Annotated in this window: 55 protein-coding genes and 1 tRNA gene; 23 read left to right on the forward strand and 33 right to left on the reverse strand. The window is 65.4% G+C overall.

The features are described from left to right. Window positions 1–343: 343 nt before the first annotated feature. Window positions 344–1,423, reverse strand: coding sequence for a COX15/CtaA family protein (locus QW868_RS30595; RefSeq protein ID WP_316232300.1), 1,080 nt, complete (start codon window positions 1,421–1,423; stop codon window positions 344–346). Window positions 1,424–1,525: 102 nt separating this feature from the next. Between QW868_RS30595 and QW868_RS30600 the strand changes: the two genes are divergently transcribed. Next, complete coding sequence (locus tag QW868_RS30600; protein WP_315711497.1) at window positions 1,526–1,747, forward strand: DUF2842 domain-containing protein; 222 nt, start codon at window positions 1,526–1,528, stop codon at window positions 1,745–1,747. Here QW868_RS30600 and QW868_RS30605 read toward each other — a convergent pair whose 3' ends face one another. Beyond that, on the reverse strand, window positions 1,748–2,809 hold the full coding sequence (locus QW868_RS30605) for a polysaccharide deacetylase family protein (RefSeq protein ID WP_316232301.1): 1,062 nt from the start codon (window positions 2,807–2,809) through the stop codon (window positions 1,748–1,750). 275 nt (window positions 2,810–3,084) lie between these two features. Here QW868_RS30605 and QW868_RS30610 point away from each other — a divergent pair, with 275 nt between their 5' ends. Next, window positions 3,085–4,329: a GNAT family N-acetyltransferase gene (locus QW868_RS30610; protein ID WP_316232302.1), complete on the forward strand. Its 1,245-nt coding sequence runs from the start codon at window positions 3,085–3,087 to the stop codon at window positions 4,327–4,329. Here the strand turns inward: QW868_RS30610 and QW868_RS30615 are convergent. Next, complete coding sequence (locus QW868_RS30615) at window positions 4,326–6,596, reverse strand: exopolysaccharide transport family protein (protein WP_316232303.1); 2,271 nt, start codon at window positions 6,594–6,596, stop codon at window positions 4,326–4,328. The genes QW868_RS30610 and QW868_RS30615 overlap by 4 nt on opposite strands. A gap of 364 nt (window positions 6,597–6,960) precedes the next feature. Between QW868_RS30615 and QW868_RS30620 the strand changes: the two genes are divergently transcribed. The 3 genes from QW868_RS30620 (at window position 6,961) to QW868_RS30630 (ending at window position 11,139) form a co-directional block, all read left to right on the forward strand. Beyond that, on the forward strand, window positions 6,961–8,094 hold the full coding sequence (locus QW868_RS30620; protein WP_315740355.1) for a glycosyltransferase family 4 protein: 1,134 nt from the start codon (window positions 6,961–6,963) through the stop codon (window positions 8,092–8,094). Between the two features lie 153 nt (window positions 8,095–8,247). Beyond that, entirely contained in the window at window positions 8,248–9,777 is a 1,530-nt protein-coding gene (locus QW868_RS30625) for an undecaprenyl-phosphate glucose phosphotransferase (RefSeq protein WP_316232304.1), read from the forward strand. Window positions 9,778–9,864: 87 nt separating this feature from the next. Further along, window positions 9,865–11,139 (forward strand): O-antigen ligase family protein, encoded by a 1,275-nt coding sequence (locus tag QW868_RS30630; protein WP_316232305.1) that lies wholly within the window; start codon window positions 9,865–9,867, stop codon window positions 11,137–11,139. On the opposite strand, the gene QW868_RS30635 is transcribed toward QW868_RS30630, so the two are convergent. Then, window positions 11,136–12,314: a saccharopine dehydrogenase family protein gene (locus QW868_RS30635; RefSeq protein WP_316232306.1), complete on the reverse strand. Its 1,179-nt coding sequence runs from the start codon at window positions 12,312–12,314 to the stop codon at window positions 11,136–11,138. The genes QW868_RS30630 and QW868_RS30635 overlap by 4 nt on opposite strands. 127 nt (window positions 12,315–12,441) lie before the next feature. After that, window positions 12,442–13,227, reverse strand: coding sequence for a DUF169 domain-containing protein (locus QW868_RS30640; protein WP_316232307.1), 786 nt, complete (start codon window positions 13,225–13,227; stop codon window positions 12,442–12,444). A gap of 186 nt (window positions 13,228–13,413) precedes the next feature. On the opposite strand from QW868_RS30640, the gene QW868_RS30645 reads away from it, so the two are divergent. Beyond that, on the forward strand, window positions 13,414–15,261 hold the full coding sequence (locus QW868_RS30645; protein WP_316232308.1) for a tetratricopeptide repeat protein: 1,848 nt from the start codon (window positions 13,414–13,416) through the stop codon (window positions 15,259–15,261). On the opposite strand, the gene QW868_RS30650 is transcribed toward QW868_RS30645, so the two are convergent. Then, window positions 15,258–16,046 carry a YdcF family protein gene (locus QW868_RS30650; protein ID WP_315798047.1) on the reverse strand — a complete coding sequence of 263 codons (789 nt, stop codon included), beginning with the start codon at window positions 16,044–16,046 and terminating at the stop codon, window positions 15,258–15,260. The genes QW868_RS30645 and QW868_RS30650 overlap by 4 nt on opposite strands. 130 nt (window positions 16,047–16,176) lie before the next feature. On the opposite strand from QW868_RS30650, the gene QW868_RS30655 reads away from it, so the two are divergent. After that, window positions 16,177–17,118 carry an acetamidase/formamidase family protein gene (locus tag QW868_RS30655; protein ID WP_316160003.1) on the forward strand — a complete coding sequence of 314 codons (942 nt, stop codon included), beginning with the start codon at window positions 16,177–16,179 and terminating at the stop codon, window positions 17,116–17,118. Window positions 17,119–17,689: 571 nt separating this feature from the next. Here QW868_RS30655 and QW868_RS30660 read toward each other — a convergent pair. Next, window positions 17,690–17,848, reverse strand: coding sequence for a hypothetical protein (locus QW868_RS30660; protein ID WP_316232309.1), 159 nt, complete (start codon window positions 17,846–17,848; stop codon window positions 17,690–17,692). A gap of 225 nt (window positions 17,849–18,073) precedes the next feature. Between QW868_RS30660 and QW868_RS30665 the strand changes: the two genes are divergently transcribed. After that, a complete protein-coding gene (locus tag QW868_RS30665; protein ID WP_006614936.1) occupies window positions 18,074–18,271 on the forward strand; it encodes a hypothetical protein in 198 nt (65 codons plus the stop codon). A gap of 87 nt (window positions 18,272–18,358) precedes the next feature. Beyond that, a complete protein-coding gene (locus QW868_RS30670) occupies window positions 18,359–18,835 on the forward strand; it encodes a GcrA family cell cycle regulator (RefSeq protein WP_315740196.1) in 477 nt (158 codons plus the stop codon). A gap of 170 nt (window positions 18,836–19,005) precedes the next feature. Here the strand turns inward: QW868_RS30670 and QW868_RS30675 are convergent, their stop codons facing one another. Then, window positions 19,006–19,974 (reverse strand): SDR family NAD(P)-dependent oxidoreductase, encoded by a 969-nt coding sequence (locus QW868_RS30675; RefSeq protein ID WP_316232310.1) that lies wholly within the window; start codon window positions 19,972–19,974, stop codon window positions 19,006–19,008. Between the two features lie 224 nt (window positions 19,975–20,198). Here QW868_RS30675 and QW868_RS30680 point away from each other — a divergent pair, with 224 nt between their 5' ends. The 8 genes from QW868_RS30680 (at window position 20,199) to QW868_RS30715 (ending at window position 29,532) form a co-directional block, all read left to right on the forward strand. Next, window positions 20,199–20,354: a hypothetical protein gene (locus QW868_RS30680; RefSeq protein WP_315740199.1), complete on the forward strand. Its 156-nt coding sequence runs from the start codon at window positions 20,199–20,201 to the stop codon at window positions 20,352–20,354. Between the two features lie 420 nt (window positions 20,355–20,774). Beyond that, window positions 20,775–21,884 carry a BMP family ABC transporter substrate-binding protein gene (locus QW868_RS30685; protein ID WP_316232311.1) on the forward strand — a complete coding sequence of 370 codons (1,110 nt, stop codon included), beginning with the start codon at window positions 20,775–20,777 and terminating at the stop codon, window positions 21,882–21,884. After that, window positions 21,881–22,990 carry an ABC transporter permease gene (locus tag QW868_RS30690; RefSeq protein ID WP_316232312.1) on the forward strand — a complete coding sequence of 370 codons (1,110 nt, stop codon included), beginning with the start codon at window positions 21,881–21,883 and terminating at the stop codon, window positions 22,988–22,990. Before QW868_RS30685 ends, QW868_RS30690 begins: the two co-directional genes overlap by 4 nt. Before the next feature lie 2 nt (window positions 22,991–22,992). Next, complete coding sequence (locus QW868_RS30695) at window positions 22,993–23,919, forward strand: ABC transporter permease (protein WP_316232313.1); 927 nt, start codon at window positions 22,993–22,995, stop codon at window positions 23,917–23,919. A gap of 14 nt (window positions 23,920–23,933) precedes the next feature. Continuing rightward, window positions 23,934–24,617, forward strand: a complete 684-nt coding sequence (locus QW868_RS30700; protein WP_315740203.1) for an isochorismatase family cysteine hydrolase — start codon at window positions 23,934–23,936, stop codon at window positions 24,615–24,617. 50 nt (window positions 24,618–24,667) lie between these two features. Continuing rightward, complete coding sequence (locus tag QW868_RS30705; RefSeq protein WP_316232322.1) at window positions 24,668–26,143, forward strand: ABC transporter ATP-binding protein; 1,476 nt, start codon at window positions 24,668–24,670, stop codon at window positions 26,141–26,143. A 155-nt stretch (window positions 26,144–26,298) separates the two neighbouring features. Next, window positions 26,299–27,858 carry an oleate hydratase gene (locus QW868_RS30710; protein ID WP_316232314.1) on the forward strand — a complete coding sequence of 520 codons (1,560 nt, stop codon included), beginning with the start codon at window positions 26,299–26,301 and terminating at the stop codon, window positions 27,856–27,858. Window positions 27,859–27,972: 114 nt separating this feature from the next. Then, window positions 27,973–29,532, forward strand: coding sequence for an oleate hydratase (locus QW868_RS30715; RefSeq protein WP_316232315.1), 1,560 nt, complete (start codon window positions 27,973–27,975; stop codon window positions 29,530–29,532). A gap of 521 nt (window positions 29,533–30,053) precedes the next feature. Here QW868_RS30715 and QW868_RS30720 read toward each other — a convergent pair. The 12 genes from QW868_RS30720 to QW868_RS30775 all read right to left on the reverse strand — a co-directional run bounded on the left by QW868_RS30720 (window position 30,054) and on the right by QW868_RS30775 (window position 38,466). After that, a complete protein-coding gene (locus QW868_RS30720) occupies window positions 30,054–30,935 on the reverse strand; it encodes an AraC family transcriptional regulator (RefSeq protein WP_315775141.1) in 882 nt (293 codons plus the stop codon). 104 nt (window positions 30,936–31,039) lie between these two features. Then, on the reverse strand, window positions 31,040–31,450 hold the full coding sequence (locus tag QW868_RS30725; protein WP_315775142.1) for a hypothetical protein: 411 nt from the start codon (window positions 31,448–31,450) through the stop codon (window positions 31,040–31,042). Between the two features lie 103 nt (window positions 31,451–31,553). Then, window positions 31,554–32,429, reverse strand: a complete 876-nt coding sequence (locus tag QW868_RS30730; RefSeq protein WP_316232316.1) for a class I SAM-dependent methyltransferase — start codon at window positions 32,427–32,429, stop codon at window positions 31,554–31,556. 172 nt (window positions 32,430–32,601) lie between these two features. Next, complete coding sequence (locus tag QW868_RS30735; protein ID WP_315775144.1) at window positions 32,602–32,868, reverse strand: Txe/YoeB family addiction module toxin; 267 nt, start codon at window positions 32,866–32,868, stop codon at window positions 32,602–32,604. A gap of 9 nt (window positions 32,869–32,877) precedes the next feature. Further along, window positions 32,878–33,144, reverse strand: a complete 267-nt coding sequence (locus QW868_RS30740; protein ID WP_316163869.1) for a type II toxin-antitoxin system prevent-host-death family antitoxin — start codon at window positions 33,142–33,144, stop codon at window positions 32,878–32,880. A gap of 257 nt (window positions 33,145–33,401) precedes the next feature. Continuing rightward, a tRNA-Pro gene (locus QW868_RS30745) sits at window positions 33,402–33,479 on the reverse strand. Between the two features lie 217 nt (window positions 33,480–33,696). Next, complete coding sequence (locus QW868_RS30750) at window positions 33,697–34,257, reverse strand: MerR family transcriptional regulator (RefSeq protein WP_315775146.1); 561 nt, start codon at window positions 34,255–34,257, stop codon at window positions 33,697–33,699. 200 nt (window positions 34,258–34,457) lie between these two features. After that, window positions 34,458–34,814: an integration host factor subunit alpha gene (locus QW868_RS30755; RefSeq protein ID WP_315758632.1), complete on the reverse strand. Its 357-nt coding sequence runs from the start codon at window positions 34,812–34,814 to the stop codon at window positions 34,458–34,460. A 133-nt stretch (window positions 34,815–34,947) separates the two neighbouring features. Beyond that, a complete protein-coding gene (locus QW868_RS30760) occupies window positions 34,948–35,922 on the reverse strand; it encodes a beta-ketoacyl-ACP synthase III (RefSeq protein WP_316232317.1) in 975 nt (324 codons plus the stop codon). Then, window positions 35,919–36,980 carry a phosphate acyltransferase PlsX gene (gene plsX, locus QW868_RS30765; RefSeq protein WP_315740213.1) on the reverse strand — a complete coding sequence of 354 codons (1,062 nt, stop codon included), beginning with the start codon at window positions 36,978–36,980 and terminating at the stop codon, window positions 35,919–35,921. Before plsX ends, QW868_RS30760 begins: the two co-directional genes overlap by 4 nt. Before the next feature lie 318 nt (window positions 36,981–37,298). Then, complete coding sequence (locus QW868_RS30770; RefSeq protein ID WP_316232318.1) at window positions 37,299–37,925, reverse strand: DUF177 domain-containing protein; 627 nt, start codon at window positions 37,923–37,925, stop codon at window positions 37,299–37,301. A gap of 4 nt (window positions 37,926–37,929) precedes the next feature. Further along, window positions 37,930–38,466 (reverse strand): ubiquinol-cytochrome C chaperone family protein, encoded by a 537-nt coding sequence (locus QW868_RS30775; protein WP_315740215.1) that lies wholly within the window; start codon window positions 38,464–38,466, stop codon window positions 37,930–37,932. A gap of 129 nt (window positions 38,467–38,595) precedes the next feature. On the opposite strand from QW868_RS30775, the gene QW868_RS30780 reads away from it, so the two are divergent. From QW868_RS30780 to QW868_RS30790, 3 genes are all read left to right on the forward strand, one after another. Continuing rightward, window positions 38,596–39,057, forward strand: a complete 462-nt coding sequence (locus tag QW868_RS30780) for an outer membrane protein assembly factor BamE (protein ID WP_315740216.1) — start codon at window positions 38,596–38,598, stop codon at window positions 39,055–39,057. Between the two features lie 156 nt (window positions 39,058–39,213). Continuing rightward, window positions 39,214–40,221 carry a tripartite tricarboxylate transporter substrate binding protein gene (locus tag QW868_RS30785; RefSeq protein WP_316232319.1) on the forward strand — a complete coding sequence of 336 codons (1,008 nt, stop codon included), beginning with the start codon at window positions 39,214–39,216 and terminating at the stop codon, window positions 40,219–40,221. A gap of 218 nt (window positions 40,222–40,439) precedes the next feature. After that, window positions 40,440–41,522: a DUF2336 domain-containing protein gene (locus QW868_RS30790; RefSeq protein WP_316232323.1), complete on the forward strand. Its 1,083-nt coding sequence runs from the start codon at window positions 40,440–40,442 to the stop codon at window positions 41,520–41,522. 83 nt (window positions 41,523–41,605) lie between these two features. Here QW868_RS30790 and QW868_RS30795 read toward each other — a convergent pair whose 3' ends face one another. From QW868_RS30795 to QW868_RS30855, 13 genes are all read right to left on the reverse strand, one after another. After that, window positions 41,606–43,726: a sodium-translocating pyrophosphatase gene (locus QW868_RS30795; RefSeq protein WP_315740218.1), complete on the reverse strand. Its 2,121-nt coding sequence runs from the start codon at window positions 43,724–43,726 to the stop codon at window positions 41,606–41,608. 202 nt (window positions 43,727–43,928) lie between these two features. Further along, on the reverse strand, window positions 43,929–44,921 hold the full coding sequence (thiL, locus tag QW868_RS30800) for a thiamine-phosphate kinase (protein ID WP_316232320.1): 993 nt from the start codon (window positions 44,919–44,921) through the stop codon (window positions 43,929–43,931). A gap of 196 nt (window positions 44,922–45,117) precedes the next feature. Further along, window positions 45,118–45,627 (reverse strand): transcription antitermination factor NusB, encoded by a 510-nt coding sequence (gene nusB / locus QW868_RS30805; RefSeq protein ID WP_315798031.1) that lies wholly within the window; start codon window positions 45,625–45,627, stop codon window positions 45,118–45,120. 1 nt (window position 45,628) lies between these two features. After that, on the reverse strand, window positions 45,629–46,120 hold the full coding sequence (gene ribH, locus QW868_RS30810; protein ID WP_316232321.1) for a 6,7-dimethyl-8-ribityllumazine synthase: 492 nt from the start codon (window positions 46,118–46,120) through the stop codon (window positions 45,629–45,631). Between the two features lie 182 nt (window positions 46,121–46,302). Continuing rightward, window positions 46,303–46,911 (reverse strand): riboflavin synthase, encoded by a 609-nt coding sequence (locus tag QW868_RS30815; protein WP_315775156.1) that lies wholly within the window; start codon window positions 46,909–46,911, stop codon window positions 46,303–46,305. Beyond that, window positions 46,911–48,062 carry a bifunctional diaminohydroxyphosphoribosylaminopyrimidine deaminase/5-amino-6-(5-phosphoribosylamino)uracil reductase RibD gene (gene ribD, locus QW868_RS30820; protein WP_315773142.1) on the reverse strand — a complete coding sequence of 384 codons (1,152 nt, stop codon included), beginning with the start codon at window positions 48,060–48,062 and terminating at the stop codon, window positions 46,911–46,913. The genes QW868_RS30815 and ribD overlap by 1 nt, the downstream gene beginning before the upstream one ends. Continuing rightward, the gene (gene nrdR / locus QW868_RS30825) at window positions 48,059–48,544 is read right to left on the reverse strand and encodes a transcriptional regulator NrdR (RefSeq protein ID WP_006612773.1); all 486 of its coding nucleotides are present in this window, start codon (window positions 48,542–48,544) and stop codon (window positions 48,059–48,061) included. The genes ribD and nrdR overlap by 4 nt, the downstream gene beginning before the upstream one ends. Window positions 48,545–48,557: 13 nt before the next feature. Beyond that, window positions 48,558–49,862: a serine hydroxymethyltransferase gene (glyA, locus tag QW868_RS30830; RefSeq protein ID WP_315740224.1), complete on the reverse strand. Its 1,305-nt coding sequence runs from the start codon at window positions 49,860–49,862 to the stop codon at window positions 48,558–48,560. Between the two features lie 184 nt (window positions 49,863–50,046). After that, on the reverse strand, window positions 50,047–50,262 hold the full coding sequence (locus tag QW868_RS30835; RefSeq protein WP_315786314.1) for a hypothetical protein: 216 nt from the start codon (window positions 50,260–50,262) through the stop codon (window positions 50,047–50,049). A 363-nt stretch (window positions 50,263–50,625) separates the two neighbouring features. Further along, a complete protein-coding gene (locus QW868_RS30840) occupies window positions 50,626–50,847 on the reverse strand; it encodes a hypothetical protein (RefSeq protein ID WP_315711437.1) in 222 nt (73 codons plus the stop codon). Between the two features lie 26 nt (window positions 50,848–50,873). Continuing rightward, a complete protein-coding gene (locus tag QW868_RS30845) occupies window positions 50,874–51,089 on the reverse strand; it encodes a hypothetical protein (protein ID WP_315740226.1) in 216 nt (71 codons plus the stop codon). Window positions 51,090–51,296: 207 nt separating this feature from the next. Further along, window positions 51,297–51,809 carry a transcriptional regulator LdtR gene (ldtR, locus tag QW868_RS30850; protein ID WP_008962376.1) on the reverse strand — a complete coding sequence of 171 codons (513 nt, stop codon included), beginning with the start codon at window positions 51,807–51,809 and terminating at the stop codon, window positions 51,297–51,299. A gap of 360 nt (window positions 51,810–52,169) precedes the next feature. Continuing rightward, window positions 52,170–52,637: a DUF6163 family protein gene (locus QW868_RS30855; protein ID WP_315740227.1), complete on the reverse strand. Its 468-nt coding sequence runs from the start codon at window positions 52,635–52,637 to the stop codon at window positions 52,170–52,172. 216 nt (window positions 52,638–52,853) lie between these two features. Here QW868_RS30855 and hemB point away from each other — a divergent pair, with 216 nt between their 5' ends. The 3 genes from hemB (at window position 52,854) to QW868_RS30870 (ending at window position 55,515) form a co-directional block, all read left to right on the forward strand. After that, window positions 52,854–53,915 carry a porphobilinogen synthase gene (hemB, locus tag QW868_RS30860; RefSeq protein ID WP_315758572.1) on the forward strand — a complete coding sequence of 354 codons (1,062 nt, stop codon included), beginning with the start codon at window positions 52,854–52,856 and terminating at the stop codon, window positions 53,913–53,915. 198 nt (window positions 53,916–54,113) lie between these two features. Further along, window positions 54,114–54,647 carry an RDD family protein gene (locus QW868_RS30865; RefSeq protein ID WP_315740229.1) on the forward strand — a complete coding sequence of 178 codons (534 nt, stop codon included), beginning with the start codon at window positions 54,114–54,116 and terminating at the stop codon, window positions 54,645–54,647. A 91-nt stretch (window positions 54,648–54,738) separates the two neighbouring features. Next, window positions 54,739–55,515 (forward strand): arginyltransferase, encoded by a 777-nt coding sequence (locus tag QW868_RS30870; RefSeq protein WP_315827209.1) that lies wholly within the window; start codon window positions 54,739–54,741, stop codon window positions 55,513–55,515. Window positions 55,516–55,588 lie beyond the last annotated feature (73 nt).

The raw sequence follows: 55,588 nt of genomic DNA on the forward strand, positions 1-55,588 counted from the left end.
CGGTTCGATGAGCGGGGAAGGGAAACGGGGCGTTGCCGAATGGCCCAAGCCACCGCGCCCTTCCTCGACTCTACCGTTAAAACCATCGCGCGGGGAAGGCCGGGTGTTTTCGGCCGTACCTGTGGTGACCGCCGCGTGCTTTTTTCTTTGCACGCGGGCCATGGGTGCCGGCCAGGCATCCGGCCTTCCCTGCGCCCTCGCATGTTTTCGAGGGTGAAACGATCGGCAAAGCTCGGCGCGATGGCGCGCGAGGATGAAAACTGATGTCTCCACGTCATTGCGAGCGAAGCGACTTGTCCGCCGAAGCTCGAAGAGCGAAGGCGGAAGAGAAACTCTACCCCACCTACCCCGCAGCCACCGCCGCCTGCGGCACGGCGACAACAGCCGTACGCCGCGACGACAGGCGCTCGGCCTGCAGCACGGCGAGCGTCAGCACGATGATGGCCGTGCCCTGATGCAGCAGCGCCAGCGAGATCGGGACCAGCGCCAGCAAGGTGAGAATGCCGAGCACCGCCTGCACAAAAATCGCGGCGAGCAGCCGGTGGGCGCTGCGCACCACCGCCCGTCCGGCGCCCGCGCGCATCACGTCGAAGGCGTGCCACGCCGCCAGCGCCAGCAGCGTATACGCCGTCATGCGATGCATGAACTGCACCGTCAGATCGTTCTCGAACAGATTGATCCACCACGGCGAATGGATCCACAGATTGGCCGCCTTCGGGATCAGGCCGCCGTCGATTTCCGGCCAGGTGTTGTAGACGAGGCCGGCGCGCAGGCCGGCGACCAGCGCGCCGAGATAGAGCTGCACGAAGGTGACGCCGACCAGCATCCACGCGGTGAGCCGCAGCCGCGCCGGTGCCGCGGTTTCCTCGCGCGACGCAAGCCGGCGCAGGGTCCAGACGATCGACGCATAGATCAACAGGGCCAGCGAGAGGTGCGTCGCGAGACGGACAGGCGCCACCTCGGTGCGCTCGGTGAGGCCCGAGGCCACCATCCACCACCCGACCGCGCCCTGCAGCGCGCCGAGGCCGAAGATCAGCCACAGCCTGCGGCCGAGCGGGCCGGACACGGCGCCGCGCCACAGGAACCACAGGAACGGCAGCAGATAGACCATGCCGATGACGCGGCCGAGCAGCCGATGGCTCCATTCCCACCAGAAGATGGTCTTGAACTCGTGCAGGGTCATGCCGGCGTTCATCTGCCGATACTGCGGAATGGTCTTGTAGGCCTCGAAGGCATCGGTCCAGGCCTGCTCGGACAACGGCGGCAGGGTGCCGGTGACCGGCTTCCATTCGACGATCGACAGCCCGGATTCGGTCAGCCGCGTGGCGCCGCCGACCAACACCATCAGCGCGATCAGGCCGGCCACGGCGAGCAGCCAGATGCGGATCGCGGCGAGATCTGTCGTGCGGGGAACCGTGGTCATGGACGTTGAACGCTCGATTGAACCGGGGCTGACAGGCCCTTATAATCCCGGGGAAATCACGCGCAAGCCGCGCCGCCCCCAGCCGAGGCTGACAATCCCGTCATGACGATCCGCACCCGCAAACTGATCGGCGCCGTCGCGCTGCTCCTGCTCGCTTTCGCCTGGTCGATGATGGGCATGGTGATGGCGCAATTCCCTCTGATCGCCAACTCCGGCTGGCTGCAGGCGGTGTATTACGTCGTCGTCGGCATGGGCTGGGTGCTGCCGGCGATGCCGATCGTGAGCTGGATGCTGCGCCCGGATCCGGAGCGGCAGCAGGGCTGATCAGCCGAGATCGAGCTTCGGCTGCGGCGCGGATTTTTCCCGCGGCAGGGTGATGCCGGCCATCAGCACCTTCAAGGCGCGCAGCGAGCGCGAGCGGCCGTCCCAGGCGATCCGCGGCAGCATGTGCAGGCTGGTGCGGCCTTCGCTCTGCACGACGCCTGGCATCGTCGAGGCCGCGCTGACGAAGCCCGCCTGCTCGGCGAGCACGACGTCGCTGCGGCGGAACGAATAGCGATCGCCGAACGGATACGCCATGTGCCGGACCGGTCGCCGCAGCGCGGTTTCCAACACCGCCTTGCCCATCGTGATCTCGCGCTGGGCGTCGGCATCCCTGAGATTGGCGAGCACGGAATAATGCACGGTGGCACTGCCGATCGTGACGTTGGGGTCGGCGGCGAGACGGGCGATGTCGGTCCAATCCATCGCGGACTCGCGGCTCAGGGCGGCGAGATCGGCCGAATGGCGCGCGCAGAGGTCGCGGATCGCGATCGACAGTTCAGCCGGCGGCAGCTTGCGCAGCCAGCCTGCGAGATGGGCGAACAGCTCGTATTTTTCAGCCGGCGTGACCACGTTGAATCGCTGTTCCCGATGGTCGATCACGAGGCTGATGCGCGCCTCGCGCGCGATCACGGCCTCCAGCGCCAGCCACCAGGCCTCGCCGAGACCATCGGGGAAGGCCGGGGGCACGTAAACGGTGAACGGCACGCCGTGGCGGGCGAGCACGGGATAGGCATGCGTGATCACGTCCTTGGAGGCGCCGTCGAAGCTCAGGCAGGCGAAGCGACGGCTTTCGGGCAGTCGGACCGACCGGTGGCAGGCCTCGTCGAGCGAGACGATCTCATAGCCCCAGCGCTTCAGCGCCCGGATCACCTTGTCGAGAAAAACGGGCGTGATCTCCGCGCACTTCAGCGGCTGAAACGCCCCCTTGCGCCGCGGCCGCACCCGCTCGAACCGCAGCACGGCGCCGGCGCCGCCCGTGGCCCGCGACGCGAGCAGCGTGCGTCCGCTGAAATAGGCCAGCTCGAGCCGGGCGCTGCGCAGCCACCTGTTGTCCGACGACAATTCCCGCGCCCCTTCCCCGAATCCCACTTGAAACCAGACCGTCCGCGCCCACCTGATGCTGTCAGACCATGGCGCGATCGCGTCATGATCACCGCGATCCGATGATAGCGATCGTCCGCCGTCAAGATCGCGTGGCCGCTGCCGATTTGAACAGGTCTTTGTTTGTGCCATTCCCGATTTGGGACGAAGTCATTGCCATTACCTTTTGTTGAGACTTCTTTGCGAGGGTCTCCCGACGTCAAGCAACAAAATTCCACGACAACGCGAGCTGCGCGATGACCATGGCCGCCGTGATCGAGAGCCGGACGGCGCAGGCGCCCGCGCGGCGACTGCCGTCGGGGCTCGCGCGGGTCGACATCGTGTCCGATCTGGCTGCCGCCGAGCCGGTCTGGCGCGCGCTCGAAGTCCCCGAACATGTCTCGACGCCCTACCAACGCTTCGACCTGCTCGGCGCATGGCAGCGCGACGTCGGCGCGCGCGAGCATACGACGCCTTTCATCGTCATCGGGCGTGATGTCGAGCAACGCCCGATGACGCTGCTGCCGCTGACGTTGCGGCACGCCTGCGGCGTGCGCATCGCCACCTTCATGGGCGGCAAGCATACGACCTTCAACATGCCGCTGATGGATCGCGAATTCGCCACGCGCGCCAGCGCCGACGATCTCGACGTCCTGCTCGCAGGGTTGCGCGATCGCGGCGGTGTCGACGTGCTCGCCTTGACACAGCAGCCGCTGCACTGGCGCGATCTCGCCAATCCACTGGCGCAATGGCCGCACCAGTCGTCGGTGAACGACTGTCCGGTGCTGTTGATGCCGCCGGGGGCTGCGCCGACGGCGCTGTTGTCGAATTCGTTCCGAAAGCGGCTGAAGAGCAAGGAAAAGAAGCTGCAGGCGCTGCCCGGCTATCGCTACATGGTCGCGAGCAGCGACGCCGAGATCGCCGAGCTGCTCGACTGGTTCTTCCGCACCAAGCCGGTCCGCATGGCCGAGCAGAGGCTGCCGAACGTATTTGCCGAGCCCGGCGTCGCGGCCTTCGTGCGAAGCGCCTGCATGGCAAAACTCGACTGCGGGCATCGCGCCATCGATATCCACGCGCTGCGCTGCGATGCCGAGATCATCGCATTGTTTGCCGGCGTAGCCGACGGGGCGCGCTTCTCGATGATGTTCAACACCTACACGCTGTCGGAGAATGCGCGCTGGAGTCCCGGACTGATCCTGATGCGCTCGATCATCGATCATTACGCGCGAGAGGATTTTCGCGCCCTCGATCTCGGCATCGGATCGGACGACTACAAGCGGATGTTCTGCAAGGATGACGAGCCGATCTTCGACAGCTTCATGCCGTTGACCGCGCGGGGCCGCGTCGCCGCAACGACGATGGCTGCGGTCGGACGGGCCAAGCATGCCGTCAAGCACAGCCCTGCCCTGTTCCGTCTGGCACAGCAGCTGCGCGGCGCGCTGCAATCGCGTGGCGGCGCCGCCCAGGTGGACGAAAAGGCCGACGAGAAGGCCGGAGACTAGGCGGCGACGCCGCGCGGCCCCGGCTGGTTGCGGTTGGCGCCTCCGACCGGTGCCTTCAGCATGGTGACGGCGCCGAAGCCGACCTCACGCAGCTGCTCGCTCATCTGGCTGCGTGCGTCGGCAGACATGTTGGGATCGGGCACGACGATGGCGCGCGCGCCCGCGGTCAAAAGCTCGGCCGGCAGGTCGGAGGCGTTGCCGGCGTCGAGCAGCACGTGGTCATAGACGCGCAGCAGCGCATCGATCGCGAGCGCGAGCCGCGGCGATTGCAGTTGGCTGCGGTCGGCGCCGGGGCGGCCGGCGTTGACCAGATGCAGCCGCGAGGCCTGGTCCTTGGTGATGATGGACGCAAACGATGCCTCACCCAGCATCAGCTCGATGAGGCCGGGCGCGGCCGGATCGACCGACACGCCTGCAAGCAGTTGCGGGCTGCCGGCGAGGTCGACCAGCACCACGCGCGCCTGCGCTGCCATGGTGCGCGCGATCGCGAGCGCGGTGGACGTGACGGCCTCGCCGCCGGCCGTACCGAGCACGGTGACCTTGCGGGCGCCCTCTCCCGCGGCGAGCAGATCGGATGCGAGCTGCTCGAACTCGTTCATCGGCGGCGGCTTGACCGGTTCGGGCGCGACGGCGGCCACCGCTGGCGGCACGACCGCGGCGGGACGCGCCGCTACAGTCGTTGCCGACGCGGCAACGGCCGGCGCTGCGGCGACCATGGGCGCCGCGATCATCGGCTCGACCCGGGCCGCGAGCACCATGACATCCGGCATCGCGCTCGCCGCTGGGATCTGGCTCGCTGGGCGCGGCGCGGTCAGACGCAGCAGCTCGCCGGTGATGACCACGCCCGAGGTCAGCATCAAGGTCGCCAATGTGGCGATCAGCACGATCGGCAGCTTCTTCGGGTACGCCGGCGTGTTGGACAGCACCGCCCGCGAGATGATCCGCCCATCCGCCGGCGGGGTGTCGAGCGACTCACGGGTGTTCGCCTCGCGGTACTTGGCGAGATACGATTCCAGCAGGTCGCGCTGCGACTTCGCATCGCGCTCCAGCGCCCGCAGCTGGACATCGAGGCCATTGGTGGAGGTGGCCTGCTTCTTGGCCTGATCGAGGCTCTGGCTCAACATCTGCACCCGCCCGTCGGCGATGCGCGCGTCGCTGTCGAGCGAACGCGAGATCTTGCCGGCCTCGTCGCGGATCTGGCGGTCGAGATCAGCCAGTTGCGCTTTCAGCTCCTTGATGCGCGGGTGATTGTCGAGCAGCGTCGACGACTGCTCCGCGAGCTGCGCGCGCAGATTCACGCGCTGCTCGGACAGCCGGCGCATCAGCTCCGAGTTGACCACCTCGGACGCCTCGATCGGCTGGCCGCTCTGCAGCATCTCCCGGATCAGCCGCGCCTTGGTCTCGGCATCCGATTTCAAGGCGCGCGCATTGTTGAGCTGGGTATTGACCTCGCCCATCTGCTGGTTGGACAGCGACGTGTTGTTGGTCCCCATGAACGAATTCGACTTGGCGCGGAACTCCTCGACCCGCGACTCCGCCTCCTCGACCTTCCTGCGCAGCCCCTGGATCTCCCCAGAGAGCCATTGGCTGGCCGATTTCGCCTGCGCCTGGCGGGCATTCTGCTGAACTACGAGATAGCCATCCGCGATCGAATTCGCGACTTGCGCCGCAAGCGCCGGATCCTGCGACTGGAACTCGACGACGAGCACCCGCGATTTGTCCACGGCGTAAACGGTCAAGCGCTCGTAATAGGCGTCCATGACGCGCTCGTCCGGCGTCATGGCGAGCGGATCTTTCACGAGGCCGATCATCGCCGCGACCGACTTCAGCGGCGACACGCCCCGCAGCACGGGATCGAACTCTGACAGCTCGCCCAGCTTGTTCTTCCTGATGATGTCGCGGGCCAGATCGCGCGACAGGACCAGTTGCACCTGGCTCGTGACCGCCTCGGCATCGAGCGCCGTCCGCTCCTCGGTGCGCTCCCCGTTCGGCCGCACGAACACGTTCTCGCGGCCGTCGATCAGAATCCGCGCTTCGGACTTGTAGCGCGGTGTGATCATGTTGACTGCGGCAATCGACAGAACGAGAGCGAGCAGCGTGGGCAGAAGGATGAAGCCACGCTTTCGCGCCAGGGCACGACCAACCAGCCGGATGTCGAGATCGCCGGCCGGGCCGGGCTCCGCCGACGACGGCGAGCCTGTCACAGGTCGGGCGGAGGCTCCGTCAACCTGTGTCTTCTTGCCGGCACGCCAGAACGCCAACCGCATTATCCACTCCCGCGAGACCCGCGCCACGCCGCCACCATACGTGGTACAATTACACTCTATTAAGGTTGCTGACGGGTTAACCGGAGCGCCTGCAACCTCGCCCTATCGAACAATCGTCATCCTTCGCCATATGCTGCTCGCAACACGTGAGCTTGCGCCAGATCGTCACAATGCTGGTGCGAGCTTGCCTGGTAGTGACGACAAGTGAGACTTTGTTAACCATCAAGCCTCTATCGAGGTTGGAGCTATCGATATTCAGCGACGAGAGGCGCCCGTGCTTCCGCTATCCGCCAGTCGTCAGATCAGCTCGCGCAGCGGCGCCTGGCAAAACCAAGCGCAAGCCGAGGGCGCGGGCGAGTTCGACATGGCACCGTCGCAGAACAAACCTCTCAAAATCCTTCACGCGGTCAGAGCTCCCGTCGGCGGCATCTTTCGGCATATCCTCGACCTTGCCAACGGTCAGGTCGATCACGGGCACGACGTGGGCATCATCGCGGACAGCCTGACCGGCGGCGAACGCGCCGATGCCGCGCTGGCCCAGATCGCGCCTCGCCTGACACTCGGCGTGCACCGCATCCCCATTCATCGGGAGCCTTGGCCGAGCGACATTCTGGCACTGAGACGGTTTTATCGACTCGCCCGTACACTCGCCCCGAACGTTCTGCACGGCCACGGCGCCAAGGCCGGCGCATTCGTCCGCCTGCTGCCGCACCGGCCAGGAACGATCCGCATCTACACGCCTCACGGCGGTTCGCTGCACTACCCACGCGACACGTTCAAAGGCGCGCTGTATGGCCGGCTTGAACGTGCGCTGATGAACCGGACCGACCTCTTCCTGTTCGAGAGCGTATTCGCCCGCGATACCTATGAGCGCATGATCGGCCATCCTCAGGGACTGGTGAATTGCGTCTTCAACGGTGTCACTGCAGGCGAGTTCGACCCGATCGCACCAGCCCGGGACCAGACCGACCTGGCGTATGTCGGCGAGTTCAGGCACATCAAGGGCACGGATCTGCTGATCGATGCCGTCGCGGAGCTGCGCTCCCGTGGCCGCCCGCTGACGCTGACTTTGGGCGGCGACGGCGAAGAGATGACGAAACTCAAGGCTCAGGTCGAACGCCTCGGTCTTGCGGCCGCAGTACGCTTCATCGGCCACGTGAAGGCCCGCGACGGATTTTCGAAAGGGCGGCTGCTCGTCGTTCCCTCGCGTGGCGATTCCATGCCCTATGTTGTGATCGAGGCGGGAGCCGCCGGGGTTCCGATGATCGCAGCGAGAGTCGGCGGCATCCCTGAGATCTTCGGACCGCACGACGACGCGATGTTCATGCCGGGCAACGCGACCGCGCTTGCCGACGCAATCGCTGTTGCACTGGACGATCCGGCTACCACGCAACTGCGCGCCAAGGCGCTGCGCGAGCGGGTCTTCCAGCATTTCTCGCAGAAAGCGATGGTCGAGGGCGTGCTCGACAGCTACCGCGAGGCGTTTACCAAGACCTGACGTCATTTACCATCGCTAACCGTTTCTTCCGATTTGGCCCTTAATCCCGCCGGTGGGGAATTTCCCCCGGCGCCATGAGCGCTTACATGACCACAAATACTAACAAACATAATCCGGGCTTGTACGACTGTGGAACCGATCAACGCTCGCTCGATGTTGGATGCTGCTGCGGCGACGGCCGCATCGACCGCCGCGGCCGGACGGCCGGCCGTTGAACGGCGCCGCCGCTTGTCGCCGGCGGCCCTCGCGGTCGCCAATCAGAAGGTTCACCGCGCCTACTCTCCGATCGTCCTCGCCGGCATCGTTCGCATCATCGATTTCGTGCTGCTGAGCGTCGTCGGCAGCGTCATCTATTTCGGCTACGTGGTTCCGCTCAGCGGCTTCCATTGGGAGTATCTCGTTGCCATTCTCGGCCTGGCCGTGACCACGGTGGTGTGCTTCCAGGCCGCCGACATCTACCAAATCCAGGTCTTCCGCGCCCAGGTGCGGCAGATGACCCGGATGATCTCGTCCTACTGCTTCGTCTTCCTGCTGTTCATCGGGCTCTCCTTCTTCGCCAAGATCGGCAACGAAGTCTCCCGTCTCTGGCTCGCCGCGTTCTTCTTCGTGGGGCTAGGCGCGTTGATCGCGAGCCGCGTCGTGCTGCGCAACCTCATCCGCAGCTGGGCCAGACAAGGACGCCTCGATCGCCGGACCATCATCGTCGGCGCCGACCAGAGCGGCGAGGACTTGGTGCGTGCCCTGAAGGCGCAGGACGACTCCGAGATCGAGATCCTCGGCGTGTTCGATGACCGCAACGACTCCCGCGCGCTCGAGACCTGCGCTGGCGCGCCGAAGCTCGGCAAGGTCGATGATATCGTCGAGTTCGCGCGCAGAACCCGCGTCGACCTGGTGCTGTTCGCGCTGCCGATCTCGGCGGAAACCCGCATCCTGGACATGCTGAAAAAGCTGTGGGTGCTGCCGGTCGACATTCGCCTTTCGGCCCATACCAACAAGCTGCGCTTCCGGCCGCGCTCCTACTCCTATCTGGGCGTGGTCCCGACGCTCGACGTGTTCGAGGCCCCCATCACCGACTGGGACCTGGTGATGAAGATGCTGTTCGACCGGCTGGTCGGCGGCCTCATCCTGCTGCTTGCGCTTCCGGTGATGGCGCTGGTCGCGCTCGCGATCAAGCTCGACAGCCCGGGGCCGGTGCTGTTCCGGCAGAAGCGGTTCGGCTTCAACAACGAGCGCATCGACGTCTTCAAGTTCCGTTCGCTCTATCACCACCAGGCCGACCCCACGGCGTCCAAGGTCGTCACCAAGAACGATCCGCGGGTGACCCGCGTCGGCCGCTTCATTCGCAAGACCAGCCTCGATGAGCTGCCGCAACTGTTCAACGTGGTGTTCAAGGGCAACCTCTCGCTGGTCGGTCCGCGGCCGCACGCCGTGCAGGGCAAATTGCAGAACCGGATGTTCGACGAGGCCGTCGACGGCTATTTCGCCCGCCACCGCGTCAAGCCCGGCATCACCGGCTGGGCGCAGATCAACGGCTGGCGCGGCGAGATCGACAACCAGGAGAAGATCCAGAAGCGCGTCGAGTTCGACCTCTACTACATCGAGAACTGGTCCGTGCTGTTCGACCTCTACATCCTGCTCAAGACGCCGCTGGCGCTGATGACCAAGAGCGAGAACGCCTATTGATATCGGGGATCCGGAGCGGGCAAACGCCCGCTTCGCGCGTGTGTCTGGCCGATCCCGCCATGCGTTGCGTATGAGTGTGAGTTCGCGATGGCCATGACGGCGGCAGCCGGAGAGTTCGCATCGAGGCCGATCGCCCCTCCGGGCGTCGTCGCCCTGCAGCGTGCGCTGGTCTGGATGGTCGGGGTCTCCGGCGCCATCGTGTTCATCGAACCGAGCCCCTATGAGCTCGTCACGCTCGCCTCCGCCGCGGTGTTCTTCGCGACCGGCATGAGGCTGCGCCTCGTATTCCTGCCGCTCCTGCTGTTGCTGGTCCTGGTCAATCTCGGCTACACGATCAGCGCGATACCGCTGCTCGACGATTCCAAGATCGCGACCTGGATCGCCACCTCCTGGTACATGGCGTTCACGGCGATCTTCATTGCCATGCTCACGTCGGACGATACCGAATTGCGGCTCGACATGCTCCGGCGCGGCCTCGTGATGGGCGGCGCGATCGCAGCCCTCGCGGGCGTCGCCGGCTATTTCCATCTGGTGCCGGGTGGATACGATCTCCTCACCCTGTATGGCCGTGCGCGCGGCACCTTCAAGGACCCGAACGTGCTCGGCGCGTTCCTGATCCTGCCGGCGCTGCTCGCGCTGCAGAACGTCGTGACCGCCCGCTTCGCCGCGACCTTGCGCGCCAGCTTCGCGCTCGGCGTGATGGCGCTCGCCATCCTGCTCGCCTTCTCGCGCGCGGCCTGGGGCGGCCTCGTCCTCACCGCCGCCTTCATGCTGGCGATGATGGTGCTCACCAGCCAGACGCGGGGCGAGCGCTCCCGCATCATCTTCATGACGTTGGCGGCCGCCGTGGCCGGCATCGTCCTGATCGGCGTTCTGCTCTCGATCGATTCCATCGCCGACATGTTCAAGCAGCGGGCGAGCTTCGACCAGAGCTATGACGAGGGCCGGTTCGGACGCTTCGGACGCCACATTCTCGGCGCCGACATGGCGCTCGACCTCCCGTTCGGGATCGGGCCGCTGCAGTTCCACAACTACTTCCCCGAGGACACCCACAACTCCTATCTGAACGCCTTCATGTCGGGCGGCTGGCTGTCCGGCATCTGCTATCCCGCGCTGGTGTTCACCACTGTCATTCTCGGATTCCGCTATCTGTTCGTGCGCGTGCCCTGGCAGCGCACCTACATCGCGGTGTTCTCGGCGTTCCTCGGCACCGTCGGCGAAAGCTTCATCATCGACACCGACCACTGGCGGCACTTCTTCCTGATGCTCGGCACGATGTGGGGCATGGTCGCCGCCACGCGCGCCCATCAGGCCGAGGCGAACCGATCCGCAGGGATCGGCCCGCACATCGCAGCCTCCTAATCCTCCACCGTGAACGTCAGGCCGGCGTGGTCCGCCAGCCGCTTGATCAGGCTGTCGCGGAGCGCCGCGCCCGGGGTCCAGAACCCGCCCTTCACGCCGGCGCCGTCGCGCAGCAGGCCGACGGCGCATTCACTGATCATCTTCGAGGTCGAACCGTAACCGGGATCGCGATTGCCCTTCACGGATGCGCGGACCTGGCGGCCGTCGGGGGCGATCGCGACGAAGAGAAGATTGTAGTAGCCGTTCTCGCGCTCCTCCTTCGAGGGACCCTCGCCCGGCTTCGGCGCGTTGGGGCCGGTTTTCTCGGCATTTGCCGCCATCACCTTCTTGGCGTTGGCCTCGCCCTTCTCGCCCGGGCCGGTCAGCACCATCTCGTCATAGACGAAGTCCTGCCCGTAGGGAAAACCCATCAGCATGTTGGAGCGGTGGACGTTGCGGGTGTTGATCAGCGCCATCATGAACGGCGCCGTCCAGGACTGCAGATCCTCCTCATAGACGGGCTTGTTGCCCGACGGCTGCTTCGGGCCCTTGAAGCCGGGCGTCAGGGCGAACGAGTCCTTGAGGATCGCTACCAGGCTCAGATCCTTGGCGACCGCATCGAAGGTCGCCTTGGCGCTCGCCGCGGTGCCGCCCGAGAGCGTGCCGCTCATGCCGCGGACGCGGCCCTTCACGCGCGACGCTGCGGCGCCGAGCACCTTCTTGGCCTGCTGCTGCACGAAATAGACGCCGAGCTCGAACGGCACGGAATCGAAGCCGCAGGAGAACACGATGCGCGCGCCGCTGTTCTCGGCGGTGGCCTGATGCTTGTCGATCATCTGCCGCATCCACACCGGCTCGCCGCACAGATCGACATAGTCGGTGCCGGTTTCGGCGCAGGCCGCGACGAGCTCGTTGCCGTAGAGCTGATAAGGACCGACGGTGGTCAGCACCAGCCTGGTCTGCGCCACCATCGCCTGCAGTGACGCGGGATCTGAGGCATCGGCCGCAATCAGCGGCGTCTCCGCGGGCGCGCCGATCGCATCGCGCACGGCCGCGAGCTTGTCGAGGCTGCGGCCGGCCATCGCCCAGCGCAGCGATGTGTCGCCGCGATATTGCGTGGTCAGGTATTCGGCGACGAGCTGACCGGTGAAGCCGGTGGCGCCATAGACGATGATGTCGAATTTGGATGACGTCATTCTTGTTCCCTAGATCTGCTGCAAATCAGTTGCTCCGTCATTGCGAGGAGCGCTTGCGACGAAGCAATCCAGACTGTCTCTGCAGAAAGACTCTGGATTGCTTCGCTGCGGTCGCAATGACGATCACCTATTTCTTCCCATACGACACGTTCATGCCGGCGCGGACGTCGTTCTGGATGCCGTAGGGCGCGATCGGATAGCGCAGACCGTTCCTGGCGAGCTGTCTCATGCCGGCGATCGCCTTGGCGAGATCGGATGGCTTCAGCGCCATCAGCATCTCTTCGTCCGGCACGCCGCCATAGCGGCGCTCGGCGAAGCATGGCAGCGACAGGCTCGGCTCGCCGGTTTTCAGCGCGCGTCCCCAGGAGTCGGCGCAGGCGGTCTCGCCGACGACGCCCCATTCGAACTTCTTGTAGCCGACATATTGCAGGCCGTTGATCAGGATGATCATCTGTCCTGGCGTCGCATAGACCAGGCAGATGTCCGGCGGATCCAGCCGGCCGCTCGACAGCGGGCTGACGGCCATGGCCTGGTAGCGGCCGAACGGCACGACGTCCAGCGCCTCCTGTCGCTTGCGCGCGTCCTCCGCCGTGCCGTGCCAGACGCCGACATAGTTCGCGCCCTCGAGCCAGGCCTCGTCCTGCGGGCCGAGCCCGATCACCGCGCGGCACTGCGCGCCGACCAGATCATCTCCGGTGATGCCGACTGTCCAGCCGAGCCGCGAGGCCATGCTGACGATCTGGTCGGTGGTGTGCACCGCGTTGGGCCGGCGGATCTTCTCCACCGCTTCCATGTCCTCGACGCGGGCGAACATCTTGATGCCGATCACGGTCGTCTTCAGCCGCAGCAGGCCGTTGAGATCGGCCACCATGGCCGCCAGGTCCAGCCTGTCCGTCCCGTTCGGCTGTTGCATGTGGCGCTCCCTCCCTACCGCACCGCCTGCCGGTCCAATGCGTGGTTCGACTTCGGGGCGCTTGTTAGACCCTCGCACCGCGTGATGCCAGTATTTCCGCCCTCCGGGCTCGCCCGCCATACCATGATCCTTCTCGATATTACGGGAATCACTTATGAATTTTCGATCCTCGGACAGGATCAGTCGATGACCCGCAGCGACCGGAAGGAAGGCGCCAAGAGCGCAACGGCCGGCCCCGGCGGAACGCCCGTGCTGTCGCCCGGCGCGCTCTACGAGGCGGGACTGCATCACCTCGGCGGAGGGCGTCTGCTCGATGCCCAGATGTGCTGCGAGCAGGCGCTGGCGGCCGACCCGAACCACGCCGACAGCCTCGCGCTGCTGGGCATCGTCGCGCTGCAGACCGGGCAGCACGACCACGCCGTGGCGTGGTTCTCGCGGGCCATCCGACAAACGCCGAAGATCGACTATCTCACCAGCCTCGGCTTCACCTTGAAGCAGATGGGCCGGCTCGACGATGCGCTCGCGGTGTTCGACAAGGCGATCCAGCTCAAGCCCGACGATGCCGAATTGTGGAAGCATATGGGCGGCGTACTGCTGGCGCTCGACCGCGGCGCCGAGGCGCTGCTGAGCTATCAGCACGCGCTGACGATCGATCCCGCCCACCGTGAGGCTGCGTTCCAGAGCGGCCTGCTGCTGCATCAGCAGCAGCGCTATGAGGAAGCCGCCCGAGCCTTCACGATATGCCTGACGCAGCGGCCGGACGACCTGCAGTCGCTGCAGATGCGCGCCCGGTGCCTCCGCGAGCTCAGACGCTACGACGCGTATCTGGCCGATTGCGAACGCGCGCATGCGCTGGCGCCGACAGAGCCGATGGTCTGCAACAATCTCGGTGATGCCTTTGTCTGTCTCGGCCGCAGCGCGGAGGCGCTGCCGTGGTTCGATCAGGCTCTGGCGTTGCGGCCGGACTTCGTCGAGGTGCTGCTCAACAAGGGTTTTGCGCTGCTGCAGCTGCTGCGTTTCGAGGATGCTGCTGCCGTCTACCGGCAGATTCTCGCGCTCGTCCGCGATCATCCCAAGGCGGCGTGGCAGCTCGCGCATATCGAGCTGCAGTGCGGCGACTTCGTCTCCGGCTGGGCCCGGCGCGAGGCCCGCTGGGCCATGCCGGATTTCTCGATCGACTATCCGCGCTTTGCCGAGTCCAAATGGCTGGGCCACGAGGACATCGCCGGCAAGACCATCCTGATCGAGGAGGACGAGGGTTTCGGCGACACCATCCAGTTCGCCCGCTACGTGCCGATGGTCGCCGCGCGCGGCGCCAAGGTGATCCTGGTGGTGCGCGAGGCGCTGCGGCCGCTGATGGCCGGCATCGACGGCGTGACGCAATGCCTCGCCTACGCACCGGACCTGCAGCGGCCGGTCTTCGACATGCACTGCCCGGTGATGAGCCTGCCGCTGGCCTTCGGCACCACGCTCGATACCATTCCACCGCCAAGCTATCTCCCGCCACTGCCGGCCGAGCGCATCGCGGCCTGGGAGCGGCGGCTCGGAGCGCATGACCGGCTGCGGGTCGGCCTCGTCTGGTCCGGCAATCCGCACCAGGGCAACGATCGCAACCGCTCGATGCCGCTTGCGACCCTGCTGCCGCTGCTCGATCTCGGGGCGGATTTCATCAGCCTGCAAAAAGAGCTGCGGCCAGCCGACAAGGCGGTGCTGGCGCAGCAGAGCGGCATCCGCGACCTCACCGTCGAGTTGACCGACTTCGTCGAGACCGCGGCGCTGATCTCCTGCCTCGACGTCGTCGTCACCGTGTGCACCAGCGTCGCGCATCTCGCCGCCACACTGGGACGTCCGACCTGGATCATGCTGCCCCATCTCGCCGACTGGCGCTGGCTGCGCGATCGCGACGACAGCCCGTGGTATCCGAGCGCGCGGCTGTTCCGGCAGGATTCGAGCTGCCGCTACGAGCCGGTCGTCGAGCGCGTGCGCGGCGAGCTGGCGGCAAAGGCGGCGGGCTTCAGCAAGACGATTGCCTAGGCCGGTCCCGGAAACAGATCGTCGATGCGGCCGCGCAGGCGGTAGGCCACGAGCCCGACCCATTCGCGCACAGCGATGTCGGCGCGGCGCAGTCCGAGCAGCGAGATGCCGTCGAAGTCGAGCACGCGGCCGACGCGCCAGTCCACGGGATAGGGCTCGACCGGGAAGCCGGCCTTGCGGAACAGCCCCACCGAGCGCGGCATATGATAGGCCGAGGTCACCAGCAGCCAGCGCTCGCCCGGCTTCGGAGAGATCATCGCCTTGGAGAAGATCGCATTCTCGTAGGTGTTGCGCGACTGCCGCTCCAGCAACAGCCGCTCCCTGGGCACGCCGAGGCTGAGCAGGATCTCGGCGCCGACATCGGCCTCCTTGGCCTCTGTCGCGATCAGGTTGGCGCTGCCGCCGGTGAACAGGATGCGCGCATTCGGGTAGCGCCGCGCCAGCGCGGCGGCCTGGATCACCCGGTCGGCGCCCGCCACCGTCACCGGCATGCCGTACATGACCGACAGGTCGGAATCGACGGGACCGCCGAGCACGATGATGCCGTCCGGCGCGCCGTTCGCCGGGTCCCATTTCGGAAACCGGCTCTCCAGCGGATAGAGCATCAGGCTGCCGAGCGGCGTCAGGCCCACGATCGCCAGCAGCAGCATGGCAGAGACCACGAGCCTGCGGCCGAGCACGGCAAACCGGGTCAGCATGAGGATGGCGCCGAGCAGGCCCAGCGCGATCATGAAATTGGTCGGCAGTGCCAGCAGGCCGAGCGTCTTCGACAGGACAAAGAACATTGCGAGCTCCGGCGCGGGGTGAGGTGCCACGGCCGCCCTCATACACGACAGCCGCCATGCGTCGCCATCTCTCTGCGGCGGCCGGCGGATGCGCTATGCTCGGTCCCGAACCGGTACGAATGAGAGGACCATGGCCCATCACCATCTGCACGCGAGCCCCGAGACCTGCCATTGGGGCTTCTTCGAATCCCGGCTGAAGCCGGTGCTCACGATCGACAGCGGTGACGAGGTCACGATCGATTCGATCAGCGGCGGGCCCGACGTGGTGCCCGACACCAGCAAATTCCATGTGCCGCCGGAATTGTTCGACGTCCACGCCCGCAGCGAGCGCATGGTGCCCGGCCACATCCTGACCGGCCCGATCGCGGTCAAGGGCGCCGAGGTCGGCGACGTGCTCGAGGTCGACATCCTCGACGTCCAGCTGCGGCAGGACTGGGGCTACAATTTCATCCGGCCGCTGGCGGGCACCCTGCCCGACGATTTCCACGAGAGCCGGCTGATGAACATCCCGCTCGACAAGGACCGGATGGTCGGCAAGCTGCCGTGGGGCCTGGAGCTGCCGCTGGCGCCGTTCTTCGGCGTGATGGGCGTGGCGCCGCCGCCGGCCTGGGGCCGGATCACATCGCTGATCCCGCGGGCGATGGGCGGCAATCTCGACAACAAGGAGCTTAGGCAGGGCGCCAAGCTGTATCTGCCGGTGTTCGTGCCAGGCGCGCTGTTCTCCTGCGGCGACGGCCATGGCGTGCAGGGCGACGGCGAGGTCTGCGTCACCGCGATCGAGACCGCGCTGCAGGGCCGTTTCCGTCTCACCGTGCGCAAGGATCTCAAATTCGACTATCCGCGCGCCGAGACGGCGACGCACTACATGACGATGGCGATGGACCCCGACCTCGACCAATGCGTGGTGCGGGCGCTGCGCGACATGATCGTGCTGCTGGGCGAGAAGCGCAATTTGTCGCGCGAGGACGCCTACACGCTGTGCAGCCTCGCCGCCGATCTGCGGGTGACCCAGACCGTCAATGGCTCCAAGGGCATTCATTGCATGATCGCGAAGGCCGTCGTGCACGGGTGAAGATGGTCAGGTCTGCGCAAACCAACCGCTCCCTGGGGCTATGGGTCCCGGGTCGGCGCCACGTCGCCGCTGACGCGTCGTGGCTTGCCCGGGACGACAACGGAGAATGAGGCGAGAGCGGAGCAACTCAGGGACAAGCGTCCGCAATCCCGCGGCAGGTCATGCCCGAGCTCTGTTGCAGCATCTCACCCTCTGAAAGGTCGGAGGGCGCAGGGAAGGCCAGGCGTCGGCTGACGCCTGCGGCCCGCCTGCGAGAAAAAATGCAGGCGGCAGGTACCACAGGTGCAGCCGAGAACGCCCGGCCTTCCCTGCGCGATGGTCTTCACGCTTATACGCAGTCTGCCTGGTGCGCCGGGCTTGTTGGCCACCATACGCGATGATGCGCTTTCGCGCGCCACCGCGGGGACACCAGCATCGGGGTGTCAGCACGCTGCGACTTCACGTCCGCGCCGAGCCGTTCGTCCGCGCGTCCATAAGGACACGCTGCGGCTCCATCGCGGCCATCGCTCCCCGCCTCGCGTGTCGTGACGATCGCGCGCAACGCCCCTCCGGCTGAGACGGGATGGCGGCACTAAAGCACAATTTCCGGAAAAGCGAAAGAGATATTTCTGGAATGACGAATTTTCTCGCGGTGGCCGCGATGACCGTCCGCCTGCTCTGCAAAAATTTCAGCCAGGGTTCCCCAACCAGGCACCGTGGCACAACGGTGGTTGAAGAGACTGTCGGACACCGCGGCTCACGCGAATCTTCTCGACCCGTGCTTCGCCGTCGGATTCCGGCCCCGGACTCGCCGAGCGGGCGGAGAGTCACCGTCGCGACCGGCCCGGTCCGTCATATTTCCATAAAATTCAATGCCTTAACCAGTTATCCCCAAGCCGCTGTACAACCTATTGGATTCCTAATAGAGTCTAAAAAGTTACTTTTCTGTACACCGGTTACGGACTAGCTTTTAGGCATGGCGACGGAAAAAGCCGAAACTGACCGCATCCCCGTAACCCTAGCCCTGGCAACCATCGGCTATCTCGAAAAGCTCGTGAAACAGGGAACCCACGGCACCAGCGTTCCGGGTGTCTGCAGAACGTTGATTGAAGAAGGCATCCGGCTCGCCATCAAGGATGGGCTGCTGTCGATTCGCGACAACGGACGGGCGTAAGCTAGGGACACGCAACGCGGACAACAGTTTTCGGTGCAGCCGTCGGCCAGGACGATCCAGGACGGATCAAACTTGGAAGCGACAACAATGCCCGCCGAACGACAGACACTCCCCACCTGGACCGAGGAACGGCTCCAGGCCCTGAAGCAGCACTTTGAGGCCGGGCTGACCTGCCGAGAGATTGCCGCCGAGCTCGGCGTCAGCCGCAACGCCGTGATCGGCAAGATCTCCCGCCTGGCACTGACGCGCGACAATGGCGGCGATTCCAGGCGCGTGGTCCGCGCCGAGACGACACGCGATGGCGCACGCCGTCCCGTGCCAAAGCTGCGCCGCCGCATCCTGCGCGCGGTCCAGAACGACCCGCCGCCTGTGATCGTCGAGGAGCCGGTCGGCACCGTCGTGAACGGCTGCTCGCTGTTCGAGCTCTCCAAGGAACGCTGCCGCTGGCCGATCTCGACGCCCGGCGCCGATGATTTCTGCTTCTGCGGGTCGAAGCCGATCGAGGGCTTGCCGTATTGCCCCAGCCATACGCGAATGGCGTATCGGGTGGCGTCGTCGCGGTAATGAGGGCGGCGTAGCAAAGATCCTACGGGCCTAATGGCTTTCACGCTTTGCCTAGTCTCCGCATTTTGCGGGGACGGCGCGGCGGCCTCGTCTCCCCTCCCCGCAAGGGGGAGGGGAGCTCACCGTCTCGGGGCGAGAGATCCCGTCCCAACTACACCAATGGACCTGCCCTACCCCAGCTTCCACCCAGCCTCCTGCGCGAAGCGCTGGAAGAATTCCGGCTCGTAGGCCTGCTCCGGCGACTGGCGGACGCGCAAGTCCAGCAGCTTGGCGTCCTCGCCCACCAGAATCCGCCACTGCTCGGCCTTGACGCCGTCGAGGATGATCTTGGCCGCCTGTGCCGCCGTGGTCGGGGCGTCCTCGAGGAAGCTGCGGGCGCGCTCGCGGGCGGCAGCCTGGATGTCGGCGTCGCTCGTGGCGGCGACGTCGATGCCCATGCCCTGCATGCGCTGGCGGGCCAGGATGATCTCGGTCTCGCTGAGCTCGTCGGACTCCGTGCCGCTCTGCACCTTGCGCGAGTTGGAGACGATCGAGGTGCCGATATGGCCGGGCATCACCACCGAGCATTTGATGTGCGGCGCGTTGAGGCGGAGGTCGTTGATCAGCGCTTCCGTAAAACCCTTCACCGCGAACTTCGCGGCGCTGTAGGCGGTGTGCGAGACGCCCATGCCGACCGAGGCCCAGAAGCCGTTGACGCTCGAGGTGTTGACGATATGCGCCTCGTCCGCCTTCAGCAGCATCGGCAGGAAGGTGCGGACGCCGAGATAGACGCCGCCCCAGCAGATGTTGAAGGTGCGCTCCCACTGCTCCCTGGAATTGGTGAACAGACTGCCGCCGCCGCCGATGCCGGCATTGTTGAACAGTAGATGGATCTTGTCGGTGGCCTGCTGCTCGGCGAGCTCGTCGCGAAAGCGTTGGAGCTGCGCTTCGATCGAGACGTCGGCGACATGGGTGGTGACGCGCAGGCCCTGCGGCAGCTTCTCGGCCTCGCACAGCCGCTTCGTTTCGGCCATCGCCTCGACCGAGACGTCGCACATCGCGACGTTGCAGCCCTCGGCCACGAGCTGGCGGGCAAGCTCGCGGCCCATGCCCGTGCCGCCTCCGGTGATCACGGCGATCCTGCCGGCGAAATCCTTCATCAGATGCTCTTCCTTCCCTGCTGCGGGCGCAGCCCTGCCGCCCGGCCACTTCCTCGTTCTCTTCGCGGAACGCGTCCCGAGCTTAGGTCGTTTCGCGGGCCTGACCAGAGGGGATGTCGGGGATTTGCGTTGCAGCGCATGCAACGAAGATTTCAGCTTGGGATTGAACCTTCTCGAGGGGCATCCGACTTATCCCACGGGGAGGCAGGCTCGAGGAGGTTCGCATGGCGTACCAACAGGGGCACTGGCAGGAGGAAGGCTGGCGCGACACGATGGTCGATCCCGCGGGATCGGACGACGGCGCCTATGTGACGGGCTGGACGATCAGCGGGCTCGCAGTGATCGGCACCATCGTCGCGGTCTGGCTGCTCGGGATCTGAGACCCCAGACAGTCTGCAGCAGATATGAAAAGGGCTCGCTCACCGGCGAACAGCCTGCGGAAGACGATTGCGCCACTGCTCCTCCTCACTGCGACATTCGTTCTGCCTCGCTTTGAGCTGGCGGCCGCCGCCGCGTCGCAGCCTCCGGCTCGCGGGCACGGTTGGCGCCGGTCCCACGCGGCCGAACTCGTTGCATACAATTGAAGTCGATTGATTATTTTATAGGCTGAAACCGAGCAGGGAATTCGTCTGCCTAAGCTCCGATCATCTGCAAAATGGCGCCATTTCAACGACTTGGTGCGCCTGCCTGCCCGCGCGGCGCTGGCACAAAGCTTGCGATCACTCCCTTTCGAGGCTCCGCCGTGCCGGTGAAGCCGTGATGACAGCGCGGGCGGATCGACCCGCCGAGGGAGCTCACCAATGGACTTTGGCAGGATTTCACGACGGCATCTGTTGCAGGGTGGCGCGGCGCTGACGCTCGGCGCAGCCGCCGGCCTGCGGCCGGCCTTCGCGGCGGAGACGACGATCGGCTTCATCTATGTCGGCTCGCGCGACGACTACGGCTACAACCAGGCGCATGCGCAAGGTGCAGCGGCGCTGAAGAAGCTGCCTGGGCTGAAGGTCATCGAAGAGGAGAAGGTGCCGGAGACCGACGCGGTCGAGAAGACGATTGAGTCGATGATCAATCTCGACGGCGCCACGCTGCTGTTCCCGACGTCGTTCGGCTACTACAATCCGCACATGATCAAGATGGCCGCGAAGTACCCGAAGCTGCGCTTCGAGCACTGCGGCGGCCTGTGGAGCGAGAAGGACCCGAAGAACGCCGGCTCCTATTTCGGCTATATCGATGAGGCGCAATACATCGCCGGCATCGTCGCCGGTTATACGAGCAAGAGCGGCAAGCTCGGCTTCGTCGCGGCCAAGCCGATCCCGCAGGTCCTGCGCAACATCAACGCCTTCACGCTCGGCGCGCAGCTCGCGAACCCGAAGGCCACCACGCAGGTGATCTTCACCGGCGACTGGTCGATGCCGGTCAAGGAGGCCGAGGCCACCAACAGCCTGATCGACCAGGGCGTGGACGTCCTGACCTGCCATGTCGACGGTCCCAAGACGATGGTGGAGAATGCCGCGCGCCGCGGCGCCTTCGTCACCGGCTATCACGTCAACCAATCGCCGCTCGCGCCCAAGGCGTATCTGACCGGCGCGGAATGGAATTGGGAAGCGCTGTATCCGAAATTCGTCAAGATGCTCCAGGCTGGCGAGAGCATCCCGAACTTCTATCGCGGCGGCCTCAAGGAAGAAGTGGTCAAGATCTCGGCGTATGGCGAGGCGGTCTCCGAGCAGGCACGCAAGCATGCCGACGAAATCAAGAGCAAGTCCCTCGGTGAGGGCTACACCATCTTCAAGGGCCCGATCAAGGACAACAAGGGCAACACCGTGATCACCGCCGGGACCGAGCGCGGCCAGAAGGATCCTGAGCTCGAGAAGATGGACTACCTGGTCGAGGGCGTGATCGGAGCCACGTCGTGACATCAGAGGCGGCCGATCCGGTTGATGCGGCCGCCATCGCGCCGGCCGCCGACGCAGGTTTCCTGCAACGTTACGGCGGGAGCATCGAGTACATATTGATCCCGGGCGCGGCGCTTGTCGCCGCGCTCATCGTGTTCGGCATCTTCGTCGCGCTGTTCGGCAAGAACCCGCTCGATCTCTACTGGTACATGTATTACGGCGCCTTCGGCACCTGGTTCTCCTGGCAGAACACACTGACGCGGGCAGCTCCCTTGATCCTGACGGCGCTGTGCACCGCCCTGCCCGCGCAATTGGGCATGGTGATCATCGGCGGCGAAGGCGCGCTGCTGATCGGCGCGCTGTCGGCGACCTCGGCGGCCCTGGCGCTGCAGGGCATGCCGCCGCTGATGGTGCAGATCGCGATGGTGATCGCCGGCATGACTGGCGGCGGTTTGTGGATCCTGCTGTCCGGGGCCTTGCGGCAGTATCGCGGTGTCAACGAGACGATCTCGAGCCTGCTGCTGGTCTACATCGCGCTCGCGATCCTCAATCATCTCGTCGAAGGCGCGATGCGCGATCCGGCGAGCCTCAACAAGCCGTCGACGCGTGAGATCGGCGCGGCCAACATGATCGGCAGCATTCCCGGCACCGACGTACACTGGGGCCTGGTGTTCGGCCTGATCGCCGCCATCGCGGCCTATATGCTGATCTACCACACCACCTTCGGCTTTGCCGCGCGCGTCGCCGGCGGCAACATCCGCGCCGCCAAGATCGTCGGCCTGTCGGTCGGCAAATTGATCCTCACCGTCTGCTTCCTCGCCGGCGCCTGCGCCGGGCTGGCCGGCATGGTCGAGGTCGCCGCCGTGCAGGGCCGCACCAATGCCAACCTCGCCGTCGGCTACGGCTTCACCGGCATCCTCGTTGCGTTCCTGGCGCGGCAGAACCCGCTGGCAATCATTCCGGTCGCGATCCTGCTCGGCGGCATCAATGCCTCCGGCGGCTTGCTGCAGCGCCGGCTCGGGCTGCCCGACGCCTCAGTGATGGTGCTGCAGGGCATCATCTTCATTTCAGTGCTGGCGAGCGACGCGCTCTACGGCCGCATCGGTTTCCTCAAAGGAAAGTCCTGACGATGGCAGACGGCAACATCGGACTCTGGACTGTGCCGCTCGCGGTGCTCGGCGGCGCCATCCGCGTCTCCACGCCGTTCCTGTTCGTGAGCCTGGGCGAATGCATCACCGAGCGCTCGGGTCGCATCAATCTCGGCCTCGAGGGCACGCTGGTGATGGGCGCGATGAGCGCCTATGGCATCTCGTATCTCACGGGCTCGCCGTGGCTCGGCGTGCTCGCTGCCGGCCTCACCGGCGCGCTGTTGGGAGCCTTGCATGCCGGCATCTGCTCGCTGCCGCGCGTCAACGACGTCGCGGTGGGTATCTCGCTGATGCTGTTCGGCACCGGCCTCGCCTTCTTCCTCGGCAAGCCGCTGATCGAGCCCACCGCCGCGCGGCTGCCGGCGATCGATTTCGGCTGGTGGAGCGACGTGGCGCAGGTTCGCGCCGCGCTGCGCATCAACGTGCTGTTCCTGCTTGGCGTGGCACTCGCGCCGTTGCTGCTGTGGGCATTCAAGACCACGCGCTGGGGCCTCCTGATCCGCACTGCCGGCGAGAGCGCCGACGCGGCGCGGGCGATGGGCCATTCGGTGCTGATGATCCGACTGCGCGCCACCATGGCCGGCGGCTTCCTCGCCGGCATCGGCGGCTCGTTCCTGTCGCTGTTCTATCCCGGCAGCTGGAACGAGGGCCTGTCATCGGGGCAAGGCATCACCGCGGTCGCGCTCGTCATCTTCGCACGCTGGGACCCGATGCTGTGCCTGGGGGCCTCGCTGGCGTTCGGCGGTGCTGCCGCGCTCGGACCGGCGCTGCAATCGGTCGGTGTCACCTCCGGCTATCACTTGTTCAATGCCGCGCCCTACATCCTGACGCTTCTCATCATGATCATCACCTGCTCGCCGAAGCGCACCCTGAGCGGCGCGCCGGCCGAATTGTCCATCACCCGCTAGTCCAGAGGCCCGCCATGACCGCGCGCACCATCCGCTCCGAGCCCTATGCCTGGCCCTACAACGGCGATCTCCGTCCAGAGAACACGGCACTGATCGTGATCGACATGCAGACCGACTTCTGCGGCGTCGGCGGCTATGTCGACAAGATGGGCTATGACCTCTCCTTGACCCGCGCCCCCATCGAGCCGATCAAGACGCTGCTAACGGTGATGCGTGCGCAGGGCTTCTGCATCATCCACACCCGGGAGGGCCACCGCACCGATCTCTCCGACCTGCCCGCCAACAAGCGCTGGCGCTCGCAGCAGATCGGCGCCGGCATTGGCGACCCCGGCCCCTGCGGCCGCATCCTGGTGCGCGGCGAGCCGGGCTGGGAGATCATTCCCGAGCTGGCGCCGCTGCCCGGCGAGATCGTGATCGACAAGCCCGGCAAGGGCTCGTTCTGCGCCACCGATCTGGAGCTGATCCTGCGCCTCAAGGGCATCCAGAACATCGTGCTGACCGGCATCACGACCGACGTCTGCGTCCACACCACGATGCGCGAGGCCAACGACCGCGGCTTCGAATGCGTGCTGCTGTCGGACTGCTGCGGCGCCACCGACAAGGGCAATCACGACCACGCGCTGAAGATGATCAAGATGCAGGGCGGCGTGTTCGGCGCGGTCGCGACATCGTCGGCGCTGATCGAGGCGCTGTCGTGATCGGCGACGATCCGACGCCTGCGGGGGCATTCGGGGTCGAAGCGATCGCGATGACGATGCGCTTCGGCGCGTTCACCGCGCTCGACAATGTCGAGCTGAAGGTCAAGCCCGGCTCGTTCCACGCGCTGCTCGGCGAGAACGGCGCCGGCAAGTCGACCTTGGTGAAATGCATCATGGGCTACTACCGCCCGACCGAGGGCGACGTGCTGATCGGTGAGCGCGAACGGGAGATCAACAATCCCAAGGACGCGCATGCGCTCGGCCTCGGCATGGTCTACCAGCACTTCACGCTGGTACCGGCGATGACCGTCGCGGAGAACCTCGTGCTGGCGCGTGACGACGTACCGGCGGTGGTCAACTGGGCCAAGGAGAGGAAGGAGCTGGAGGCCTTCTTGGCGCGCATGCCGTTCCGCGTGCCGCTCGACGCCAAGGTGTCGGACATCTCCGCCGGCGAGCGGCAGAAATGCGAGATCCTCAAGCAGCTCTATCTCAAGCGGCGCTTTCTCATATTGGACGAGCCGACCTCGGTGCTGACGCCGGGCGAGGCAGATGAAGTCCTGGGCATGCTGCGCAAGATGGTCGAGGCCGGCGAGCTGACCATCCTGATGATCACCCACAAATTCCGCGAGGTGATGGCGTTCGCCGACGAGGTCACAATCCTCCGGCGCGGCAAGCTCGCCGGCCGCGGCAAGGTCTCCGAGCTCACGCCCGACGATATGGCGCGGATGATGATCGGCGCCGAGCAGCTCACCGTTCAGCCGGCGCGCTCCGGCGAGGCCGGCGTGGTCAGGCTCGAGGTCGAGAAGCTGGTGGCGCGCGACGATGCCGGCGGAGTGGCTGTGCATGATCTGTCGCTGACCGTGCGCGCCGGCGAGATCGTCGGCATCGCCGGCGTCTCCGGCAACGGTCAGCGCCAGCTGGTCGAGGTGCTCGCCGGCCAGCGTGAGGCCGAGAGCGGCGCTGTCCGTGTCTCCGGCCAATTCTATTCCGCGAGCCGCGAGGAGATGCGGCGCCACAAGATGTCGCTGCTGCCCGAGGAGCCGCTGAAGAACGCCTGCGTCGGCGGCATGAGCGTCGCCGACAACATCGCGCTGCGCGAGTTCGACCGCGCTCCGTTCGCCCGCGGCGGCTGGTGGCTGAACAAGTCCGCCTTCCGAAAGGACGCGACCGCCAAGATCAACCGCTACAAGATCAAGACCCGCACGCCGGATACGCCGATCTCGGCACTGTCCGGCGGCAACGTGCAGCGCGCCGTCCTGGCGCGCGAGCTCGGCCACGACGTCGAAGTGCTGATCGCCGCCAATCCGTGCTTCGGCCTCGACTTCGCGGCGGTGGCGCAGATCCATGCCGAGATCATGGCCGCCCGCAACCGCGGCGCCGCGGTGCTGCTGGTCAGCGAGGATCTCGACGAGCTGCTCGAACTCTCCGACCGCCTGGTCGTGATTTTCCACGGCCAGCTCGTCTACGAGACCCGCGTCGGCGAAGCCGACCTGACCGAGATCGGCCGCCACATGGCGGGACATTGAGCCGCACGCGGATAAACGACCTCAACGTGTTGACGACTAATTCATCCCGCCGCGGTAACATGACCCTCGGCGGGTTTTTATTCGGCTATTGATACGCCGCGCCTGTCGGCATTTTCGTTATTGTGTTTCAAACCCTTGGATAGCAGGTCGATCTCATGAAGGCCTATTTCATCGGCGGCGGCATCGGCTCGCTCGCGGGCGCAGCATTCATGATCCGCGACGGCGGCATCCCCGGTCAGGACATCACCATTTTCGAGAAGCGCCTGCCCTATGGCGGCAGCCTCGACGGCACCAGGCTTGCCGACGGCTCCTACTCCATGCGCGGCGGACGCATGCTGACGACCGAACAATACGAATGCACCTGGGACCTGCTGTCGACGATTCCCAGCTACTCACGGCCCGAGGAGAACATCCTCGGCGAAACCGTCGCCTTCAACGAGCTCCACGTCACGCACGCGCAGGCGCGGCTGGTCGATGCCAACCGGCACAAGGTCGACGTTTCCACCATGGGATTCTCGATGCAGGATCGCATCGAGCTGACGAGGCTCACGGAGACTTCCGAGGAGAAGCTCGGCAATTCGCTGATCTCGGACTGGCTGTCGCCGCCGTTCTTCACCACCAATTTCTGGTACATGTGGCAGACGACCTTCGCCTTCCAGACCTGGCACAGCGCCGTCGAGTTCAGGCGCTATCTGCGGCGCTTCATGAACGAATTCCCGATGATGAATACGCTCGGCGGCGTCAAGCGGACCGTCTACAACCAGTATGACTCGATCGTGCTGCCGCTGGTGCGCTGGCTCGAGGATCGCGGCGTCAACTTCGTCGGCGGCGCCGACGTCGAGGACATCGAGATCGTCACCACGGACGGCCGCCACCGCGCGACCCGGCTCGTGCTCAATCAGGACGGCGCACGCCGCAGCATCGATCTCGCGAGCGACGATCTCGTGTTCTACACCGCGGGCTCGATGACCGACGCGACCAGCCTCGGCAGCCATGACAGCTCGCCGAAGCCGCTTACCAAAGCCGACAGCCATGGCTGGACCTTGTGGGAGAAGCTCGCGGCCGGCCGGCCCGAGTTCGGCAATCCCGCCGTGTTCAACGCGTGCATCCCGGAGTCGAGCTTCGAATCCTTCACGGTGACCTGCCGCAATCCACGTTTCTTCGACGCGATGCAGGCCTTCAGCGGCAACGTCGCCGGCACCGGCGGCCTCGTGACCTTCACCGACTCGAACTGGCGCATGTCGATCGTGCTCTATACCCAGCCGTACTTTCCGAACCAGCCTGACGACATCCAGATCTTCTGGGGCTACGGCCTGTTTCCCGATCGCGTCGGCAATTTCGTGCCCAGGCCGATGTCCGAGTGCAGCGGCGCCGAGATCCTGAAGGAACTATGCGGGCACCTGCGCTTTCCGCTCTCGGTGTTCGCCGACGCGAGCTGCGTGCCGTGCTGGATGCCGTACATCATGAGCATGTTCATGCCGCGCAGCTATGGCGACCGGCCGCTGCCCGTGCCGCTCACCTCGCAGAATCTCGCCTTCATCGGCCAATATGTCGAGCTGCCCGAAGACGCCGTTTTCACGATCGAATATTCGGTGCGCGCGGCCATGCATGCGGTCTATCAGCTCTTGAAGATCGACCGTGCCATTCCGCCGGTCACGCCGTATGACAAATCGCTGAAGGTTTTGCTGCAATCGGTGGTGAAATCATTCGCATGAGGGACCACGCGAGATCGTGATCACCGCGCGCCGCGGCGGTTGACCTGGATCAGTTCCGCCAGGGAACACAGCGGCTAAGCCCCGGATCGCAACAGACGATCCGGGTGAACCATCATGAAGGCGTATTTCATCGGCAGCGGCATCGGCGCATTGGCCGGCGCGGCATTCCTGATCCGTGACGGCGGCGTCGCGGGACGCGACATCACCATCTACGAGAAGCGTCTGCCCTATGGCGGCAGCCTCGATGGCGCGCGGCTGCCCGACGGTTCCTATTCGCTGCGCGGCGGCCGCATGCTGACGACCGATCACTACGAATGCACGTGGGACCTGCTCTCCACCATCCCCAATGCCGGCGATCCCGGCCGCACCGTGCGCGACGAGACGCTCGCCTTCAACGAGGCCCATGTCGCGCATTCGCAGGCGCGCCTCGTCGATCGCAACTGGCACAAGGTCGACGTCTCCACCATGGGCTTTACGATGCAGGATCGGCTCGAGCTCGTCAGGCTGACCGAGGCCTCCGAGGACAAGCTCGGCAACTCCCGCATCACCGACTGGCTGTCGCCGCCGTTCTTCACCACGAATTTCTGGTTCATGTGGCAGACGACGTTCGCATTCCAGCCCTGGCACAGCGCGGTCGAGTTCAAGCGCTATCTGCATCGCTTCATGAACGAGTTTCCGCGCATCGAGACGCTGGCCGGCGTCAAGCGCACCGTGTTCAATCAGTACGACGCGATCGTGGTGCCGCTCGTCAAATGGCTGGAGGGCCATGACGTGAATTTCGCCGGCGGCGTCGATGTCACCGACATCGAGATCGCGACGGAAGCCGGCAAGCACGTCGTCAAGCGCTTGACCCTCGATCGCAACGGCAAGCCGGAGACGGTCGTGGTAGCAACCGACGATCTGGTCTTCCTGCAAAACGGCTCGATGACGGATGCGACCAGCCTGGGCACGCAGGATGCGCCGCCGCCGCGGCTCACCAAGCAGGACAGCCAGGGCTGGACGCTGTGGGAGAAGATCGCAAGGGGACGCCCGGAGTTCGGCAATCCCGCCGCTTTCAACTCATCGATCCCCGAATCCTGCTGGGAGTCCTTCACCGTCACCTGCCGCAATCCGCGCTTCTTCGACGCGATGGAAGCGTTCACCGGCAATGTCGCCGGCACCGGCGGGCTCGTTACCTTCACCGAGTCCAACTGGCTGATGTCGGTCGTGCTGTATCACCAGCCGCATTTCGCCGGCCAGCCTGCGGACGTGCAGGTGTTCTGGGGCTACGCGCTGCATCCCGACCGCATCGGCAATTTCGTGCCGAAGGCCATGGCCGATTGCGGCGGCGCCGACATCCTCAAGGAGCTGTGCGGCCATCTCAACTTCGACCTTTCGGTGTTCGACAACGCGACCTGCGTGCCCTGCCGCCTGCCCTACATCACCAGCATGTTCATGCCGCGCAACACCAGCGACCGCCCGCTGCCGGTGCCGGCGAATTCGAAGAATCTCGCCTTCGTCAGCCAGTTCGTCGAGATTCCCGACGACGTCGTGTTCACGGTGGAATATTCGGTGCGCGCGGCGCAGATGGCGGTCTATCAGCTGCTCGGCATCACCCGGGCGATTCCGCCGATCACCCGCCACGACAAGTCATTCCGCGTGCTGATCGAGACGGTGGAAAAGGCCTTCGCATAGCGCCGTGGCCCTTCGCATCTGCAAAAACGCGCGCCCGGATCAGGCTCGATCCGGGCGCTTTCCATCTCGCGAGGCAGAGTGCGCCTCTATGCTTGCGTGAGCTATCAGTAGCCGAGCAGTGCGAGACCGACCCAGCTGACGGCAAACAGCGACACCACCGAGGTTGCAGCGGCGAAAACAGACAGCGACACTTTCAAAGTCCTGAGGACCATACGCGCCTCCTTCAACGACAATGAACAGCACATCGAGGTGAACCCCGATGTCAGTCTGAAATTTCCTGAAACCCGACTCCGCGACGAGCCGAACACAGGTTTGGTGCGCGCGTGCGCGCAAAGGTTCAATGTCAGGGTGTGGGCCCCGACTGAGCTGCTTGATCGTTAACGACATGACCGGATCGCGGTTCCCGGACGAGAACTGGAACCGCTCCAAGGTCGGCCCGCTCCCCCCGAGCCCTGCATGCGGGACTCGCGGGTTGAGACGGCTCTTGGCTACACGTTTTAGGAAGGGTCGGCCGTCAGGGGCTATTTCAGCGGCAGGAACAGGTCCGCAGCCGTCTCGTGCTCGGGAACCTCCGGGAAGAAGTTCAGCCGCTGGCAATAGATCGGGAAGTCACGCGCCTCCTCGCCGCTGGCCGGAAGCCAGTCGCGATAGAGAAACAGCGCGGCCGGCTCCAGATTGTGGGTGTTGCCGACGACGCGCAGCACGGCGCAGCGTCCGCCGGGGATCTCGCCGACCCTGATTGTCGCGTCATCGGTCTCGACCGGCCGATCGGTCCCGACACAGAGATCCACGCTGTAATCGGCAGGCGACGCGGGGCGCCGCTCGGAGCGCCAGACCGTGAAGGTCGGATTGGTCCTGGGGTGCAGGCCGGCAGCCTTGCGCCAGGCGATGAAGCGCTGGATCGTGGCGCCGAGCGTCGCCGGGTCGCCGCGATGCTCCATGATCGCCACCGGCGTGGTCGGCACCTCGCGAATCGTCACGTCGTCAGGGGTATAGGTCGTCCGCATCAGCTTGCTCCTTGCTTCGTCGAAAGGCCCGAAGGCCGCAAGCCACGGCTCCCAGTCGGGAGATTTCCGGAACGATGACGGCGATTGCCCGAACCGTTGCCGAAAGGCGCGGGCGAAGGCGTCCGGTGCATCGTAGCCGGCATCCATCGCGACCTCCGTGACGGTTTGGGCATCGCTGTAGGCCAGCTGATAGGACGCCCGCTTCATGCGGGCGAGCTGGATGTAGCGATGCACGGACAGCCCGAAGGTCGCCGTGAACTGCCGGTGGAAATGATATTTCGAGTAAGCCGCGATGCTGCTCAGCGCGTCCAGGTCCAGATCATCGTCCAGATGCCGGTCGATATGATCCAAGACCCGCTGCATCCGGGCATGGTAGTTCTGCAGCGCCGCCTTCATCGTTCAGTACTCCGTGGCCGCAGCAGCTAAGCGCGCTCAACGCTGACGCGCTCGACCGATCTTGCGGCTTTGCCACGGGGTCAAAACCAGCACAAAGGATCGGGTCACCTCTTGTTGGCCTGGTCCTTTCTGCTCGCGCATATCTTCACGAAGACTGGATAAGCGGCGCCTGTTCCATGCTCATACAAATTGAAAATGTAGCGGCCCGGCTTGTCCGTGTAGATGATCCGATCATCCGCCTTGCGGTAGCCATCCTTGAGGAAACCATCAGGACCGTTCACCCAGACCTGCGCGCCACTATAGACAACCGCCTCCATCCCACCTTTCTCGTTCAATTGCTGCTCGACAATCCCGACGGTCAGAGCTTGGCCGCCCGCAAAGTTGCCGTAAAATCGCGTATCCAATCCTTGGTAAGACCAGCATTGTGAGCCTGGCTGCATATTGATTTGAACGTCGGCCTTCGCCGCCGACAGGAAGCCGACCAACACGGCACCGGCTGAGAGCAGTCTCGTCATCTTGCACATCTCGAAACGCGTTCTTTCTGTCGCATATGCGCTGATCGTAAGCTCCGCGCTCGCATAGATGGCGCCGCGCTTGGGCTCCGGCGCGGCCGTCGCATTACGGATCGACCGCAGTCACGATCCAGAACGATGCCGGCACCACGACGCGCGGCCCCTTGGCGTAGCGCGCCAGCGCCTTCCTCACGGCAGCGATCGCGGCCTCCGTGGCCTCGGACGGCTGCCCGGCCACGGCACGGCCGGCGGGCCCGATCGCGAGCGCCGTCTGCACCGCGCTGTCGAGGCCGGCGCCTGCGCCGAAGTCGAGCGCGATGTCGTGGCGCTCCAGCCGAATGCGCCGCAGCCCGGCATCGGTCATGACCTTCTCGATCCATTCGGCGGCTCCGAACGCGAAATCGTCCGGCGCGTGCGGCGGCAATCCCGGCAACTTCGGCACGTGGTCATAGGCCGCCTGCAGCGGCTCCAGCGCCCACGGGTTGTCGCGCAGCTCGCCCCAGCAGGCGAAGGCGACGCGCCCCTCCGAGTGCAGCGCATTGCGGATGTTGAGCACGGCGCGCACCGGATTGGCGAAGTACATGACGCCGAGGCGCGAGATCATGAGATCGGCGCTCGCGGCCTTGAAGTGATGCACCATGGCGTCGCCCTGCACGAAGCTCACCGGCGCATCGGCGGGGGTGAACTCGTGGGCCGCGGTCAGCATGGCTGCGGACACGTCGAGGCCAAGCACGCTGCCGCCGGGGCCGACCTTCTCGGCCGCCGCGATCAAGGTCGCCCCGCAACCGCAGCCGATGTCGAGCACCCGCTCGCCCGCCTGGATCGCCGCACGCTCCAGCAGCGCCTCCTGCACCGGCGCCAGTAGCGCATCGATCTCGGCGCGGCGCGCGACCCAGCGCCCGCCGCCCGCACCGTTCCAGAAGGCGATCTGCTCGGCGTTCTCGAAATGCCCAAAGGAGATGTCGACGACGGCGGCGTCCATGGAAGAACTCGGCACAATTGCAGAAATAAAAAACGAGGCCGGCGCGTCTAACGCGCGGGAATCCCGTCGCAGATGTTAAGCGGCCCTCACTGAGTTGGAAAGGTGCGGCGGGTCCGCGCGTACAGCGCATTTTTGGACCAGCGGGCGCAGGACCGCGGCGGCATGGTCCAGCTCAATAGTGATATTTGCACTGGGCAATATCGAGCCGTTGCGTGTCTCCTTGACCCGTGACGCGATAAACCAACCTGTGCTCTCCGGTGATACGCCGAGACCACCAGCCGTGGAGCGCATGTTTGAGGGGCTCTGGTTTCCCCAACCCCTTGAACGGGTCTCGTTTGATGTCCTTGATCAACGTGTTAATGGCCTGGAGAACTTTCTCGTCGTCCTTCTGCCACTCGAGATAGTCCTGCCAAGCGCCTTCGGTCCACGCGATAATCATGTGATCGGATCAAACCGACCTCGTCGGCTCAACCGGCTCACGCTCCGTCAGTTTACCCTCGTCTGCCTCCTGGATCGAACGCAGGAGATGAACGGCGTTTGCCGGGCTCCTCAGAAGATGGACGGTCTCCATAAGACCCTCGTATTCCTCCTCTGACATCAGCACCACGCTTCGTGCGTTCTGACGCGTAACGACGAGCGGTGCCCGTCCATCGCAGACCGCATCCATATAGGTTGCAAGATTGTTCCGCAGCTCGCTGTAGGAAACGTGAGCCATCATACACTCCCCCTTTCGAGGCACACTTTCTTGTACAGATATTTGGCAATCCAAGTAAAGCAAGAGTATCGTGGCACCTGAAGGCGACGCTGTCAGCGTGAGCTGAGCCTCCGATGAGGATTCCCAACCGCCGTCCGGCTCGCCGTCACGGGGCGAGGCGCTTCCGCCAAGAGTCGTGGATCCGCAATATTTGATCACTTCGACGGAGGGATGCAGAGGATCGAGCCCCGGATGAAAACAGAAGCGATCCCGAAAAATGGTCGGAGCGGCGGGATTCGAACCCACGACCCCTAGTCCCCCAGACTAGTGCGCTAACCGGGCTGCGCCACGCTCCGATGGCCGATCGTGTAGCCGTGATCGGGATGGGATGCAAGGCACGGCGGACGGGTTTCGTGGGGGCGATGGATAGAGCGGAGGTCGGGGACCGCCACCCCCAACCCCCTCCCCGCAAGGGGGAGGAGAGCGCAGCCGACTCGTGGCGCCGCTGCGGCTCCGAACTGGCAAATGCTTGGCGCCGTCGGCTCATCCTGTGTTTAGGGCAGCAGGCGCCCCTCACACCTCTTTCATGGCGCGATCGAGCAGCGCGCGGCAGTCCAGCAGCTCCTTGAGCACGCCTTGAAGCTTGTCGCGGTCTTCCGGCTTCATGCCGGCGCGGGCGGGCGGGCCGACCCGGAAGGTGTCGAGGATGTCGTCCTCGGTGTCGACGAAGCGGAAGTCGATGCCCTCCTCGTCGGAGGCCTCCTCCTCGTCCTCCGATTCGACCTCGGCCTCGCCGATCGGCTCCTCCTCCATGAGGGCCTGGCCGAGCGTCTCCTCCATCGCACCGAACGAGACCGCGGCAGAGCTGTCGGCCAGTCCCTGGACCGACTTGACGCCGTGCTCCTTCAGGATCCGCTGCACCCCCTTGATGGTGTAGCCTTCGCCATAGAGCAGGCGCCGGATGCCCTTGAGCAGGTCGACGTCGTCGGGCCGGTAATAGCGCCGGCCCCCGCTCCGCTTCATCGGCTTGATCTGGGCGAACCGGGTCTCCCAAAACCGCAGCACGTGCTGCGGAATGTCGAGCTCCTGCGCGACCTCGCTGATCGTCCGAAACGCATCCGGCGCCTTGTCCAAATGCCCGTTCCCCTTCGATCGTGCTGACAAGAAAGTGGCAGACTACGCTGAATAGATTGGACGAACTGTACGCGGGACGAACTGTACGCGGGACGAACTGTACGCGGGACGAACTGTACGCGGGACGAACTGTACGCGGAACGAACGATACGCGTTCGTCACGGCCTGCCGACAATGCGGCGGGGCGACGGCCCCCGGCCCTATTCCGGCTCGGCGCCGAACTCGGCGCTGGCCTCGCCGTTCATCTTGCCGCTGCCCTGTTGGCCGTTGATGCGCTGCTTCAGGATCGCGGACGGCTTGAACACCATGACTCGCCGCGGCGAGATCGGCACTTCCGTGCCGGTCTTGGGGTTTCGTCCGATGCGCTGCCCCTTCTTGCGCACCATGAACGACCCGAAGGACGATAGCTTGACCGTCTCGCCGCGCTCGAGGCAGTCGGTGATCTCTTTCAAGACCAGCTCGACGAATGCAGACGACTCCGTCCGCGACAGCCCCACCTTCTGGTAGACTGCCTCGCAGAGATCGACGCGTGTGACTGTTTTTCCGGTTCCCGCCATCGCCTGCCCCAAACTCACGGCGAATAATTCGCTCCGGAAATTAAGAGGTTAAGCGGCGGTGGTCAACAGCAGCGTGAATAGAAGTACAGGCCGTAGTGTCGATCTCTGGGCGTAATCCCGCCGCACGGCAGGCTCACCAGCGCACCAGGGCCGAGGCCCAGGTGAAGCCGCCGCCCATCGCCTCCAGCAAAACCACGTCGCCCTTCTTGATGCGGCCGTCCTTGACGGCCACGTCCAGCGCCAGCGGGATCGAGGCAGCGGAGGTATTTCCATGCCGATCGACCGTCAATACCACCTTCTCCGGCGCGATGTGCAGCTTGTGCGCCGAAGCGTCGATGATTCGCTTGTTGGCCTGGTGCGGCACGAACCAGTCGATGGTCTCGGCCGACAGGCCGGTGGCATCGAAGGCGTCGACGATCACGTCGGTGATCATGCCGACCGCGTGCTTGAACACCTCGCGGCCCTCCATCCGCAGATGCCCGACGGTCTGGGTCGAGGACGGACCGCCGTCGACATAGAGCTTGGCCTTGTGGCGACCGTCGGAGCGCAGATGCGTGGTCAATACGCCGCGATCGGCCGACGTGCCGCCCTGCTCCTGGGCGTCCAGGATCACCGCGCCCGCGCCGTCACCGAACAGCACGCAGGTGGTGCGGTCGTTCCAATCGAGGATGCGCGAGAAGGTCTCGGCACCGATCACGAGCGCACGCTTGAACGAGCGGCTGCGGAGGAAATTGTCGGCGGTGGCGAGCGCAAAGACGAAGCCCGAGCAGACCGCCTGCAGGTCGAACGCCGCGCCATGGTGGATGCCGAGTTCGTTCTGGACCGCAACCGCGGTCGCCGGAAAGGTGTTGTCCGGCGTCGAGGTGCCGAGCACGATCAGGTCGATCGACTGCGGATCGACGTCGGCCGCCGCAAGGGCGGCCCGGGCCGCGTTGATCGCCAGATGTGAGGTGAACTCGCCGTCGGCTGCGACATGGCGCTCACGGATGCCGGTGCGCTGGACGATCCACTCGTCCGAGGTCTCGATGCGGCTTGCCAGCTCGGCATTGGTCACGACCCGCTGCGGGAGGTAGGAGCCACAGCCGAGCACGACCGAACGAATTGTCACGAGACAGCCTCCTGGACGACGGATTCGGACGCCGGTGCGCCGCCGTCGGGATTGAGTGTTTGATTGATCTTGGTCAGGAGATCGTAGCGGGCCATCTCATAGCCAACCCTGACCGCCGAGGCAAAGCCCTCGGCATCGGTTCCGCCGTGGCTCTTCACCACCATGCCCTTGAGCCCGAGCACCACGCTGCCGTTGGATTTGCGCGGGTCGAGTCGGGCCCGCAAAGCGGCGAAGGCGCCGCGGGCCAACAGATAGCCGATCCGTGCAAGCCAGCTCGCCTGGATCGCGCCGCGCAGGAAATCCGTGACCTGGCGGACGGTGCCCTCGGCCGTCTTCAAAGCGATGTTGCCGCTGAAGCCCTCGGTCACGACCACGTCGGCCGCACCCTTGCCAATGCCGTCGCCCTCGACGAAGCCGATATAGTCGAGCTGCGGCAGGTTCATCGCGCGCAGCTGCTCGGCCGCCTCGCGGATCTCCTCATGGCCCTTGATCTCCTCGACGCCGATGTTGAGAAGGCCGACGGTCGGCCGCGGCTTGTTGAACAGCACGCTCGCCAGCGCGCCGCCCATCACTGCCAGCGCGACGAGATGGTGGGCATCGCCGCCGATCGTCGCACCGAGGTCGAGCACGACCGATTCGCCGCGCGCGGTCGGCCAGATCGCGGCCAGAGCCGGCCGGTCGATCCCGTCCAGCGTGCGCAGGCAGAAGCGCGCCATCGCCACCAGCGCGCCGGTGTTGCCGGCTGATACCGCGACGTCGGCCTCCCCCTTCTTGACCGCCTCGAGCGCGAGCCACATCGACGAGGTCTTTCGGCCGCGCCGGAGCGCCTGGCTCGGCTTGTCCTCCATGCTGACGGCGACGTCGGTGTGGATGACCCGCGAGACGGCCTTCAGCCGCGGATGCCGGTCGAGTTCGGGTACGATCTTGGCGCTATCGCCGAACAGCAGAAACTCCGCATCCGGATGGCGGCTCAGTGCGATCGCAGCACCGGGAATGACGATGGCCGCGCCGAAATCCCCGCCCATGGCGTCCAGCGCGATTCGAACCTTTTGAGGCATGACGTCCCGGAAACCTGATCTCGAGCTTTGTCTCGTCTTGGCCGTGACTTGCTTGGCCGTGTTTGGCGGTCGTTCAGAGGCATTGCGCGGCCGATGGACGGGCCAGAGGCCGTCCGGGCCTTTTCGTCGCACCCCGACCCGGGCGCGACAATAGCGTCTCTCCGTGTCGAAACAACCTCCCGGGGGCAATGCAATTTGCAACCGCCACGCGGTCCGGGGCCAGCAGGGACCCGTCTTTGCCATCGAAATCAGCAGCTTGAGAGGATTTCGAGAGGCTTTGTGACAGGATCGACCGCTTCCGGCCTGCACAACGGCGCGTCAATCCTCACCCGTTTTCTTCGCTTTGACGGCGCCCGGCCCGGCGGCATCTGCCGATTTCAGCGCCTTCAGCGCCGCGAAGGGATGGTCCTCCGGCTCGGCGGCTGCCGCCATCGGCTGCTCGAACACGGCGCCCGGCTTGCGCGGATAGGGATCGATCCCCAGGAACAGCGCGTCGGCGGCAAGCCGGCCGAGGTCGATCTGCCCGCCAATGACCGGCTCCGGCGGATCAGCCGTCTCCACCTCGCTGTTGGGATCGTCCTCGACCAGATCGGCAAGCTCGGGAATCTGCTCCGGCGGGGCGAACATCTGGTCGATCGGCTCGTCGATCTCGATCTCGATCGGATCGAGCGTGACGACGCAGGTCTGACCGATCCGGGCCCGCACCCGGCCCTCGACATGCACCTTGCCGTCGCGCTTCTGGACGACGTCGAACGAGGCATGGGCCGAGATGACCTCGCGCAGCTCGGCAAGCGCGGCGAGCGCGCGGCGCGTGGCTTCGTCGGCCTCGATCTCGCGATGCAGGCCGGCCTCCGGAATCTGCGCCACGATCACCGGCGGCGCCCGCCAGGGATCCTTCGCCGGATCTCGCCCCGTCTGTCGCGATGTGTCTGTGTCTCTGCTCATCTCGCTAGTCCTGCTGCACCGGCTGCGGGAAGCTCCAGCCGGCGCCGAGCAGCCTGTTGTCGTCGAGAGCGGCGAGGTGCGCGGCCACCCGCGCCGCATAGGCGGCAAGTCCGGCTGCGCTGTCCGGATGCTCCCCGTTCAAGATATTCTTCTGCAGCGCCTCCGCCAGCCGGGCCTCGCTCTCGGACCAGGCGAGGTCATAGGCGGCGGTGCGGCCATAGAATGCCTCGCCGAACTTCTGCATCCGCTTCGGCACGGTGAGATCCCCCACCCCCATCTCGCGCAGATTGTCGTCCATGTCGTCGCAGAAGCGGTCGAATAGCGCCTGCGATAGCTCCGACCCCACCCCGCGCAGCCGCCGCAGCACCAGCCAGAGGTGCAGAATCAGCAGATCGAGCCGTCCCTCGACCGTGTCGGGGACATTCAAGTGTCTATAAAACAACGGGTCTCGGGTTTGTGCCACGATCGTGCCATAGATCGGCTCGATGGTCCCGCGCGGGGACGGTCGGGATTTGCTGAGAAGGTTGAATGGCCAGAGCATGACGGTTCCGCGGTCGAGTTTCCCTGACCCTGTTCGGGGGCATGTTGCAATCCGCAAGTTTGCCCGGTACGTCAACGCCCTGCCCGACGCAAGGGGACGGGATCCGATCTGAAGAAGATGACCCAGACAATGCGAACGACTGCCCGCCTGCTCTCCCGCGGCCTGAGCACCCGACTGCGCACCGCCGGCGCGATCGCGCTGACCTGTCTGGCGCTGGCCGCCTGCACCGGCGAGCAGTTCCAGAAGGGCTACATCATGCCCCCCGGCGCGCTGGAGCAGATCCCGATCGGCGCCAGCCAGGACCAGGTGCTGATCGTGATGGGCACGCCGTCAACGGTGGCGACGCTCGACGGCGAGGTATTCTACTACATCTCCCAGCGCGCCGAGCGCCCTGTCGCCTTCATGAACCAGAAGGTGGTCGATCAGCGCGTCATCGCGATCTATTTCGACAAGAACCGCCAGGTCCGGCGGCTCGCCAATTACGGCATGAAGGACGGCAAGATCTTCGACTTCGTCAGCCGCACCACGCCGACCTCCGGCCAGGAGCTCAGCTACCTGACACCGCTGTTCAAGCTGCTCAGCTTCAACTGATCCCGACACGATCGCCGCAGCCCGGAATGTGATTCCGGGCCACGGCACAAAGCCGGACCGCTGCGCTGAATTGCGCAGCTCGCGCGCAATTGGCCTGCTTGCTCTGGCGCTGCAATCTTCCCTACCCTGCTGCAAAACAAGAGCAGGGAGGAATCATTGGCTCATAGCATCGCGCTGTCGCGCCGCAGGCTTCTGTCCGGAGCCGCAGCGCTGTCGACCGCCGCCATTCTGCCGCGCACGAGTCTCGCCGACTGGCGTCCGACCGAGACGATCAAGCTGATCGTGCCCGCCGCGCCCGGCGGCAGCACCGACGTGATGGGACGGCTGCTGGCCGCGCATCTGCAGACGGTTTGGGGACAATCGGCGGTGGTCGAGAATCGCTCCGGCGGTGGCGGCACGATCGGCACCGCCGAGGTCGCGCGCAACACCAAGGGGGACGGGTACACGATCCTGATCGGCAATCCCGGTCCCAACGCGATCGCCTATTCGATCTTCCGCAACCTCGCCTACAAGCCGGATCAGCTGCAGGCGGTGTCCAACATGATCCGCATCCCGAACATCGTCTCGGCGCATCCGTCGACCGGGATCAAGTCGATCCCGGAGCTGATCGCCTACCTCAAGGCCAATCCCGACAAGCTCAACTACGGCTCGTCAGGCGTCGGCCAGAGCCCGCATCTCACCGGCGCCTGGTTCCTGCAGCTCACCGGGTTGAAGATGACGCACATCCCGTTCCGCGGCGCCGGCCCCGCGCTGCAGGCCGCGCTCGCCGGCGACATCCAGATCCTGTTCGACAATCTGTTTCCGTCGCTGCCGCAGGTGCAGGACGGCAAGCTGACCGGCCTGTGCGTGACGACGCCGGAGCGCAGCGCCAACGCGCCCGACCTGCCGACGATGCGCGAAAGCGCGCCGGAGCTGGCCAAGTTCGACGTGTCGTCCTGGTTCGGCGTGTTCCTGCCCAAGGCCTGCCCGCCGGAGATCGTCAGCGCGCTCAACCTGCAGGTCAAGGCGATGCTGGAGCGCGAGGACATCGCTAAGAACATCGCGGCCATGGGCGCCCGCGCCGACTACGGCACGCCGCAGCAGTTCGGCGATTTCGTCCAGGCCGAGACAGCCAAGTTCGCGTCGATCATCCAGAAGGAAGGCCTGCAGATGGACGTGAAGTAGCCCTGGGCCCGGCGGCGCCGCGTCTCGGTGGAGCATTGGAATAGGGTTCGTGGTGTAACGGCACCTTAAGCGGGATGGTGCGATAGATGGCGGCCGCGCGTCCTTGATCCGGTTGCGAGATACCATCAGCCGATGCCGGGCCGACGACCTCGCGTGGATGCGGTCCGATCACCGTCCGAGGGGCAGGCGCCGGCGATGTCCATCGCATGAGCCGTGCCTTGCCCAACAGCGTTCTCCACCAGCTCGAAGACATTCTCGCCAGCCGATACGTGTCGCGGCGCGCCGAGATCCTGGAGCGCGTCACCGACCTGTTCGTCGTGGGCTCGGGCAAGTTCACCGAAGAACATGTCGATCTGTTCGACCACGTGCTGTTCAAGCTGCTCGACAACGTCGCCATTGCGGCGCGGGCGCAGCTCGGCAGCCGGCTCGCGATGCTGCCTGACGCGCCGCCGCGGCTGCTCCGTCTGCTCGCCAGCGACGAGACGATCGCGGTGGCAGGTTCCGTGCTGCGCCAGAGCGAACGGCTCGACGACGAGACCCTGGTCGCGACCGCGCAGACCCGGGGCCAGGAGCATCTGCTCGCGATCTCCGACCGCAAGATCCTCACGGAATCCGTCACCGACGTTCTGGTCGATCGCGGCAATCAGGCCGTCGTTTCGAACACCGCCAACAATGGCGGCGCGCGCTTCTCCGATCACGGCTTCTCCGGCCTGGTGACCAAGGCATCCGAAGATCCCCGCCTCGCCTTGAACCTCTGGAGCCGACCCGACAGCCCACGCGAGGTGCTGGTCCGGCTGTTCGTCGAAGCCTCCGACGCGGTGCGCAGCCAGCTCGCCAGCGCTGATGCGGCGCGGGCCGAGATCGTCGAGCTCGCCGTGGCGCAGGCTTCGGATCATCTGCAGGCCGCCGCGCGGACGCGCTCGGCCGATTTCGTCACCGCCAAGGACTATGTCGAGCTGCTGCACGCGACCGGCCAGCTCCACGAGGCGCAGCTGCACGGCTTCGCCAAGGAAGGCAGCTTCGACAAGGTCATGCTGGCGCTGTCCCTGATGTGCAAGCTGCCGCTCGACGTGGTCGAGCGCGCCTTCGTGCACAACCAGCCGGATCAGCTCCTGGTGCTCGCCAAGGCGTTCGACCTGTCCTGGGTCACCACCACGACGCTGCTGTTCATGCAGGCGCATGCCAGCGGCAGCGCACGCCCACAGCTCGACCAGCATCTGGCGAGCTTCTCGCAAATGCAGCCGCGAACCGCGCAGAGCACGCTGCAGTCGTATCGGACGCGGCAGCGCGCGGCGGAATAGATGGCGTCACGACACAACGAGAGACAATGAAAGACCCCGCAGCTCGCGCCGCGGGGTTTTTATTGGTCAGGACATCGCCCCGCTCAGTGCGCGAGGATCGCCAGCAGCAGCAGGGCCACGATGTTGGTGATCTTGATCATCGGGTTCACCGCGGGGCCGGCCGTGTCCTTGTAGGGGTCGCCGACAGTGTCACCCGTCACCGCCGCCTTGTGAGCATCCGAGCCCTTGCCGCCGTAGTGGCCGTCCTCGATGTACTTCTTGGCGTTGTCCCAGGCGCCGCCGCCCGAGGTCATCGAGATCGCGACGAACAGGCCGGTGACGATGACGCCGAGCAGCATGGCGCCGACGGCCGAGAACGCCGCCGACTTGCCGGCTGCGCCGCCGCCCGCGATGGCGTAGATCAGGAAGTACACGACGATTGGCGACAGCACCGGCAGCAGCGAGGGGATGATCATCTCCTTGATCGCCGCCTTGGTCAGCAGGTCAACCGCCTTACCGTAGTCAGGCTTGTCGGTGCCCTGCATGATGCCCGGCTTCTCGCGGAACTGACGCCGCACCTCCTCGACGATCGCGCCGGCCGCACGGCCGACCGCGGTCATGCCCATCGCGCCGAACAGATACGGCAGCAGGCCGCCGAACAGCAGACCAACCACGACATAAGGGTTGTTCAGCGAGAAGTCCGGCTTGATCCCCGCGAAATAGGGATGGTGCGCCGAATCCGCGATGAAGAACTGGAGGTCCTGGTTATAGGCCGCGAACAGCACCAGCGCGCCGAGACCGGCCGAGCCGATCGCGTAGCCCTTGGTGACCGCCTTGGTAGTGTTGCCGACCGCGTCGAGCGCGTCGGTCGACTTGCGGACCTCCTTCGGCAGACCGGCCATCTCGGCGATGCCGCCGGCATTGTCGGTGACCGGGCCGAAGGCGTCGAGCGCGACGATCATGCCGGCCAGAGCGAGCATGGTCGTGGTGGCGATCGCGATGCCGAACAGGCCGGCCAGGCTATAAGTGACCAGGATGCCGGCGATGATGACGATCGCAGGCAGCGCGGTCGACTCCATCGAGATGGCGAGGCCCTGGATCACGTTGGTGCCGTGACCGGTCACCGAGGCCGCCGCGATCGACTTCACCGGGCGGAAGTCGGTGCCGGTGTAGTATTCGGTGATCCAGATGATGAGGCCGGTGACGACCAGACCGACCACGCCGCACATGAACAGCGCCGTGCCGGTGTAGTCGACGCCGTCGAGCTTGCCGAAGCCGATCAGCCAGGCGATCGCCAGCGCCACGCCACCGAGCGACAGGACGCCGGTCGCAATCAGGCCCTTGTAAAGCGCGCCCATGATCGACTGGCTGGCGCCGAGCTTGACGAAAAAGGTGCCTGCGATCGAGGTGATGATGCAGATGCCGCCGATGGCGAGCGGCAGGGTCATCATGTTGGTCAACAGCGACGACTTGGCGAAGAAGATGGCCGCCAGGACCATGGTGGCGACCGCGGTCACCGCGTAGGTCTCGAACAGGTCGGCGGCCATGCCGGCGCAGTCACCGACGTTGTCGCCGACGTTGTCGGCGATGGTCGCGGGGTTGCGCGGATCGTCCTCCGGGATGCCGGCTTCGACCTTGCCGACGAGGTCACCGCCGACGTCGGCGCCCTTGGTGAAGATGCCGCCGCCGAGACGGGCGAAGATCGAGATCAGCGAGGCACCGAAGCCGAGCGCGACCAGCGCGTCGATCACGGTGCGACTGTCCGGCGCGAGCTTCATGAAGCCGGTCAGGATGCCGAAATAGATGGTGACGCCGAGTAGTGCGAGACCGGCCACGAGCAGACCGGTGATGGCGCCGGCCTTGAAGGCGAGTTCGAGGCCGCCGGCGAGCGAGGTGATGGCCGCCTGTGCCGTGCGGACGTTGGCGCGCACCGACACGTTCATGCCGATGAAGCCAGCCGCGCCGGAGAGGATCGCGCCGATCGCAAAGCCGATCGCGACGAGCATGCCGAGGAAATACGCAAGGAGCACGAAGATCACGACACCGACGATTCCGATCGTCATGTATTGGCGGCGAAGATAGGCCTGCGCGCCCTCACGCACGGCCGCCGCGATTTCCTGCATGCGCGCATTGCCGGCGTCCGCGCTGAGCACCGATTGTGTGGCCCAGATCGCATAGACGATCGACAGCGCTCCGCAGAGCACGATCACCCATAAAGCTGACATTTAGTTTCCTCGGCTCTTTGCTTTTTCTAACTACGTCACGCCGCGATGGTGCGACGCACGCCCCCTGTCAGGCCGCCCCGGGCGGAGCCGCCTCGAACATCATGAAGCTTGCCAAAATCGCCATGATGACGCAACGCCGCGACGCCTGAACCGCTCCAAATTCAGACGCTTCTTTGGTCGCATTGTGCGGTGCAAATAGGTATCAGAAGTGGCTGAAGGACAAGCGCGTCAGTGTGACGGGACGGCCCTGCCCGTCTAGGAAGCGCGGGGCTCGCGTTCCTTCGACGATGGCGCCGATGTCGGTGACGGCAACGCCCGCCGTCTCGGCTGCAGCACGGAACGCTGCGCATTGCGCTGCGGGAACAGTGCAGAGGATCTCGTAATCGTCGCCGCCGGAGATCATGCTTTCAAGCTGCGCGGCCCCGACAGCGAGCAGCTTCGCCGCCGCCGGCGATCGTGGAATGTGTGAAAGCGTGATGTCGGCGCCCACGGAAGAGGCGGCGCAGAGCTTGATCAGGTCGCCTGCGAGGCCATCGGAGACGTCCATCGAGGCGGTCGCGTAGTCTCTCACGGCCGCGGCCAGGGCATTGCGCGGCTGCGGCGTGCGATAGCGGCCGATCAGCATATCCCGCGCGGCGGGATCGTCGGCCAGCGCCGCCGCCTCCGCTGTGCCCGTCAGCATGCACAGGCCGAGCGCGGCATCACCGATCGTTCCCGTGACCATCACCCGGTCGCCGGCACGCGCCCCGAACCGATGCACCATCCGGCCCCGGGGCACCCGACCCCAGGCTGCGATCGAGATCATCACGGGACCGGGCGTCGACACGGTGTCGCCGCCGAGCAGCGGACAGCCGAACGCAGCCGCGTCCTCGCCGAGGCCACGCGCGAACTCCGACAGCCACGCCTCGTCCTTCTCGCGCAGCGCCAGCGTCAGGACGAAGCCGGTGGGCACGGCGCCCTTGGCGGCGAGATCGGACAGGTTCACCCGCAGCGCCTTGCGCGCGATGGTGTCGGGGGGATCGCTGGCGAGATAATGGACGCCTTCGACGATGGCGTCGGTCTTGACGACGATGTCGTCACCATTGGCCGGAATGATCGCGGCATCGTCGACGAGGCCGAAGGCGCCGGGGTCCGTCGCCAGCGGCTTGAAATAGCGGGCGATCAGGGAGTCTTCGCCGGAGGGGTTGTGGGTCACGCGCTCGTCCCCCACACTTTGCACACTCTGCTGTCATCGCCCGGCTCGACCGGGCGATCCAGTACGCCGCGGCCATTCCGTATCCCTTGAACGTCTCTGGAATACGGGATCACCCGCCGTCGCGGGTGATGACAGTCGAGGAAAGAGACTGGCATCGCGCCGGTTCGCAACGATCGTGCTCCGGCGCCCCCCATCGCTACTTCGGCCCCATCTCGTCGGCTCGGTATTGCCGGGCGAGTTGCTCCAGCACGGCGTTGACCATGCCGGTCTCGTCGCGCTCGACGAAGGCATGGGCGATGTCGACATATTCGGACACGACGACCCGCGCCGGAATGTCCTTGCGCCGCTCCAGCTCATAGGCGCCGGCACGCAGCACCGCGCGCAAGATCGCCTCGATCCGCTGCAGCGGCCAGCCGCGCTCCAGCGCATTGTCCAGCACGGGATCGATCTTGGTCTGGTCGCGCACCACGCCGGAGACGATGTCGCGGAAGAAGGCGGCCTCGGCCGGCAGATACTGCTCGCCCTCGACCTCGTTGCCGAGCCAGTGGCTCTCGAACTCGGCCAGCACGTCGTTGATGCCGGCGCCGGCGATGTCCATCTGGTAGAGCGCCTGCACGGCGGCAAGCCGCGCCGCGCCGCGCCGGTTGGCCTTCCGATCGTTTGCTCTGACCGGGCCCTTGAACGGTTTGTTGCTGCTCTCGGCCATCTCAGCCTCGCGCCAGACGGCGTTTGATGCGCAGCACGGCGAGCGCGGCCCGCGCAGCATCGCCGCCCTTGTTCATTTCCGAGACGCGGGCGCGCGCCCAGGCCTGATCCTCGGTGTTGACGGTGAGAATGCCGTTGCCGAGCGGCAGGCCGCGCGCCACCGACAGGTCCATCAGCGCCCGCGAGGACTCCTGCGACACGATCTCGAAATGGATGGTGTCGCCGCGGATGACGCAACCGAGCGCGATCGCCGCATCATAGGGCTTGCCGTTCTTGGCGGCCGCATCGAGCGCAATGGCAATGGTCGCCGGAATCTCCAACGATCCAGAGACCGTGAGAACATCATAGCCCACGCCCGCCGCCTTCAGCTCGGCGGTGGCGCCCTCCAGCAGGGCATCCTGAAGATCGTCGTAGAAGCGGGCCTCGACGATCAGCGCCCGGGCGCCGGAGATGTCGGTCTGGTCTTTGAGCGGCGCGCGCCGTGCGTCTGCCATGGTTCTGTTTCCATTGTCTTCAGGTGCCTCGTCCCAAGGGAGCGGCCATCCGGCCGCCTCGCGAAGGGCGAGATGAAATCGGCCTCATGCTGCGAGACGACACATCGGCGCCTCCTCGCAATCAGGGCTGGCCTTGTAGGCGCCAGCGCCCGCAAAGCCAAGACGGAAAGCCCCCTTCGAGGCTACTTCATTTCCGTGAGGCGCGCGGCATAGCGCGCCATCAGGTCGACCTCGAGATTGACCTCGCCGCCGGCCTGCCAGGACGACAGCGTGGTGACCGACAGCGTATGCGGAATGATCAGCACCGAGAAGGCCAGTTCGTCGACGGTGTTGACCGTCAGCGACACGCCGTCGAGGGTAACTGAACCCTTGGTGGCGATGAAGCGCGCCAGATCCCGCGTTGTCTTCAGCACGAACCGCGCCATATCAGGCAGGTCGTCGCGGCTGACGATGGTCGCAATACCGTCGACATGACCCGAGACGATGTGACCGCCGAGCTCGTCGCCGATCTTCAGCGCCCGCTCCAGGTTCAGCTTCGTTCCGACGCGCCAGTGCTTGGCCGTGGTCAGCGCCAGCGTCTCCGCGGCGGCATCGACCTCGAACCAGGTCTTGCCGTCGGTGAGGCCCGACTGCACGACCGTGAGGCAGACGCCGTTGTTGGCGATGGACGCGCCATCGGCGATCGTGGCCTGGTCGTAGCTGCAGGCGATGCGCAGCCGGTGCAGCTTGCCCTCGGTCCGCGGCGTCAGGCTGACGATCTCGCCGATATCGGTGACGATGCCGGTAAACATTACGCGCGCTCGTAAATCGTAAGGGTGTCGGGATCGAGCGTTTCGCTAGCACGAACGCGATAGGCCGGCGACTGCGTGATTGCGGTCAGCGGCAATGCATCCAGCGCAGCGATCCCGTCCGCTCCGATCTCCCCGGGACCACGCAGCAGCCAGATTTCATCGACCAGGCCACTTGCCATGAAAGATGATGCGACGCGGCTGCCGCCTTCGATCATCAAACGGGTGATGCCCTTCTCGGCGAGCGCCTTGAGCACGGCGGGTGGCTCCAGTGCCGACGGTGCGACCTGCGGCGGCAGGCGGATCACCTGCGCGCCGGCGGCTCCCAGCTTGGTCGCTGCGGCGGGCTCCGCCACCTCAGAGGCAACGAGCCAAAGCGGCGTCGTCCGCGCTGACTGCACCAGACGGCTGGCGGTCGGGAGGCGCAGGACGGGGTCGAGCACGACACGGACCGGCGAGCGGGATTCCATGCCGGGTAGCCGGCAGGTCAGCAGCGGATCGTCGGCGATCGCGGTGCGCACGCCGATCAGGATCGCGTCGCTCTGGGCACGCAACACATGCACGCGCGTCCGCGCCGCTTCGCCGGTGATCGCGACCGGCGTGTTGCCCGCGGCTGCAATCTTGTCGTCGGCCGAGACGGCAAGCTTCAGGATCACATGCGGCCGCCCGTCGCGGATGCGTCGGAAATGACCCGAATGGTCGCGCTTGGCGTCCGCCGAGCAGAGGCCGACCTCGACCTGGATGCCGGCGGCGCGGAGCTTCGCATGTCCCTGCCCTGCGACCTCCGGATTGGGATCCTCGATCGCCGAGACGACGCGGCTGATTCCGGCTGCGATAACCGCGTCCACGCAAGGCGGCGACTTGCCGACATGCGAACACGGCTCCAGCGTCACGTAGAGCGTGGCGCCTTTGGCTGCCTCCCCGGCACGGCGCAGCGCCTCGGGCTCGCCATGAGGACGTCCACCGGGCTGGGTCCAGCCGCGGCCGACGATCACGCCGTCCTTGACCACCACGGCACCGACGGCGGGATTGGGCCAGGTCCGCCCCAACCCGCGGCGGCCGAGCGTCAGCGCGAGCTGCATGAAGCGGCGGTCGGCGTCCTTCTGAGCCTTCAGCTTCTCGCCGACCTGATCGACCAGAACCCGGAAGATCATTTGCGGACCGGCGCGAGGCGCGGTGCTTCGTCCTCCGCCGAGAGCTCGCCGAGCACGGCCTCGAAATCCTTGGCCTCGCGGAAATTGCGGTAGACCGAGGCGAAGCGGACATAGGCCACGTCGTCGAGATCGCGCAGATGCTCCATCACGATCTCGCCGATCGCCTCCGAGGACACTTCCGACTCGCCGCCGCTCTCGAGCTCGCGCACGATCGCCGAGACCATCTTCTCGACCCGCTCCGGATCGACCGAGCGCTTGCGCAAGGAGATCTGCACCGAGCGCATCAGCTTGTCGCGGTCGAACGGCACGCGGCGGCCGTTGCGCTTGATCACGGTCAGTTCGCGCAGCTGCACCCGCTCGAAGGTCGTGAAGCGGAAATTGCAGGTGACGCAGACCCGCCGCCGCCGGATCACCGAGGAATCCTCGGTGGGGCGGGAGTCCTTCACCTGCGTATCGAGACTGTTGCAGCTCGGGCAGCGCATTTCGCGTTAAGCCTTACTGATAGATCGGGAACCGGTCGGTCAGCGCCTTCACCTTCTCCTTGACCGCAGCTTCCACCAGCGGCGCGCTGCCGTCCGGCGCCTGTGCGATCGCGTTCAGCACCTCGGCGATCAGGCTGCCGACCTGCTGGAATTCGGCGACGCCGAAGCCGCGGGTGGTCGCCGCGGGGGTGCCGAGACGCAGGCCCGAGGTGACGAACGGCTTCTCGGGGTCGAACGGGATGCCGTTCTTGTTGCAGGTGATGCCGGCGCGGACCAGCGCCTTCTCCGAGACGTTGCCCTTCAGGGCCTTGGGCCGGAGGTCGACCAGCATCAAATGGTTGTCGGTGCCGCCGGAGACGATGTCGAAGCCGTGCGCGCGCAGCGATTCCGCCAACGCCTTCGCATTCTCGACGATGTTCTTCGCGTAAGTCTTGAACTCCGGCCGCAGCGCCTCGGCGAAGGCCACCGCCTTGGCCGCGATCACATGCATCAGCGGACCGCCCTGCAGGCCCGGGAAGATCGCCGAGTTCAGCTTCTTGGTCAGCGCCTCGTCGTTCCAGAGGATCAGGCCGCCGCGCGGGCCACGCAGCGATTTGTGGGTCGTGGTCGTCGTGACGTGGGCATGCGGCACCGGCGAGGCATGTACGCCGCCGGCGACGAGACCGGCGAAGTGCGCCATGTCGACCAGGAGGTAGGCTCCGACGTGGTCTGCGATCTCGCGGAAGCGCTTGAAGTCCCACGGGCGCGAGTAGGCGCTGCCACCGGCGATGATCAGCTTCGGCTTGACCTCCTCGGCCTGCTTGGCGACCGCATCCATGTCGATCAGATGATCGTCACGGCGGACCGTGTAATGCGCGGCCTTGAACCACTTGCCGGACATGTTGACCGGCGAGCCGTGGGTGAGATGGCCGCCGGCGGCGAGGTCGAGGCCCATGAAGGTGTCGCCGGGCTGCAGGAGCGCCAGGAACACGGCCTGGTTCATCTGGCTGCCGGAGTTCGGCTGGACGTTGGCGAAATTGGCGCCGAACAGCTTCTTGGCGCGGTCGATCGCGAGGTTCTCCGCGACGTCGACCCATTCGCAGCCGCCATAATAGCGCGCGCCCGGATACCCTTCCGCGTACTTGTTGGTCATCACCGAGCCCTGGGCCTCCAGGACCGCCCGGCTGACGATGTTTTCCGAGGCGATCAGCTCGATCTCGTGCCGTTGCCGACCGAGCTCACCCTTGATGGCGGCGGCGATTTCGGGATCGGCCTCGGCCAGGGTGGCGGAGAAGAAGGAATCGACTGACGAGGCGGGCTTGGCGCTGGAAGCGGTCATCGGCGGAATATCTCCACGTCCGCAAGGCCTTAGGTGGCCTGCGGTCGGTTCAGTGAAGTCGGTCGGAAAAGACCCCTGCCCTTACCATATGGGCGGCGGCAGGCCAAGGGACAGGCCAAGCGGTTGCGGGTCAAACCGGATATTTGCGCCAGATATGGTGGACGAGGTCCGGTGCAAGCCCTGCTCAAGCCCCGCCGCAGGAGTGCCAGCTTTCCGACATCTGCCACGTTTCCTTGGTCCGGAGATTGGTCGCCTTGTAGACTTGCCCCCGATCATCGCCGGGCGGGCATTGCTTCGGCTTCCAGACGGTGCAGAGACGCACGGGATCGCCCAGTTTGGAATGGGCCACGGCGGCGTTCCACTCTGCGTCGATCTGCTCGGCACCGCTCTGGTACAGCACGTGCCTCCCCGGATCCATAATGGGATCACCATACTTGCCGCGCTTCTCGCCGCGCTTGAACGGGGTAGGCGACAGCGGCTCATCAAACCGATCAGCAATTTTCGTGATCGTCGTCGCTGCGCAGGCGCCTATTGTGGCCAGTGCTTCTCGACTGTTCGGTCCCTTCTGGGGTTAAACCGTCTCAGCCATACTCTTCGTGGGCAGGCTCAGCTCACCGCACGCGAAGGCCAAGATTCCTGCCACGACAATGACTCGGGACACCAAATGCATCGCCCCCCAAATACAAACAACCTGCATGAAACCGGACGGTCTCATACAGGTTGTGAGGCAAGCGCGCGGCGAGCAATGCCGCACCGAAAGACATCAGAGGCCGGTGTAGCCCGCCTTCACCGGATCGACGCGGCCATCGAGCTGACGCAGATAGGTCAGGCCGCATACCGTCAGGCGGTGCGGATCGCGCTCGCCGGCTTCGAACAAGGTCTGGATATAGGCGCTCACCTTGCGGCGCGCCTCGTCGCTCGCCGCGGCGGTGCGGTTCGCCAGCAGGTCGTAAGTGTGCATGATGCGATCGATGGCGGCTTCCATATCATCCCCTCTTGAACGTCAGGCCGTCAGGCAGACTTGAACATCGAGATCGCCTTGTTGGCGAGCTTGAGCTTGTTGAATTCTCCGCGGTGAATCAGCTGAACGATGATGTCGACAAGTCTCTCGTTCGGCGCGAACTCCTCTGGCAGCTCGCCGGAGAGACGCAGATAGTTGGAGGCGATGGCATAGGCATCCCCAACCATCGCCACGTTCATGACTTGCATTCCGGCATCGTGCAGCATGGTCCGACCTCCGGTCCAGGGACATAAGCCCAGGAGCCTCGATTGGTTCCAATTCGGACCGGGGTTTTTGCCAAGGTTTTTGCCAAGGCGAACAAGAAAACGCCGGCCCGAAGGGGCCGGCGCAAGAACGACTTCCAGACGATCAACGGCTGTCCGGTTTTGGCTCTCGATGTCTGAGGCCGGCTCAGCCGAAACGGTGAGACCGGCTCAGAGGCGATACAGGATCTGGTCGGTCCAGAACCGCTCGAGACGATGCAGCGACTTGTTGAGCGTGGAGAACTCCTCGCTCGAAATGCCGCCGACCTGCTCCACGGTCTTGACGTGCTTCTGATACAGCGAGTCGACGATGCGGCGGATCTCCTGCCCCTGCGGGGTCAGGCGGATGCGGACCGAGCGGCGATCGACGCGCGAGCGCTGGTGATCGAGGAAGCCGAGCTCGACCAGCTTCTTCAGGTTGTAGGAGACGTTGGAGCCGAGATAGTAGCCGCGCGTGCGCAGCTCGCCCGCGGTCAGCTCCTTGTCGCCGATGTTATAGAGCAGCAGCGCCTGGACCGAATTGATATCGGAACGACCACGGCGGTCGAACTCGTCCTTGATGACGTCGAGCAGACGGCGATGCAGCCGCTCCACCAGCGTCAGTGCTTCCAGATAGAGCGACTGCACGGTGCCGCCCTGGCCCGGCGCAGCAGTCTCCACGGCCGTCGCAACGGCTTTCATCATGACACTTCCCCTGTCGTCGTTTTTGTCGACTTATTCGACGAAACTTTTGTCCCGTCTGATAGAACGAACTTAAGGGGCGTGCTTTGAAGATCGCCTTAAATAAGAGCATAAAGAGAGAATGAATCGCGGAGAGTGAATCCTCTTTTAATTCAGTAATTACAGAGGCTTTTGCAAGAGTCCGTTGACGGTCGAGGGGCGATGTTCGCGGTTCGTTTCACCCACCTGTCGCATTACAAAACACGCTTGGGTAGCGCTGCTAAGGTCTCTGTAACAGCTGTGGCGGACGCTCTTAAGGTGTTCGAAACATTACTTGCATCGCGCTGAAAAGATTTACAGCGTGCAACGAATTTTCCGCACGACCTATGGTGGCCGCTCCCGGGCCGCCATCCAGGCCAGTACGAGGTAGGCGGCGAGCATGACCGCCTCGCCCGCGACCACCAGCAGATTGCCGCCATAGATGCCCGGGAACATGAGCTCGATGACCGCCATCGAGACGACCGTGGTGAGCCACACCACCGCGCCCCACGGCGTGGCCAGCCACAGGCCCACGGCGGCGACGAGCTCGATCACCGCGAAATAGACCGTCGCGGCCTGCCAGGCCATCGCCTGGTTCTCGAACGCGTCGTCCTCGCCGCCGATGAAGCCGGTCACCTGGGCCCAATGGTAAAGGCCCTTGGCGATCGAGAGCATGGCCATGACCCGCAGGAACAGCACGAGCCGCCGCGTCCAGACATTGTCGTCGCTCTCGCGCCGATCCGAGGACATGGCGGCAATCGACATGGCGGCGTTGTCACGCGCCAGATCTCGCGCCGAGGGAATCTCAGCCATGGCAGCTCGAGCAGAACAGGCGGGTCGTCATTGGGGCCTCTCAAGACCAGGAGCATGGCGATTCTTGGCCGGCCGGCACCGTGAAATCAACCGGGCCGGAAATCAACCGGGCCGCTTGCGTCAGGTCAAGTGACGGGCGACGGGCAAAGTGCTACAGATTGTTGGAATTACAACAAGTCAAAATCCGGCTCGCCGGTCAGCAAGGAGCCAGCCCTCATGGCGATCAAATTCGGGCGCCCGATCGACCTGCGCGACACCGCGCGCAATCCGGCCACTGGACTGACGCCGGCGCTCGACCTCACCATCCGTCCCCGCCGCAACCGCAAAGCTGAATGGGCCCGCCGGCTGGTGCGCGAGAACGTGCTCACGACGGACGATCTGATCTGGCCCCTGTTCGTGGTGCAGGGCGACCGGACCCGCAGCACCGTCGCCTCGATGCCGGGCGTGGAGCGGCTGAGCGTCGACGAGATCGTCCGCGACGCCGAGCGCGCCGCCAAGCTCGACATTCCCTGCATCGCGCTGTTCCCCTATACCGAGCCGTCGCTGCGCGACGAGCACGGCTCCGAGGCCTGCAATCCGGACAATTTGGTCTGCCAGGCGGTGCGTGCGATCAAGAAGGAGTTCCCGGAGATCGGCGTGCTCTGCGACGTCGCGCTCGATCCGTTCACCAGCCACGGTCATGACGGCCTCATCAAGGACGGCCGCATTCTCAACGACGAGACGGTCGCCGTGCTGGTGCGCCAGGCCCTGGTCCAGGCCGAGGCCGGCTGCGACATCATCGCGCCGTCGGACATGATGGACGGCCGGGTCGGCGCGATCCGCCAGGCCCTGGATCAAGCCGGCTTCCTCGACGTGCAGATCATGGCCTATGCGGCCAAATATGCCTCCGCCTTCTACGGCCCGTTCCGCGACGCGATCGGCTCGGCCAAGACGCTGACCGGCGACAAGCGCACCTATCAGATGGACAGCGCCAACTCCGACGAGGCGCTGCGCGAGGTCGAGCTCGACATCGCCGAGGGCGCCGACATGGTGATGGTGAAGCCGGGCATGCCCTATCTCGACGTCGTCAGGCGCGTGAAGGACACGTTCAGCATGCCGACCTTCGCCTATCAGGTGTCGGGCGAATACGCGATGATCACGGCCGCCGCCAACAATGGCTGGATCGACGGCGACCGGGCGATGATGGAAAGCCTGCTGGCGTTCAAGCGTGCCGGCGCCGACGGCGTGCTCACCTATTTCGCCCCGCAAGCTGCCGAGCGGCTGCGGCAGCAGCGTTGAGGAGGCGCTGGGATCTTTCCAAGACCCCCACGCTCCTTGAGCGCGCCGCTCCTTTCGCCTGCGCGGGCCGCCGGCTCGCGAAGTTCTGGCTTACAAGTCGCGAAATGGCCGGAAATTTGCCGCGCCCCGTGCAAGAACAGCCCTTGCAAGCGCAAGAGGGGTTCCCATGTCCTGGGTGCCAATCCGGAGGGCTTATTCATGGCGTATATGGGTTCAGGCGATAGCAATGGCGGTCCCGGTGCTCGGCCACACGCCTACGATCCCTATCAGCAGCCGGAATTGTTTCGCGGCGTGCTGACGCGGCGGATGATTGCGTTCCTGATCGATCTCCTGGTGCTCTCGGTCCCGGTGATCCTGGCGGTGATCTTCATTGCCGTGTTCGGCGTGGTCACGCTGGGTCTCGGCTGGGCGTTGTTCTGGCTGGTGTCGCCGGCTGCGGTGATCTGGGCCATCGTCTACTACGGCGCAACGATCGGCGGGCCGAACTCGGCGACGATCGGCATGCGGGTGATGGATCTGGAGGTACGGACCTGGTACGGCGCGCCGGGCTATTTCGTGCTCGGTGCCGTGCACGCGGTCTGCTTCTGGGTCTCGGTCTCGGCGTTGTCGCCGTTCGTGCTGCTGATTGGACTGTTCAACAGCCGCCGCCGGCTGCTGCACGATTTCGTGCTCGGTACCGTCGTGATCAACACGTCCGTGCGCTCGCAACTGACTGAACCGGCTCGCACCTGATGAGACGTCCGGTGGCACTGCAAAAGCGATTGACCGGCCGCCTCCGGAGCGCAATTCTGTTGATGATCGCCTCGGAGGCTCACGACGTTCCTTGACCCAGCATTCGCGTGACACCCCGCAATTCTACCTGACCGCGCCCTCGCCCTGCCCCTATCTGCCGGGGCGGCAGGAACGCAAGGTGTTCACGCATCTGGTCGGCGACAAGGCGACCGATCTCAACGACCTCCTGACCCATGGCGGCTTCCGCCGCAGCCAGTCGATCGCTTACCGGCCGGCCTGCGACCAATGCCGGGCCTGCGTGTCCGTCCGCGTGATCGCCAACGAATTCCGCCCCTCGCGCAACTTCCGGAAGGTGCTCGCGCGCAACTCCGATCTGGTCGGCGAGCAGCGCAGCGCCGTGCCGACCTCCGAGCAATATTCGATCTTCCGCGGCTATCTCGATCAGCGCCATCGCCATGGCGGCATGGCCGACATGACGGTGCTCGATTACGCCATGATGGTCGAGGACAGCCATGTCGAGACGAGAATCATCGAGTACCGCCGCCGCAATCTGAGCAACGGTCCGAACGCCAGGGGCGGCGAGTTGGTCGCGGTCGCCCTGACCGACGTGCTCAGCGATGGCCTTTCGATGGTGTACTCGTTCTTCGACCCGTCGGAGACCACGCGCTCGCTCGGCACCTTCATGATCCTCGACCACATCGCCCGGGCGCGGCGCCAGGGCCTGCCCTACGTCTATCTCGGCTATTGGATCGAGGGTTCGAAGAAGATGGACTACAAGAGCCGCTATCTGCCGCAACAACGGCTCGCGGCTGCCGGCTGGCTGCGCGTGGATGCCGAAGGCGACACCGCGCCCGAGCCGCAGGACTAGAGCATGCTGTTTTTATACGGAAACATATCCTGAGTTTCTGAGATAGTTGGCGCACTCCTTTTCCGAGAAGAGA

It is taken from the genome of Bradyrhizobium sp. SZCCHNR1051, assembly GCF_032489615.1.
GTDB lineage: Bacteria > Pseudomonadota > Alphaproteobacteria > Rhizobiales > Xanthobacteraceae > Bradyrhizobium.

What these genes read in the sequence shown, in the direction of transcription:
- QW868_RS30595 (WP_316232300.1), bottom strand. Translation starts at nt 1,423, where the DNA reads ATGACCACGGTTCCCCGCACGACAGATCTCGCCGCGATCCGCATCTGG.
- QW868_RS30600 (WP_315711497.1), top strand. Translation starts at nt 1,526, where the DNA reads ATGACGATCCGCACCCGCAAACTGATCGGCGCCGTCGCGCTGCTCCTG.
- QW868_RS30610 (WP_316232302.1), top strand. Translation starts at nt 3,085, where the DNA reads ATGACCATGGCCGCCGTGATCGAGAGCCGGACGGCGCAGGCGCCCGCG.
- QW868_RS30615 (WP_316232303.1), bottom strand. Translation starts at nt 6,596, where the DNA reads ATGCGGTTGGCGTTCTGGCGTGCCGGCAAGAAGACACAGGTTGACGGA.
- QW868_RS30620 (WP_315740355.1), top strand. Translation starts at nt 6,961, where the DNA reads ATGGCACCGTCGCAGAACAAACCTCTCAAAATCCTTCACGCGGTCAGA.
- QW868_RS30625 (WP_316232304.1), top strand. Translation starts at nt 8,248, where the DNA reads ATGTTGGATGCTGCTGCGGCGACGGCCGCATCGACCGCCGCGGCCGGA.
- QW868_RS30630 (WP_316232305.1), top strand. Translation starts at nt 9,865, where the DNA reads ATGGCCATGACGGCGGCAGCCGGAGAGTTCGCATCGAGGCCGATCGCC.
- QW868_RS30635 (WP_316232306.1), bottom strand. Translation starts at nt 12,314, where the DNA reads ATGACGTCATCCAAATTCGACATCATCGTCTATGGCGCCACCGGCTTC.
- QW868_RS30640 (WP_316232307.1), bottom strand. Translation starts at nt 13,227, where the DNA reads ATGCAACAGCCGAACGGGACGGACAGGCTGGACCTGGCGGCCATGGTG.
- QW868_RS30645 (WP_316232308.1), top strand. Translation starts at nt 13,414, where the DNA reads ATGACCCGCAGCGACCGGAAGGAAGGCGCCAAGAGCGCAACGGCCGGC.
- QW868_RS30650 (WP_315798047.1), bottom strand. Translation starts at nt 16,046, where the DNA reads ATGTTCTTTGTCCTGTCGAAGACGCTCGGCCTGCTGGCACTGCCGACC.
- QW868_RS30655 (WP_316160003.1), top strand. Translation starts at nt 16,177, where the DNA reads ATGGCCCATCACCATCTGCACGCGAGCCCCGAGACCTGCCATTGGGGC.
- QW868_RS30665 (WP_006614936.1), top strand. Translation starts at nt 18,074, where the DNA reads ATGGCGACGGAAAAAGCCGAAACTGACCGCATCCCCGTAACCCTAGCC.
- QW868_RS30670 (WP_315740196.1), top strand. Translation starts at nt 18,359, where the DNA reads ATGCCCGCCGAACGACAGACACTCCCCACCTGGACCGAGGAACGGCTC.
- QW868_RS30675 (WP_316232310.1), bottom strand. Translation starts at nt 19,974, where the DNA reads ATGAAGGATTTCGCCGGCAGGATCGCCGTGATCACCGGAGGCGGCACG.
- QW868_RS30680 (WP_315740199.1), top strand. Translation starts at nt 20,199, where the DNA reads ATGGCGTACCAACAGGGGCACTGGCAGGAGGAAGGCTGGCGCGACACG.
- QW868_RS30685 (WP_316232311.1), top strand. Translation starts at nt 20,775, where the DNA reads ATGGACTTTGGCAGGATTTCACGACGGCATCTGTTGCAGGGTGGCGCG.
- QW868_RS30695 (WP_316232313.1), top strand. Translation starts at nt 22,993, where the DNA reads ATGGCAGACGGCAACATCGGACTCTGGACTGTGCCGCTCGCGGTGCTC.
- QW868_RS30700 (WP_315740203.1), top strand. Translation starts at nt 23,934, where the DNA reads ATGACCGCGCGCACCATCCGCTCCGAGCCCTATGCCTGGCCCTACAAC.
- QW868_RS30705 (WP_316232322.1), top strand. Translation starts at nt 24,668, where the DNA reads ATGACGATGCGCTTCGGCGCGTTCACCGCGCTCGACAATGTCGAGCTG.
- QW868_RS30710 (WP_316232314.1), top strand. Translation starts at nt 26,299, where the DNA reads ATGAAGGCCTATTTCATCGGCGGCGGCATCGGCTCGCTCGCGGGCGCA.
- QW868_RS30715 (WP_316232315.1), top strand. Translation starts at nt 27,973, where the DNA reads ATGAAGGCGTATTTCATCGGCAGCGGCATCGGCGCATTGGCCGGCGCG.
- QW868_RS30720 (WP_315775141.1), bottom strand. Translation starts at nt 30,935, where the DNA reads ATGAAGGCGGCGCTGCAGAACTACCATGCCCGGATGCAGCGGGTCTTG.
- QW868_RS30725 (WP_315775142.1), bottom strand. Translation starts at nt 31,450, where the DNA reads ATGACGAGACTGCTCTCAGCCGGTGCCGTGTTGGTCGGCTTCCTGTCG.
- QW868_RS30730 (WP_316232316.1), bottom strand. Translation starts at nt 32,429, where the DNA reads ATGGACGCCGCCGTCGTCGACATCTCCTTTGGGCATTTCGAGAACGCC.
- QW868_RS30735 (WP_315775144.1), bottom strand. Translation starts at nt 32,868, where the DNA reads ATGATTATCGCGTGGACCGAAGGCGCTTGGCAGGACTATCTCGAGTGG.
- QW868_RS30740 (WP_316163869.1), bottom strand. Translation starts at nt 33,144, where the DNA reads ATGGCTCACGTTTCCTACAGCGAGCTGCGGAACAATCTTGCAACCTAT.
- QW868_RS30755 (WP_315758632.1), bottom strand. Translation starts at nt 34,814, where the DNA reads ATGGCGGGAACCGGAAAAACAGTCACACGCGTCGATCTCTGCGAGGCA.
- plsX (WP_315740213.1), bottom strand. Translation starts at nt 36,980, where the DNA reads ATGCCTCAAAAGGTTCGAATCGCGCTGGACGCCATGGGCGGGGATTTC.
- QW868_RS30770 (WP_316232318.1), bottom strand. Translation starts at nt 37,925, where the DNA reads ATGAGCAGAGACACAGACACATCGCGACAGACGGGGCGAGATCCGGCG.
- QW868_RS30775 (WP_315740215.1), bottom strand. Translation starts at nt 38,466, where the DNA reads ATGCTCTGGCCATTCAACCTTCTCAGCAAATCCCGACCGTCCCCGCGC.
- QW868_RS30780 (WP_315740216.1), top strand. Translation starts at nt 38,596, where the DNA reads ATGCGAACGACTGCCCGCCTGCTCTCCCGCGGCCTGAGCACCCGACTG.
- QW868_RS30795 (WP_315740218.1), bottom strand. Translation starts at nt 43,726, where the DNA reads ATGTCAGCTTTATGGGTGATCGTGCTCTGCGGAGCGCTGTCGATCGTC.
- nusB (WP_315798031.1), bottom strand. Translation starts at nt 45,627, where the DNA reads ATGGCCGAGAGCAGCAACAAACCGTTCAAGGGCCCGGTCAGAGCAAAC.
- ribH (WP_316232321.1), bottom strand. Translation starts at nt 46,120, where the DNA reads ATGGCAGACGCACGGCGCGCGCCGCTCAAAGACCAGACCGACATCTCC.
- QW868_RS30815 (WP_315775156.1), bottom strand. Translation starts at nt 46,911, where the DNA reads ATGTTTACCGGCATCGTCACCGATATCGGCGAGATCGTCAGCCTGACG.
- ribD (WP_315773142.1), bottom strand. Translation starts at nt 48,062, where the DNA reads ATGATCTTCCGGGTTCTGGTCGATCAGGTCGGCGAGAAGCTGAAGGCT.
- nrdR (WP_006612773.1), bottom strand. Translation starts at nt 48,544, where the DNA reads ATGCGCTGCCCGAGCTGCAACAGTCTCGATACGCAGGTGAAGGACTCC.
- glyA (WP_315740224.1), bottom strand. Translation starts at nt 49,862, where the DNA reads ATGACCGCTTCCAGCGCCAAGCCCGCCTCGTCAGTCGATTCCTTCTTC.
- QW868_RS30840 (WP_315711437.1), bottom strand. Translation starts at nt 50,847, where the DNA reads ATGGAAGCCGCCATCGATCGCATCATGCACACTTACGACCTGCTGGCG.
- QW868_RS30845 (WP_315740226.1), bottom strand. Translation starts at nt 51,089, where the DNA reads ATGCTGCACGATGCCGGAATGCAAGTCATGAACGTGGCGATGGTTGGG.
- ldtR (WP_008962376.1), bottom strand. Translation starts at nt 51,809, where the DNA reads ATGATGAAAGCCGTTGCGACGGCCGTGGAGACTGCTGCGCCGGGCCAG.
- QW868_RS30855 (WP_315740227.1), bottom strand. Translation starts at nt 52,637, where the DNA reads ATGGCTGAGATTCCCTCGGCGCGAGATCTGGCGCGTGACAACGCCGCC.
- hemB (WP_315758572.1), top strand. Translation starts at nt 52,854, where the DNA reads ATGGCGATCAAATTCGGGCGCCCGATCGACCTGCGCGACACCGCGCGC.
- QW868_RS30865 (WP_315740229.1), top strand. Translation starts at nt 54,114, where the DNA reads ATGGCGTATATGGGTTCAGGCGATAGCAATGGCGGTCCCGGTGCTCGG.